This is a genomic window from Nocardia sp. CY41 (genome assembly GCF_009829325.1).
Lineage (GTDB): Bacteria > Actinomycetota > Actinomycetes > Mycobacteriales > Mycobacteriaceae > Nocardia.
On sequence record NZ_VUOS01000012.1, the window covers coordinates 55,803 to 111,983 of the forward strand.

The window sequence follows — 56,181 nt, forward strand, 5'->3', positions numbered from 1 at the left end:
GATCGCCGCCACGACGCGCGCCGCGGCCATGATGCCGAAGCTTTCCCCGGCGGCCTGCCCGATCATGCCGATGACGAAGAGCGTGGCGCCGCCCCCGAGTACCCAGCGGCGATCCCAGGAGCCGGTCGCCGCGGCGATCACCGGGGAGGCGAGGGCATAGGTCCAGGCGAACATCGTGGTCAGCTGCCCGGCGGTGGCCACCGAGACGTGCAGGTCGGCGGCGATCAGCGGTAGCAGGCCGCTGAGTACGAAGCCGTCGGTGCCGAGCACGAAAGTGCCCACGGCGAGCGGAAGGAGCGACCGATAGAGATTGTTCGATGGTTGTCGAAGCATCATAGAAAGAGAGTCGGATATGATTCGATTGTTGTCAAACGATCGGAGAATGGAGATGCGCCCGCTGCCGCAGCCGAGCACCGCCGACATCGATCTGGTCCGAGTGCTCAGCGCCCTCGCCGACCCGGTCCGGCTGGAGCTGGTGCGCGCGCTCGCCGGGGAGCGCGAGCCGCTGAGCTGCAATGTTCGGGAGTTCGACGTGGAGATCACCGCGGCGACCGCCTCGCACCACTGGAAGGTGCTGCGAGACGCGGGCATCACGACGACCTTCGTCTCCGGCCGCAATCGGCTGGTCGAATTACGGCGCGACGACCTGGAGCAGCGCTTCCCCGGCCTACTGGACGCGGTCATCACCGGCGCTCAGCGCTGACCCGCCCGCCGCGCGCGTCCCCGGCCGGTGCGGGGCACGAGAAACCCTGCCGCCGTGGGCACTCGACCCCGGGCCGCCTCGCAGTCGGCCTCCGGCATCAGTGATCGTTCGGGCAGGGGTTCGTCGCGCAGCCTGCACGGCGCGGCTGTGGGTCGCCGACGGGCGTTCGGCGTGCCCGGCGGGCGTGCCGGTCGTACGCTGAAGCCATGCCGGACCGGATCCGAGGTGTGCTCTACGACATCGACGGCGTCCTGGTGACCTCCTGGCAGGAGATCGAGGGCGCGGCCGCCGCGGTGCGCCGGATCCGGGAGAGCGGACTGCGCCGCGCCTTCCTGACCAACACCACTTCACGCACCTGTGGCGAGATCGCGAAGCGTCTGTGCGACACGGGTATCGAGGTCGAGCCCGCCGAGATCGTCACTGCCGCACGGCTCACCGCCGAGTTCGTGCGCGATCGCCATCCCGGAGCCGCGGTCTGGGTGCTCAACCACGGCGATATCACGGCGGACCTCACCGGCCTGACGCTCGACGACGAGCACCCCGACGTGGTCGTGATCGGGGGCGCCGGGCCGGAATTCGATCACGCCGCGCTGAGCCGCGTGGCGGAACTGATGCTGGACGGCGTGCCCGTCGTCGCGATGCACAGCGGCCTGACCTGGGCGACGGCGGACGGACTTCGCGTCGACGCGGGCGTGTACCTGCCCGGACTGGAGGCGGCGGGCAACGCGCGCATCGAAGTGGTCGGCAAGCCCGCCGCGCCCGGCTTCCGGACCGCCGCGGCGTTGATGCGGCTGGACCCGGCGGAGGTCGTGATGGTCGGTGACGATCTGTATTCGGATGTGCTTGCGGCGCAAGACGCCGGGTTGACCGGAGTGCTGGTGCGCACAGGTAAATTCCGACCGGGGGTGCTGGCGTCGGCCGACCGCGCGCCCGATCACGTCATCGATTCCGTGGCCGCGCTGCCGGAATTGCTGGCCCGGCAAGCGGGGTCGGGCGAACCTGCCGTAACCGACGAATCGGAATGAAACAAAAAATTCTACAGTTTCCCTCTAAAATTGCCCGCAATCGTGGCGCTGCTGGGTATCGTCTGTTCCGGCAAATAGCCAGTGACAAGGAATGTCTCACGGACAGATCGGAGTTGCCGGATGCTCGATTCGCTGATGAGCGTGCTTGTGCGCAAACTACTATGGTCGCCGGGCTTCGGCTCGGCGACCGATCAATGAGGTAGCAACTGCTCAGCCAACTTTCGGCTAACCCTTTGTCGGTCGAGGGTTGTAACGAAGGGCCCGATCCATGACGATGAGTTCGGGCCCTTCTGTATTGTCTGCCCCAATGTCACAGGATGCGAATACGGGTCGAATGTATGCCGGGCAACCCGTGGAGGACCGGCAGCGTCAGCGGCGTGCGCGTTTTCTGGAGTCAGGCCTGACGGTCTTCGCGCGCGACGGCTACGCCAATAGTTCGGTCGGCGCCATCTGCAAGGACGCCGGACTCTCCTCGCGACAGTTCTACGAGGAGTTCACCGGTCGCGAGTCCCTACTCCTGGAGCTGTACGAGCAGATCGACCGGGAGTCGCGGGACGCGGTGAAGAAGGCGTTGGACGCCAAGTCCGGCGCGAAGTCGCTGGAGGTCATCGACGCGGCCGTCCGCGCCTACGTCGAGTCGATCGGATCCGATCCACGCAAGGCGCGCGTCGCCCTCGTCGAAGTGGTCGGCGCGGGCCCGAAGGTGGAGAAATTCCGGCTCGCGGTGCGCCGGGAGTGGGGTTCGCTGCTGGCCGGCGCCGCAGAGGACGCCGCGTTGCACGGTGAGATCCCCGCGGGCGACTACGAGATGCGGATGCTCGCCATCATCGGCGGCGTCAACTACGTGGTGGACTCCTGGAGCGGCTCGGAGCCGCGCCCGCCGCTCGACGACGTGATCCGGGTGCTGAGCAGGGTGATCATCGGCGCGGTGCGCGCCTAGCGTTCCGGTCCGCGGGATCGGCGGTGACGAGCGCGGTACCGTGCGGGGATGCAGACAGTTCCGATCCAGATGCCGGACGGCACCACGGTCCCGGTGCGGTTGATCCCCGCCGGGGGCGCGCACCGGCACCCGGTCACCCCGGATACGCCGCGCCCGGTGCTGGTCATCGTGCCCGGCCTCGGGGTTCCCGCGGGTTACTACGAACTGTTCGCCGAAGGCCTGGCGGCGCGCGGGTTCGACGTGGCCATCGGCGAGCTGCGCGGCAACGGCGACAGCAGGCCGAAGCCGAGTTCCGCCAGCACGTACGGCTACCACGAGCTCGTCTCGGTGGACTTCCCGGCGATTTTCGAGGTGGTCCGCGAGCAGTTCCCGGACAGCACGCCGTATCTGCTCGGGCACAGCATGGGCGGCCAGCTCGGCGTCATGTACGCCGCGCGCATCCGCGGCAGGCTCGGCGGGCTCGTCCTGGTCGCGTCCGGCACGCCGTATTACCGCGGCTACCGCGGACTTTCGGGGCCGGGCATGCTGGTCGGCACCACGGCCATCTCGCTGACGGCCAACCTGGCCGGCTTCTGGCCGGGCGACCGTGTCTCGATGGGTTTCGGCCGCCAGTCCAAGGTGTTGATCTCCGACTGGGCCCGGCTGGCCCGCACCGGCCGGTTCGTCCCGGTCGGCGCGGACATCGACTACGAGGAGCGCATCGCGCGGCTGAAGCTTCCGGTGCTGTCCATCACGATGACCGGCGACGACCTCACCCCGACCAGCTCCGCCGAACACCTGCTGGAGAAGCTGCCCAATGCCGAGGTGACGCGCTGGCGGCAGCCCGAGCCGCTGGGGCACAACGGCTGGATCCGCCAGTACACCAGCACCGTCGACCAGATCGAGAAGTGGCTGCGCGACCGTTGATCAGGCGCGGCGTTCGATCAGCATCTGGGTGAAGAACTCGTAGATCAGCGCCGCCTGGAAAGCCGACTGCTTGTTGTCGGCCGCGCCGCCGTGGCCGCCTTCGATGTTCTCGTGGTACCAGACCTCGTGGCCCTGTTCCTCCAGCAGCGCTGCCATTTTCCGGGCATGTCCGGGGTGCACCCGGTCGTCCCTGGTAGAGGTGGTGATCAGGATCGGCGGGTAGGCGCGGTCGGCGCGAGCGTTCTGGTAGGGCGAGTACTTGCCGATGTACTCCCAGTCCTCCGGCTTGTCGGGGTCGCCGTACTCGGCCATCCAGGAGGCGCCCGCGAGCAGCAAGTGGTAGCGCTTCATGTCCAGCAGCGGCACCTGGCAGACGATCGCGCCGAACAATTCGGGGTAGCGGGTCAGCATCACGCCCATGAGCAGTCCGCCGTTGCTGCCCCCGACCGCGCCGAGCTGGTCCGCGGTGGTGATGCCGCGCGCGACGAGGTCCTTCGCGATCGAGGAGAAGTCCTCGTACACCTTGTGCCGGTTGGCTTTCTGCACCGAGGTGTGCCACTGCGGCCCGTACTCGCCGCCGCCGCGGATGTTCGTCATCACCCAGGTTCCGCCGCGCTCCAGCCACCCCATGCCCGACGCGCCGCTGTAGGCGGGCGTGCGCGATACCTCGAAACCGCCGTAACCGGACATCATCGTCGGCCCGGGGAAGCCCTCGCGGTCACGATGGCGGATCACGAAGTACGGCACCTGGGTGCCGTCGTCGGACGTGGCGAAGAACTGCTCGGTCACCACGCCGTCGGCGTCGAAGAACCCGGGCTCCTGCTTGAGCCGCTCGGTGCGCTCGCCGACCGCGCCGGTCAGCAGCGTGGCCGGAGTAGTGAATCCGCTGGTGTTGAGCATGAACTCGTCGCCGTTGTCCAGCGGGTCGAGGTTCAGCACGCTGGTGGTGGCCATCGGCGGGGTGTCGGCCAGCGGCTCGCGGCGCCAGCCGTCCGTCCCCGGTGTCAGCACGTGGAGCTTGGTCTGCACGTCCTCGAGCGTGACCAGCAACAGGTGGTTCTCGGTCCAGCCGTAGCCGTGCAGCGAGGTGTGCGCGTCCGGGGTGAAGAGCACCTCGAAATCACGGTCGCCGGCCAGGAACTTCTCGAAGTCGGCGGCCAGCAGCGCGCCCGCGGGGTAGCTCGCGTCGCCGACTTCCCACGGCGACTTCAGCCGCACCAGCAGCCAGTCCTTGTACCAGGATTCGTCGGCGTCGCTGGGGAGGTCCAGGTACCGGAGCGTGCCGTCGGCTTCCAGCAGGTAGACCTCTTCGTTGAAGAAGTCGGTGGCGCGGCCGACGTAGTGCCGTTCGTAACCCGGAGTGCGGTCGTAGCCCGCCGACACCGCGACATCGCCGCTCTCGCCCTCGAAAACAGTGGTCGCGTCGGCCAGGGCGGTGCCGCGACGCCAGCGTTTCGCGATCCGCGGGTATCCCGAATCGGTCAGCGAACCGGGGCCGAAGTCGGTGCCGACATAGACCGAGTCGATGTCGATCCAGCGGATCTCCGACTTCGCCTCGGGCAGGAAGAAGCCGCCGTCGGCCGGCTCGACGAACACCCTGCGCTCGAGGTCGAACTCGCGGACCACCTTCGCGTCCGCACCGCCTCGCGAGAGGCTGATCAGCGCGCGGGACTGTTCCGGGCGCAGCACCGCCGCCCCGCCCCACACCCAGTTCTCGTCCTCGGCGGCGGCCACCGCGTCCAGGTCGATCAGCACGTCCCAGTCCGGCGCGTCTTCGGCGTACTCGGCGAGCGTGGTGCGCCGCCAGAGGCCGCGCGGATGCTCGGCGTCGCGCCAGAAGTTGTACAGCCAGCGACCGCGCCGCGCCGGGTAGGCGATCTTGGTGTCGGTGTCGAGCATGCCGAGGATGCGACGCTCCAGATCGCGGAAGCGATCGGAGTCGGCGAACCGGGCGCGCACTACCGCGTTGCGCGCGCGAGCCCAGTCGAGGGCGCGCTCGTCGGTCACTTCTTCCAGCCAGAGGTAGGGATCGGTCACGTTCCGCTCAACGCCGCTCATCCCCACATTGTGGCCGAGCGGCGCGGCGCGGGTTCACCAGGAGTGCGCTACGTCGACCACGACGCGCGATCCGCCGCCTGGACCGGTGAGGGTGGACACCTGGAACGGCAACCGGGCGCGCGTGCCCGCGCCGATCGTGGTCTGGCCCTCGAAGGAGCCCGCCCAGGCCACTTGCCGGAAGGTCCGGTAGTCCCGCACGTCGGCGAGCTCGGCCCGGTTCGACGGGTTGTAGGTGGGGGTGAACGAGTCGTCGTAGGCGGCGGCGTTGAGGGTGATGCTGAGGAACGCCCCGCCGCGCAGCGGAACGAGCGCTCCGGAGCCGTCCATGACGACCCGCTCGACGTAGCCGACGTGATAGCCGGTCACCGGTCCGGCGACGTCGAACACCAGGCGGTCGAAGCAGTCGTGCCTGCCGGTGCGGACACCGGTGAGCGGCGCGAGTGAGCGGGCTTGGCTGGTCTTGGGGATCGAGCCCCAACCGGACGCGCACGCCGGGGCGGCGGACGCCGGGGCGGGCGCGATCCAGAGACCGGCGAATGTCACGAAGGAAAACAACAGCAGAAGTAAGCGACGCATGGTCGCACCGCCTTCGGGGCACGGGAGGATTGATGTACTTCATGCATCGGTCCAGGTGGGTGCCCTGTTACGGCGATGACGACGAAAGGTGTTGGCCGATACGGCAACTCGGCAGCTACGCGAAGCCGGCTGCGCCGGCCGTTCGCCGCGTGCCGATGCTCGCTCGATGCGGACAGTAGGATCGCTGCTTGCGAGGCCGGTCCGACCAGGAGGTTCGAGGTTGCCACCCTTCCTGTGGGAGCAGCACTGCTGTCTGCCGCTGACGCCCGCCGCGCGCATCGGCGACCTCGCTCGTTACCCGGCCGGATCGTATTTGTCGGTGAACGTCGGATACTCCCGGCAGTCGACCGCCGATTCGCTGGCGCTGCTGGAGCGATTTCGCCGGGCTGCTCTGACCGACGGCCGGTTTCATCTGGTCGACAGCGTCGACGACATCGGAGCGCAGGGCGCCATCGCGCTCGCTTTCGACTTGGAGGACTCCGGCCCGCTCGGCGGCGATCTGGACAACGTCGCGCGCTTCGCCGAACTCGGCGTGCGGTCGCTGCTGCCCGCCTACAACCACGCCAACGCCGCGGGCTGTGGATGCCTGGACACCGAGGACACCGGCCTCACCGGATACGGGCGCGACCTCGTCCACGCGCTCAACGAAGCCGGTGTCTTCGCCGACGGCTCGCACTGCTCCCGGCGCACCGGGCTGGAACTGGCCGAGCTGAGCGTCGTCCCGATGATCTACAGCCACTCCAACTTCGCCGCGCTCTGGGACCATCCGCGCAACATCACCGACGACCAAGCGCGCGCCTGCGCCTCGGCCGGGGGCGTGATCGGGATCAACGGCGTCGGCATCTTCCTCGGGCGCAACGCGGCGGGCCAGCGCGCCGAGCGGATCGCGGCGATGGCGCGGCACATCGAGTACGGCGCGGAACTCGTCGGCATCGAGCACATCGGCATCGGCTCGGATTACTCCTTCGACGCCGAGGACTTCAACGCCGAGATGGCGCACAATCCGGGTGCTTTTTCCGAGGCATACACCAAATATGGTCCTTTGCAATGGGTCCCACCAGAGGACCTGACCGGCGCCTCCGAGGTACCCGGCCTCGACGAGGCCCTGGCCGCCCGCGGCTTCGGCCCCGCCGACCGAGCCGCGGTCTTCGGCGAGAACTTCCGCCGCGTCGCCCGCCAGGTCTGGCGCACCTGAGCCGTTTCATGCGAGGCGGAACGGCTGCTCAGGCGGCATGGTAGGACCGTCGGGGCGAGTAGTTCTTCCCGGTCGGGGGAAGTTCTGTATTCGGTGTGGTCCATGCCTCACAGTTGTGGGGTACGGGTGCGTGAAGTTTGCGCCGCGGAGTTAGGCTCGGGGCGTGACTTCCCACTACGATGTCGTCGTTCTCGGTGCTGGTCCCGGCGGATACGTCGCCGCGATCCGCGCCGCTCAACTCGGCCTGCGAACAGCGATCGTCGAGCAGAAATACTGGGGTGGTGTGTGCCTGAACGTGGGCTGCATCCCGTCCAAGGCGCTGCTGCGCAACGCCGAGCTCGCCCACATCTTCACCAAGGAGGCGAAGACCTTCGGCATCTCCGGTGAGGTGAACTTCGACTTCGGCGTGGCCTTCGATCGCAGCCGCAAGGTCGCCGACGGGCGGGTCAAGGGCGTCCACTTCCTGATGAAGAAGAACAAGATCGACGAGTTCGACGGCAAGGGCACCTTCACCGGCCCGAACTCGCTTTCGGTCGAGCTCGGCAAGGGCGGCACCGAGTCGATCACGTTCGACAACGCGATCATCGCGGCGGGCACCGTTACCAAGTTGCTGCCCGGCACCCGGCTCAGCGCCAACGTGGTCACCTACGAGGAGCAGATCCTCACCCGTGACCTGCCGGGCTCGATCCTCATCGTCGGCGCGGGCGCGATCGGCATGGAGTTCGGCTACGTCCTGAAGAACTACGGCGTCGACGTGCGCATCGTCGAGTTCCTCGACCGCGCGCTGCCGAACGAGGACGCGGACGTCTCCAAGGAGATCACCAAGCAGTACAAGAAGCTCGGCATCACCATCACCACCGGTGCGGCCGTGCAGTCCATCGAGGACGACGGCGCCAAGGTCACCGTCGCGATCAAGGACAACAAGAGCGGCTCGATCGAGACCGTCACCGTCGACAAGGTGCTGCAGGCCGTCGGCTTCGCTCCGCGCATCGACGGCTACGGCTTGGAGACCACCGGCGTGGTGGTCACCGACCGCGGCGCGATCGGGATCGACGACTACATGCGCACCAACGTGCCGCACATCTACGCGATCGGCGACGTCACCGGCAAGCTGCAGCTCGCGCACGTCGCGGAGGCGCAGGGCGTGGTGGCGGCCGAGACCATCGCGGGTGCGGAGACCGTCACCCTCGGCGACTACCGGATGATGCCGCGCGCCACCTTCTGCCAGCCGCAGGTCGCCAGCTTCGGCCTGACCGAGCAGCAGGCGCGCGACGAGGGCTACGACGTGAAGGTCGCGACCTTCCCGTTCACCGCCAACGGCAAGGCGCACGGCCTCGGCGATCCGACCGGTTTCGTCAAGCTGATCGCCGACGCCAAGTACGGCGAACTGATCGGCGGGCACCTCATCGGCCCGGACGTCTCCGAACTGCTGCCCGAGCTCACCCTCGCGCAGAAGTGGGACCTGACGGTCAACGAGCTGACCCGGAACGTGCACACGCACCCGACGCTCAGCGAGGCCCTCCAGGAAGCCTTCCACGGCCTGGCCGGCCACATGATCAACTTCTGATCCGGTCGCGGATACAGGGCGTGCGGTCGCTGATCGCGCGCCCTTTTGCGCTGTCCGGCAAGAGTTTCCGCACCAGTAGCGAAGTCGGCGGTCGGCACGGGCGCCGGCGGTCTGCTATACAGCGTGCATGCTTCGCAGGTGGCTGATCGGAAGTGTGCCGGTGCTCGTCGTGGTGGTGCTGCTGGGGACGGGCACCTTCTATCTGACGAAGGCGCGCACCTTCCAGCTGGCCGGTCACGTCGTGAGCAGGGTGGACACCGACGCCAGGGTGGTCGCGCTGACTTTGGACGACGGACCGTCCGACCGGGCCCCCGAAGTGTTGCGCGTCCTCGCCGAGGCGCAGGTACCGGCCACTTTCTATCTGAACGGGCGTGATCTCGCCGCGCACCCGGAGTACGGCAGGGCGATCGCCGCTGCGGGCCACGAGATCGGCAACCACACCTATTCGCATCGCCGGATGGTCTTCGTCACGCCCGCTACGGTTCGTGACGAGGTGGAGCGCACCGACGCCGAGATCATGCGGACCGGCTACGTCGGCCCCATCACGTTCCGCCCGCCTTACGGCAAGAAGTTGTGGGTGCTGCCGCACTACCTGGCCGAGCACGACCGGGTCACCGTGACGTGGGACGTGGAGCCCGATTCGGGCAAGGCGGGCGCGACGGCGGACGACATCGTCGCCGAGATCCTCGGCAAGGTCCGTCCTGGCTCGATCGTCCTGCTGCACGTCATGCACGGGAACGCCGAGCCGTCGATCGCCGCCATTCCCCGCATCGTCGCCGAATTACGCGCCGCCGGTTATCAATTCGTCACGGTTTCCGATCTGATGTCGCGCTGATCCGCGCCGAGTCGACTGGCCGGAAGTGCCTCCGACGCCGATTTCGCCGTCGCCGACTACTGCCCGATCGCCGACCATGGACGACTCGGTCGGCGAGTTCATGCCGCACAGTCCGTTCGGCTAACCGGCGACCGGAAGCATCCCGTAGGCGTGCGTCGGCGTGAACAGCACCAGGGCGCGCCGGTCGGCGACCATCGCGTCGCGGTACTCGTCCCAGTCCGGGTGCTCGCCGTTCGCGGTGCGGTAGTAGTCGACGAGCGCGTCGACGGCGGGGTCGTCGGGCGCGGCGGCGACGGGGGTGAGTTCCACCGTGCCTTCGAGCACGGCATAGGCGAAGAAGTCCGCGCGGGTCACGTGCAGCGCCGCCCACGGGTCGCGGACGAGGTTGTGATACTTCGCGCGGTCGGCGGTGATCGAGATGCGTATGCGGCCGTCGTCGCCGACGACGTGCAGCACGTTGGACAATTGCGGCCGTCCGTTGCGGCGGATCGTGGTGAGCACGGACCTGCGGTGATCGCGGGCGAAATCGACTGCGGCGGCGAGTTCCATGCCCGTGTAACCCCTGGCGCGGCGGGTCTCTTCCCCGGCGCGGCCGGTCAGTCGCGGTGGTAGGCCGCCTGGGCCTCCCGCACGCGGGGCATGTTGGTTTCCAGTACCTGGATCAGTGCTTCCAGGTGTGCCGCCACCTCGGCGCCCAGTTCCGTGAGGGTGTATTCCACGCGCGGTGGAATCGTCTCCTGCACCTCGCGATGCACCATGCCGTCGCGTTCGAGTGCTTGCAAGGTCTGCGACAGCATGCGCTCGCTCACGCCGTCGACCCGCCTGCGCAGGGCGCTGAACCGATACGGGCCTTCGCGCAGCGCGACCAGGGCCAAGGTGCCCCAGCGACTGGCGACATTCTGCAAGACCGGCCGTGAGGTGCAGTTGCGTGCGAAGACGTCGGCTTCCAGCGTTGGGTCGTCGGCTTCGGCCGAGACGGTGCGCTGGGTGGTCATGCCGCCATGGTAGCGAACTTGACCGCAGTGGCGACGGAATGCATAGTGCTTACGAATAGTTAGTACTTGCAAATCGCACATTGGGAGGTAGTCATGACCGTCGCCGTCACAGGAGCCAGCGGGCAGCTGGGCCGACTCGTGGTGGAGGAGTTGTTGCGCACGGGGTCGACGCCCGTCGCGATCGTGCGTGATCCCGGGAAAGTGGCCGATCTGGCCGAACGCGGCGTCGACGTCCGGCAGGCCGCCTACGACGACCCGGCCGCGCTGGAGCGTGCCCTCGACGGCGTGGATCGGGTGCTGCTGATCTCGGGCAACGAGTTCGGCGCGCGGGTAGTCCAGCACACCAATGTGATTCGCGCGGCCGAACGTGCGGGCGTGCGACTGCTCGCCTACACCAGCATTCCGAACGCGGCCGACAACCCGCTGATCCTCGCCCAGGAACACCGAGGCACCGAGGCGGTGCTCGCCGAATCGACTGTGCCGTATGTCCTGCTGCGCAACGGCTGGTACTGGGAGAACTACGTGGGCGGCCTCGCGCACGCGGTGGAATCGGGGGTGCTGCACGGAGCTGCGGGCGAAGGGCGCGTGGCGGGCGCGGCGCGCGCCGACTATGCCGAAGCGGCCGCCCGTGTGCTCACCACCGACGGTCACGCGGGCCGGGTGTACGAACTCGGTGGCGGCGAGCGGCTCACTTACACCGAGCTGGCAGAAGCGATTTCGCAGGCGTCGGGCAAGCCGGTGCGCTACGAGAACTTGCCCGAAGCGGACTATGCCGCCGTGCTGAGCCAGGCCGGCCTGCCCGACGTCTACGCGAAGGCGCTCGCCGACGCCGACGCGGGCATCGCCACCGGCATCCTCGATGTGCAATCCGGGGACCTGGAGAAACTCCTCGGGCGACCGGCCACCCCGGCGGTCGAGGTATTCCGCGCGGCGCTCGCCTGAACCCTCCGGCGGCTTCTCCTGCCCCAGGGCGATGGGCCAGATGTGGTGACTTCGTTACGCACGCCTGGCCCATCGCAGGTAAGGGCCAACCGAGACCGAGGGGCCGATCGCCGCTCGACTGCTGTCAGTGCGTGCTCTGCGTCATCGGTTTCGACGGATACGCGCTCAGCCCGACTCGACTACGTCTTTCGAGCGAAGCGAGATCGGGCATGCGCCGTTCGCCATGAAGGGGCCGCGAAACGCCGCGACGCAGTCGCGGCCGATCAAACACAGCTCACACCCACTGCACCAACTGGATGATGATCCCGTTCGGGTCGCTCATCTGGAAGTACCGCTCGCCCCATTCCTCGGTCTCGATGGGCGTCACGATCGGCACTCCCTCCCCCTGCAGCCGGGCGTACTCGGCATCGATGTCGTCGACGACGAAGACGACGAGCAGGCCTTCGCCCGCGCTGCCCGCCGCGCTCTCCGGTTTGAAACTCGCCAGCCCGGTGCGCAGGTAGATCACGTTCAGGCCGGCGTCGGCGCGATCCAGTGAGACGAACCCGTCGGCCGACATCTTCTCCTCGAAGCCGAGGTGGTCGATGAGGAACTTCGCCGAGGCGGCCGGGTTCGGGACGTTGAGCGAGATGGCGGATGCGGTGATGTTCATAGGCCCTCCTGAAGAATCTGTACTAAGTACACTGTACTTTGTATGGTAAAGGCGCACGGCATTCACTATGACCTGCGTCACACCGATACCATCACTGCGGGCGAGGCGTGGAGGAGGCGGCAATGGCACAGCCGAAGGAACGCAGCGGTGCGGGCGACCCGGTGCGCACGCTGGAGTTGCTATGGCGAGTCCCGGCCGAGTCGGGCCGGGGCCCGAAACAGCGCAGCAGCATGGAGGCGGTCGTGGCCGCCGCAATCGAGATCGCGGACGCGGAAGGCATCGGAGCGCTCACGATGCGGGCGGTCGCCAACCGGCTCGGCCTGACACCCATGGCCACCTACACGTATGTGCCGGGCAAGGCCGAACTGATCGATCTGATGCTGGACACGGTGTACGCGCAGATGGAGCGCGGAGACCTCACCGGCCTGTCCTGGCGCGAGCGGGTCACCCGGATCGCGGCCGAGAACCGCGCCATGCTGGCCCGGCATCCGTGGGTGGCATATCTGCCGACCACCCGGCCGCCGCTGGGCCCCGGCCTCGCCGCCAAGTACGACCACGAGCTGGCGGCGTTCGCGGGACTTGGTCTCGATGACGTCGCCATGGACGCCGCATTGACGTTCGTGCTCGGCTTCGTCACCTCCGTCGCCCGCATCGCCATCGACAGCGCGCGTGCGGCGGCCGACAGCTCCATGTCCGACGGGCAGTGGTGGGAACGGGCCGCGCCGATTCTCGCGCGGGTCTTCGACGCGCAGCGCTACCCGCTGGCCGCGCGCGTCGGCGCCACGGCGGGACAGGCGCACGACGCCGCCTACAGCGCCGAGCACGCCTACGAGTTCGGCTTGACGCTGGTGCTGGACGGTTTGGCGCGGCGGATCGAGGGGCCGTCCGCCGACGGCTAGACGCCGTCGCGCTGGATGCGCAGTGCGGTAATGGTCGTGGCCAGGCCGTCGTATTGGTTGATGAGCAGGACGATTTCGATCAGGCTGCGCTCGTCGTAGTGCTTCGCCAGCTCGGCCCAGGTGTCGTCGTCGAGGTCGCGCGCCTCGACCAGTTGGTCCACCGCGGCCAGCAGCGCGCGGTGCTTGTCCGACCAGCCTGCCGCTGCCGGGCCCGTGCGCAGCCGCTCCAGGATCTCGCTCGTCACCCCGGCGCGCCGGCCGAGCCGGATGTGATGGTCCGTCTCGTAGTCGCAGCCGCGCAGATGCGCGACCCGGAGGATGACCAGTTCCGACTCGTGTCGGGGCAGCCGCCCGCCCGGCATGAGTTTGCCCGAGTAGTGCAGCCAGCCGCGAAACAGTCCCCTGGTGCGGCCGAGCGTGCTGAACAAGTGCGCGTCGCCGGTGCCCGCGGCGCGGGAAAGCACCTGCCAGACAACCCAGTTGAGCGGGCCGAGCTCCCGGAGCCGTCCGGGTGAGATGCGTGGTTGCAGCGCTGAAACCATGCCGGTTGCCACCTCCGCGTGGTCTGTGGCCGGCGTCGGTGCCGACCGAGAAAGAGCCTACTTGGCAGTATCCCGTGCAGCGCGCCACCATTCTTTTGCTTTCAGAGTGGTTTTCGGCGGGGTACCCCGTCATCATCAGTACCGGTGCTGGTCACCGTGGCGTCAGGTGTGGACAACAGGTCGGCAGGGGATTAGATGCTGGTGAGGATCAGGCCCGGAGCGGAGCTTTCCGGCGCCGAGCTGGAATTCGTCGCGTGTCTGCGGTCATATCCGACGACCGGCCTCGCCGTGATCGATATCGAGGCGGACAATCGGCGCGTCGACGCGGTGGTGTGGACCCCGCGGGGCCTGACCGTGCTGGAAGTGCACGGATTCCAGCGCAGGCAGAGCGGCATTCTGAGCACACCGGCCGAGGGGCAGTGGAAGATCAGCGACGCGCCGGTGGAATTGGACGACCCGGAGTCCGGGAGCCCCGCCGAGCGCGTGGAACACGGCAGGTACGCGGTCAAGCACATGCTCCAGCGCGCGTTGCAGGACCCAGGGCACATCAGCGGCGCGGTGGTGCTCGTCCCGTTCCGCGGAGCCGTGGTGCGCCCGGCGCGCACGAATCTGCGTCCGGGTTTGGACGTGGTCGTCGGAAACGTCACCGACGCGACAGAACTGCGTATCTACCTGGAGGGATTCTCCGCGGGACCGCGCGACTGGACGGCGGACCGGGTGATCGGCGCGTGCGGCGCGCTCGGTCTGGCGGAACTCGCCCCGTCTCGGGCGGAGCTCTTGGAGGCGGGATTCGAGGAGCAGGCCCCGGAGCCGGTCACCACCATCGCGCGCACACCGAAGCCGCGCGTCGAGCCGACGCCCGGCGTGGCGACGAAGAGCCAGGCTTATGCCGGGTGGTCCGTCGTCGTCATCGCCGTGGTCGGGGTCCTCTTCGTGCTCGGCGTGATCGCCACCGCGCTCGCGCACGATTCCGCGCAACCGATCCCGGCGACCGGCACGACGAGCCCGACGCCGTCGCCGCCCGCGTACCGGCCCACCCAGTGCTTCCCTTTCCAACAGAGCTGCTGAGCGGTCAATCCCGCACGGCGCGGCCCAGTTTGGTCAGGCGCAGGGCGTGCTCCGCACGGGCCAGCACGTGCGTGCGGGAGGTGGTGACGTGCGCGGTGAGCGTGTCCAGCGCCGCGTCCACGGCACCGGACAGCAGATGCTCGGCGATCGCGATGTGCTCGGCGGTCATCGTGGCGATCCGTTCCGGCGTCGGCATATCCAGCGTGCGCACCGGGCGCACCCGGACGTGCACGGCGGTGAGCGCGTCGGCGAGTGCGGCGTTGCCCGCGGCCGCCAGCAAGGTGGTGTGGAACCGTTCGTCGGCGGCCACCAGCGCGGGTCCCGGCTCGGGTGGGTCGTCGCGCAGTGCGCGCCAGGCGTCGAGTTCCGCGCGCACGAGATCCAGATCGTGCGCAGGCGCCGTGCCGGGCGGCCCCACGCGTTGCATGCCCCTGGTTTCCAGGACGAGCCGCAATTCGTAGAGGTGATCGAGTTCGTCCAGCCTCGGCCGGTACGGATACAGACCGTCGGCGAGACGCTCGACCAGGCCGTCGGCTTGTAAGCGGGCCAACGCCTCCCGCACCGGGGTGCGCGACACCCCGTAGGCCACGGCGAGGCGCTCTTCCCGGAGTCGTTCGGTCGGCACGATGGCTCCGGTGGCCAGATCCCGGCGCAACGAGTCGTACACCTGCTCGCGCAACGGGATCCGGCCCCTGTGGTGGGCCACGGCGGTGCTCAGATCGCCATCGCCGAGCGGACGTCGCTCTCGGCCCCGGCCCCACCCGCGCCCGTGGCGGTCACCCGGCCGGACCGCAGCACGTAGTAGCGCTGCGCCGCCTGCAACGCGAAGCCGATGTGCTGTTCGACCAGCAGCACGCTGAGCCCGCCGCGCCGGGTGAGATCGATGATGGTGCGCTCGATCTCGGCGACCACCGACGGCTGGATGCCCTCGGTCGGCTCGTCCAGGATGAGCAGCTTCGGTTCGGTGATCAGCGCCCGCGCGATGGCCAGTTGCTGGCGCTGCCCGCCGGACAACAGGCCCGCCTTGCGCGTCAGCAGCTCGCGCAGCGCGGGGAACAGGTCGAGCGATTCGTCGATCAGCGCCTTGCCGCGCTTACGGCCGTCCGCCACCACCTGAAGGTTCTCCCCGGTGGTCAGTTGCGGGAAACTCTGCTGCCCCTGCGGCACGTACGCGATCCCGCGGCGCACCCGCCGCGACGGCGACAGCTTGGTGACGGCCTCGCCGTCGAATTCGATCCGGCCGGACTTCGTGCCGATCAGGCCGACGGCGGTGCGCAGCAGCGTGGTCTTCCCCGCGCCGTTGTGTCCCATGACGGCCACCACGCTGTCGGCCGGGACGGTCACCGAGACGCCGTGGATCACCTCGGTGCGGCCGTAGCCGGAGTGGATATCGGTGAGTTCAAGCATCGCTGTCCCCTTTCCGGGTCGAGTCCGGGCTCGGCGCGCTGGCCGCGTCCTCCAGCTCGGTTCCGACGGCCGCGGCGGTGCCGAGGTAGACCTCCTGCACTTTCGGGTCGGCCTGCACCTGTTCGACGGTTCCCTCGCTGAGCACCTTGCCACCGGCGAGAACGGTGACCGAGGTGGCGAAAGCGCGCATGAAGTCCATGTCGTGCTCGACCACCACGACCACCCGGTCGCCGCCGATCCGGCGCAGCAGGTTCCCGGTCTCCTCGCGCTCCTCGGCGCTCATCCCGGCCACCGGCTCGTCCAAGAGCAGCACCGAGGCGTTCTGCACCAAGAGCATGCCGATCTCGAGCCATTGTTTCTGCCCGTGCGCGAGCACCCCGGCGGGCACGTCGCGCAGACCGGCCAGGCCGGTGGTCTCCAGCGCCTCCTCGATCGCCGGGAGCACGGATCTGCGGCGGCGCAGCATGCTGAGCGCGGAGCGGCCCGCGCCCGCGGCGATGTCGAGGTTCTGCAGGACGCTGAGCTGCTCGAACACACTCGCGGTCTGGAACGTCCGCCCGACGCCGAGCCGGGCGATCCGGTGCACCTTCTTGCCGAGCAATTCCACGCCGGTCTTCTGCGCCGATCCGGTCGCCGGGACCAGTCCGGTGATCGCGTCGATAAGCGTCGTCTTGCCCGCGCCGTTGGGGCCGATGAGGAAGCGCAGATCGCCCTGCAGCACCGTCAGGTCGACATCGGTGACGGCCTTGAATCCGTCGAAGCTCACCGAGAGACCACGGACCTCGAGGTATTCGCTGGACATTCCGGCGTTGCCGCCGAGCTTCGGTTCGTGCGTCGTCTCGGTCATCGCGATTCCACCTTCTCCGTCGCGGGTTCCGGCAGCTTCTCGACCACCGTCGCGGTCGGGGCGGTTCGCCGGAATCTGGGCTCCAGCAGGCTTTTCAGCAAAGGCCACAGTCCGGCGAGGCCCGCCGGGACGAAACCGACCACAACGATGAACAGCACGCCTTGCAGATACGTCCATCCCGACGGGAACTCCTCCGACAGCGCCGTCTGCGCCCACGCGACACCGATCGCGCCGAGCACCGGCCCGAGCAGCGTGGTCCGGCCGCCGATCGCGACGCCGATGAGGAACGCGATGGAGGGGACGACGCCGATGTCGGCGGGGGAGATGATGCCGACGATCGGAGTGAACAGCGCACCGGCGATACCCGCGAAGAACGCGGCGACCACATAGGCGACGATCTTGACGTTCGCCGGGTCGTAGCCCAGGAAGCGCACCCGCTCCTCCTGGTCGCGCACCGCGACGAGCAACTCGCCGTACCGGCTGTGCATCAGCTGCCGCACCAGCGCGACCACCACCAGCAGCGTGCCCGCGGCGAAGAAGAACAGCATGCGCCGGTTGACCGGGTCGGACAGCTTGAAGCCGAAGAACGCGCGGAAATCCGACAAGCCGGTGAATCCGCCGATGGCCTGCTGACCGGTCAGCAGGATGGCCAGCGCGGCGGCCAGCGCCTGACTGAGAATCGCGAAGTAGGCGCCCTTCACCCGGCGCTTGAAGACGCCGTAGCCGAGCGCCGCGGCGACCAGCGCGGGCAAGACGAGGATGCCCAGCAGCGCCACCGGCGCGGAAGCGAACGGTTGCCAGAACGACGGCAATTCGCGAATGCCCGCGATCTCCATGAATTCCGGCACGTCGTTGCCGAGCCGGGCGGCGTCGGCCATCTGCAGATGCATGGCCATGATGTAGGCGCCGATGCCGAAGAACACACCTTGGCCCAGGGTGAGCATGCCGCCTCGGCCCCAGGCCAATCCGATGCCCACCGCGACGATCGCGAAGCACAGGAACTTCGCGAGCAGATTGAGCCGGAAATCGCTGAGCACGGCGGGCGCCACCGCGAACAACAGCACGGCGGCGACGGCGAATCCGGCGAGCGCGCTCGGCGCGGAGTGCGCGCGCCACCGTTGGACGAGCGTGGTCATGCGAGGCTCCTTGTCCGGACGGTGAACAGGCCCTGCGGGCGGACCTGCAGGAAGATCACGATGACGACGAAGACGATGACCTTCGCGATGGACGCGGTGGTCGAGTACTCGATGTAGGAATTCAGCAGTCCCAGCGCGAATGCCGCGATCACCGTGCCTTTGATCTGGCCGAGCCCGCCCATCACCACCACGAGGAACGCGTCGATCAGATAGCTCTGACCGATGGTCGGGCTGGTCGAGCCGATCAGCGTGAGCGCGACGCCGGCCACACCCGCCAGACCCGAGCCGATGAAGAACGTGCTGATATCGGTGAAACGGCTGGATACGCCCGAAGTTTCGGCCAGGCCGCGATTCTGCACCACCGCGCGGATCCGGCGGCCCAGCGGCGTCGCCTTGAGGACCGCGGCCAGCGCGGTCACGGCGACGACCGCCAGCACCAGGATGAAGATGCGCGTCTTCGGCACCACCGCGCCCAGGATCGTGACGCCGCCGCTGAGCCACTCCGGCGCGACGACGTTCTTGGCGGGCGCACCGAAGATGTCGCGGGCCAGCTGTTGCAGCACCAGCCCGACGCCGAAGGTGACCAACAAGGTGTCCAGCGGCCGGTCGTACATCCAGCGGATCAGGCCCATCTCCAACGCGGCCCCGAGCAGGCCGCCGACGAGGAAACCGATCAGCAGCGACACGACGAGCGAGACGCCCGCCGACGAGATGACCTTCTGCACAACGTAGGTCGTGTAACAACCGGCCATGATGAACTCGCCGTGCGCCATGTTGATCACGCCCATCTGCCCGAAGGTCAGGGACAGGCCGAGTGCGGCGAGCAAGAGTATCGATCCCAGACTCAGCCCGGTGAAGAGCTGTCCGATCACAACATCCATGGGAGAGGCTCCTGTGTTGAATTTGCCGCTGTGTTTGATTGCCGCGACTTCGTCGCGGCGTGTTCGCGGCCCCTTATGGCTCGCGTGTGCGCGACCGCCGCTTGCTCCTTCGTCGCCTACGCGGCGGCCGCGCACGCGCGAGCCGGGCCGCGAACGGCGGATGCTCGGTCTCGCTTCGCTCGAAACCGGGAGTTGCGGTGAGCGGGGCACGTCATGTGCTGATGTGCGGCCCTGACGTCCGCCTGACTGTGGTTCGGTGCATCGTCCATGGTTCCTTCCGGCGGGGCAGGTCCATCGGCCCTTCTCGCCCGCCCCTTCGGTCCTGTCCGATGCTGCCCGCGGCCCCCCTCATTGCGCTCCGCGTGACCGCCGAGACGACTGCGGTCGCTCGGCGGGCACCGGTAGCTGGGCCGCGGACAGCCGCGGACTACTTCAGGCCCTTGGCCCAGTCGTAGGACTTCAGGTAGGGGTCCGGCGTGACGGCCTTGCCGGAGTCCCACACGGTGTAGATGAGGCCGTCGGGACGGATCTCGCCGATGCGGGCGGTCTTGGTGATGTGGTGGTTGGCGCCGTCGATGGTGACCAGGCCCTCGGGCGCTTCGAAGCTGACGCCGTCAGCGGCGGCCTGGATGTCCTCCACCTTGAACGACTTGGCCTTCTCGACGGTGTTCTTCCACAGGTAGACCGACGCGTAGGCGGCTTCCATCGGGTCCGAGGTCGGCTTGTCGGCGCCGAAGGCGGCCTTGTAGTCGGCGACGAACTTCTTGTTCACCGGGGTGTCGACGGTCTGGTAGTAGTTCCACGCGGTGAGCTGCCCGGCGATGTGCTGCGCGCCGATGCCCGCGACCTCTTCCTCGGCGATCGATACCGAGACCACCGGCATCTCGGCGGCCTTCAGGCCCGCGTTGCTGTATTCACGGAAGAAGGCGACGTTGGAGTCGCCGTTCAAGGTGTTGAACACCGCGCCCGCCTTGGCCGTGCGGACCTTGTTCACGATGGTGGAGAAGTCGGTGGAGCCGAGCGGGGTGTAGTCCTCGCCCTTGATCTCGATGCCGTTGGCGGCGGCGTACGCCTTGATCTCGCGATTGGCGGTCTGCGGGAAGACGTAGTCGCTGCCGACCAGGTAGAGGGAGGTGATGCCCTTCTGCTTCAGGTAGTCCAGCGCCGGGACGATCTGCTGATTGGTGGTCGCGCCGGTGTAGAAGATGTTCTTGCTGTCCTCCAGGCCCTCGTACTGCACCGGGTAGTAGAGCAGCGAGTTCAGGCTCTCGAACTTCGGCTTCATCGCCTTGCGGCTCGACGAGGTCCAGCCACCGAACACCGCCGCCACGCAGTCGGAGCTGATCAGCTTCTCGGCCTTCTCCGCGAAGGTCTTCGGGTCCGAGGCGCCGTCCTCGAGCACCAGATCGATCTTCTTGCCGAGTACGCCGCCCGCGGCGTTGATCTGGTCGACGGCCAGCTTGGTGGAGTTGGCGACGGTGACCTCGGAGATCGCCATCGTGCCGGACAGGGAGTGCAGCGAACCGACCTTGATCGTGTCCTTCGACGTGTCGACGCAGGACGCGGCGCCCGAGCCGGTGGTCGAGGCGTCGTCCTTGGCGCCGCAGGCGGTCAGCAACAGGCCGGCGAGCGCGATCGCGGTGGGCACCGCCATCGCTCGCGCCAAGCGCGGGGAGCGACGGGTGGCACGGAAATCTGGCATGGGGCGAACCCTCTCCTCATCAGGTGTTGCGGCGGCGTCGGCAGGGCGCCGCGTCGAACACCGCCGTCTTCGCCCCGGTCACGGCTGTAGACGGGGCTGTATACAACGGCTGTATTCGTGATGCGAACGGTAGACAGGAGTTGTTGCGCCGGAATATCTCTCGATGACAAGTCCGTTTCGTCTGTTTCGCTCGTGTGAACCTTTTCCATAAACGTGCGGTGAACAGTTGTGAGGTCCTGGCAAACGTGCTGGCCAGGGTGGATCCGGCTACGGTTGCGTAGCGTCGCCGCGATGCGGCACGCTTCGACTCGTAGACGTCTGAACCGTCCCAATGCCGCGGCGGCGAACTGCGGACCGAGTCGAGGAGGACAAGGTGGGTCACTACAAGGCGAACCTGCGGGATATCGAATTCAACCTGTTCGAAGTGCTCGAACTGGACAAGCTCCTCGACACCGGCGCCTACGGTGACCTCGATTCCGACACCGTCCGGGAGATCCTGTCGGAGGTTCGGCGGCTGGCCGAAGGACCGGTGGCGGACTCCTTCGCCGCGGCCGATCGCGATCCGGTCGTCTACGACGCGGCCACCTTCTCGATCGCCGTCCCGGAGCCGCTCCGCAAGACCGTCGCCGCCGTGCGCGAGGCGGACTGGAGCAGGCTCGGCATGCCGGAAGGCATGGGCGGCACCCCGGCGCCCGCGGCGCTGGTCTGGGCAGTCGCCGAGATGATCACCTGTGCCAATCCCTCGGCGTCGTTCTTCAACATGGGCCCGGTCATGGCGTCCGTGCTGTACAACGTGGGCACCGAACAGCAGCGGCATTGGGCCGCGCTCGGCTTCGAGAAGGGCTGGCAGGGCACCATGGTGCTGACCGAGCCCGACGCCGGTTCCGACGTGGGCGCGGGTCGCACCAAGGCGATCCGCCAGGAGGACGGCTCCTGGCATATCGAGGGCGTCAAGCGGTTCATCTCCGGTGCGGAGGTCGGCGACACCGCCGAGAACGTCTTCCACCTGGTGCTGGCCCGACCGGAGGGCGCCGGACCGGGCACCAAGGGCCTGTCGCTGTTCTACGTTCCGAAGTTCCTCTTCGACCACGAGACCTTGGAACTCGGTGAGCGCAACGGCGTGTACGTCACCGGGGTCGAGCACAAGATGGGCCTGAAGTCCTCGCCCACCTGCGAGCTGACGTTCGGCGGCCACGGCGTTCCGGCGAAGGGCTGGCTGGTCGGCGAGGTGCACAACGGCATCGCGCAGATGTTCCAGGTGATCGAGAACGCGCGCATGATGGTCGGCGTCAAATCCTCCGGCACCTTGTCGACGGGCTACCTCAACGCGCTCGACTTCGCCAAGGAGCGGGTGCAGGGCGCGGATCTGACCCAGATGACCGACAAGGCCGCGCCCCGCGTGACCATCGTTCGTCATCCGGACGTGCGGCGTTCGCTGGCCATGCAGAAGGCCTACGCGGAAGGGCTGCGCGCGGTATACCTCTACACCGCCGCTCACCAGAACGCCGATGTGGCGCAACTCGTCTCGGGCGCCGACCCGGAGCTGGCCCACCGAGTGGACGATCTGCTGCTGCCGATCGTCAAGGGTGTCGGCTCCGAGCGGGCCTACCAGTACCTGACCGAGTCGCTGCAGACCCTGGGCGGTTCCGGCTATCTGCAGGACTACCCGATCGAGCAGTACATCCGCGACGCGAAGATCGACTCGCTCTACGAGGGCACCACCGCCATCCAGGCGCAGGACTTCTTCTTCCGCAAGATCATTCGCGACCAGGGTGTGGCGCTCGGCCACCTCAACGCACGGATCGCGGCGTTCCTGGACGCGAAGACCGGGCGATTCGACACCGAGCGCGCACTGTTGCGCACGGCCGCCGAGGACGTGCAGGCGATGGCCGCCTCGCTCACCGGCTACCTGATGGCCGCCCAGCAGAATCCCGCCGAGCTGTACAAAGTCGGCTTGGGCTCGGTGCGCTTCCTGCTCGCGGTGGGCGATCTGCTCATCGGCTGGCGGCTGCTGGTCCAGGCGGAGATCGCGGCCGCCGCCCTGGCCGCCGACGCCCCGGAGAAGGATCGCGCCTTCTACGCCGGAAAGGTCGCCGTCGCGAGCTTCTTCGCCAAGAACGCGCTGCCCACCCTGGCCGCGGTCCGCGGAATCATCGCCGCGCTCGACAACGACATCATGAACCTGGACGAAGCGGCGTTCTAGGGGCTGTGTTTGATTGCCGCGACTTCGTCGCGGCGTGTTCGCGGCCCCTTATGGCTCGCGTGTGCGCGACCGCCGCTTGCTCCTTCGTCGCCTACGCGGCGGCCGCGCACACGCGAGCCGGGCCGCGAACGGCGCATGCTCGGTCTCGCTTCGCTCGAAACCGGGGGCTGAGGTGGGCTGGGCGCGTCGCGGGCCGAAGGCTTCGGCCCGTGGCTCGCCGTTTCGGGGGACTGCTGCGGGCGACCGGCGCTTGCTGTTTCGTCGAGGACGCGGCGGCCGCGCGCACGCGAGCCGGGCCGCGAACGGGCAATGCTTGGTCTCGCTTCGCTCGAAGCCGGGGGTTGCGGTGGGCTGGGCGGGTCAGGGGTCGAGGGCTATGGCCCGTGGCTCGCCGTTTCGGGGGACTGCTGCGGGCGACCGGCGCTTGCTGTTTCGTCGAGGAGGCGGCGGCCGCGCACACGCGAGCCGGGCCGCGAACGGGCAATGCTCGGTCTCGCTTCGCTCGAAACCTGGGGTTGCGGTGCGCTGGGCGCGTCGGGGCGCGGGCTGCGGCTGCGGAGCGCGTCGTTTCGAAAAGACTCCGCTGGCGCTCACGCACGCAACCGTGGCAGGCGGTATGCCGACCGACGCGTGGCGGACCGGGTCAGGGCTCGGGCTGGGATAGGAGTTTGAGGACCACGGGCCGGGAGAGGGTGCCGGATACCTGGCGGGCGAGGTGGTTGGCGCTCGCGCCTGCGGCGTGGGCGGCGCGGAGGGCGGTGGCGAGTTCTTCGCGGGCGGCGTCGGCGGCGGCTTGGGCGTCGCGGAGTCGCTGTGCGGCGCGGTCGACTTCGGACGGTTCGTCGTCGCTGGTCAACTCATTGACCAGTTCGACCTCGGGCAGGCGTGCTTCCCGTTCGCCGGGGGCGGCGTCGCGGCGCATCGCCGCCCTGGCGAACTCCATCAGGAACGCTCGGGTGGCGTCCCTGTCCTCCGCGGCGGCTTCGCCGAGCAGCAGTCTGGTGGTCTGCGGAACCGCGAGTGACCAATTGGCGAGGCCGCACAGGGCCAGCAGCAGGCGGCCCGCGTCGGCGGAATCCACGTCGAACTGCTCTTGCGCTCGGTCGAATTTGCGCACGTAGTGCGCGGCGCGCCAGCCGTCGATGTCGTGCGCGTCTGCGCCGCGATGCAGCGCCTCCCAGAGCATCAGGCGCAACAGTTGGGGGTTGTCCCGGTGGTAGTCGTACAGCTTGCCGACATATGCGCCGGGCTCGGTGTCGGCCAGCGGCTGCACCACCTCGATGAACTCGCGCAGCGTCTCGATCAGGATGACGTCGAACAGCTTGTCCTTGCTGCCGAACAGCCCGTAGATGCGCTCTTTGTTGACGCCCGCCGCCTCCGCGATCCGGTCGACCCGCGCGCCGGCCAGTCCGTACTGCGCGAATTCGTCGCGGGCGGCGCGCAACAGGGCCTGCCTGGTCGCGTCACTGCGTTTCATCGTGGCCGTCATGACGGACACTTTACCATTTCATTAAACCAACTATTTGGTTGACAACTTGATCGTTCCGGGCCTACCTTCATCTCATGGCTATGCCCACCTTTCACTCCGCGGCTCCGGCCCGGACGCGCACCGGCGACACCTCGGCGCGTGCCCACACCGGGCGCACCCTGCCCTTCTTCGTCCTGGCGGCCCTGCTGGCCACCGGCCAGATGTATGTTCCGATCCCGCTTTTCACCGCAATGCAGGCCGACTGGGGTGTCGGCTCGGCGGCGATGACCTGGATCATCAGCGCCTTCGCCTTCGGCTACGCCGGTGGCTTCGTCCTGTTCGGCCCGCTCTCGGACCGCTACGGTCACCGCCGGGTGCTGGTCACCGGGATGCTGGTGGCCGCAGTGGTCACACTGTTGACCGGCTTGGCGTTCAGCGCGCCGCTGGCCGTCGGTCTGCGCGTGGCGCAAGGCCTGGTGGTCGGCTCGATTCCGCCCGCGATCATGGCCTACGTGGCGACGCGCATCGCGCCGGCGCACCGTGCCATGGCCACCATGTCGGTGGCCACGTCGTTCCTGGCGGCGACGGTGGTCGCGCAAATCGTGTCCCAATGGATGGTCGGCGCGTTCCCATGGCGCACGGTATTCGTCGCCTCCGCGCTCGGCTTCGCTGTGCTCGCGCTCGTGCTGTGGTCCGCGCTGCTGACCGACGCGCCCACCGGCCGGGACAAGCCGCTGCGGCACAGCTACGCCGCGATTCCGGCGGTGCTGCGCATCCGGGCGCTGGTGCCGATGCTGATCGCGGGCGCGATGAGCATGGCGGTGATGGTCGGGGTGTACACCGGCCTGGAACTGACCGGAGTGGTCCGGGGTTCGGGTGAACTGCTCGCGTTGCGCGCGGGCGCGCTGCCGGTGATGGTCGCGCTCCCGCTGCTCGCGGTGCCGCTGGCCAGGCTGTCCAAGCACGGTCAGATCGTGCTGGGCGTGCTGATCGCCGCCGCGGCGATGGCCATCGCGACCTTCGAGGGGGCGCATCCGGTCGTCCTGGCCGTCTTGCTCGCCGTTCTGGTCGGCGGGCTGGGCATCATCGCACCGGCCGTGTTGCAGAGCGCGGGCGAACTGGGCGGCGAATCCCGCGCCGCCGCCATGTCGGTCGCGATGTTCAGCTTCTATGTCGGTGCGACCATAGGCCCCCTGGTCGCGGCGGCCGCCGCGCCCCACGGTTTCGCGGTTCTGGCTTCGACATTGGCGCTGCTGCTCGTCGCGGCGCTGGGTATGACGGTGGCGGGTCTGCGGATGCAACGCCGGGCGCAAGCCGCCTGACCATGACGGGCCGGTCTCGATGTCGCGAGACCGGCCCGACGTGTATTCAGGATCAGCGACGTACCGCGATCACCTGACCGACAACGGGTCTTCCCGCGCGACCTGGATGTCCGCGCCGTGGAATTTCCAGGCCATCGCTCGCAGCATCGCCACCGCGGCGGCACACGCCCGGGGTCGGGTTCGGCCTCGGCGGGGACACGCGTCAGATGATCGCGGACCATCCCGCCTCGCCTCTGCGGGATGCTGTGGGCGCCGACCCTCCGGCGTCGACTACATGCCCGAGAAGCGAGCTCCCGCCTCCGACCGGTTCGATCGTGGTGCCGTTGGAGGTCAGCGATCAGAACTATGGACGCGGGCATGGGTGCCGCGAATCCGGTCACGGCGACAACCTACGGAACCGCGCGCGCCTACTTGAGCACGTAAGGCGAAACCGAGCTGCGGTGCTCGCTGATGTCGAGCACCTTGCCCAGCGGCGGGAACGCGCGCTGCGGGCAGTTGGCGCGTTCGCAGACCCGGCAGCCCGCACCGATCGGCGTCGGCTGCACTTCGTCGAGATCGATGCCGTCGGCGTAGATCACGCGGGCCGCGTGGCGCAGCTCGCAGCCGAGGCCGATGGCGAAGGTCTTGCTCGGCTGTCCGAAACGCGTGGCGCGGCGTTCGACGGTGCGAGCCACCCAGAGGTATTTGCGGCCGTCGGGCATCTGCGCGATCTGCGTCATGATCTTGCCTGGGTAGGCGAAGGTCTCGTAGACGTTCCACAGCGGGCACGTGCCGCCGCTGGAGGAGAAGTGGAAACCGGTGGCGGACTGGCGCTTGGACATGTTGCCCGCCCGGTCGACCCGCACGAACGAGAACGGCACGCCGCGCAGCGACGGTCGTTGCAGCGTGGAGAGCCGGTGACAGATGGTCTCGTAACTCTGCGTGAAGAACGCCGACAACCGCTCGATGTCGTAGCGGAAATCCTCGGCCACCTCGTGGAAATGCGTGTACGGCAGCACCGTCGCCGCGGCGAAGTAGTTGGCCAGGCCGAGCATCGCCAGTTTGCGGGCGTCCTCGGACGCGAAATTGCCCTCCTCGACCAGCTTCTCCAGCAGCTCGCCGCACTCGAAATAGGCCAGCTCGGCGGCCAGTTTGAAGGTCCGCTGCCCGCCGGACAGATGCGGCGCGATCTCCAGGTTGCGGGTCTGCGGGTCGTAGCGGTGCAGCACGCCCTCGCCGAGGTCGATGCGCTCGGTGATCCGCACATCGTGGCCGCGCAGCATCCTGGCGATTTCGCTGTTCACGTCGCCGCCGTGGAAACGGATGCGGGCGGTCAGGTCCTCGGCGGCGGTGTCCAGCTCGTGGATGTAGTTCTGGCGCTGGTAGAAGTAGTCGCGCACTTCCTCGTGCGGCTTGCTGATCGCGCCGCTGCCCGCGCCGTCGGCGAACCGGTCCTCGGTGGCCGCGGCCAGCTGGGCGGAGGTGTTGCGGTAGCGGTTGTGCATGTTGACCAGCGCGCGGGCCATGCTCGGGTGCGCCGAGACCATATCCGCGATCTCCTGGGCGTCGGCCTCGATGCCCAGTTCCTCGTCCATCACGACCTCTTGGAGTTCCGCGATGAGCCTGGTGTCGTCCTGGGCGGAGAAGAAGGTCGCGTCGACGCCGAACACGTCGCTGATCTTCAGCAGCACCGGCACGGTGAGCGGGCGCACGTCGTGCTCGATCTGGTTGAGATAGCTCGCCGAGATCTCCAGCTGCTGGGCCAGCGCGACCTGGCTCAGCCCGCGTTCGGTCCGCAGCTGACGCAGCCGAGCGCCGACGAAAGTCTTGGCCATGCGTCCAGCTTATGGCGGCTTTCGCATCCGTGCCAATTTTCGATTAACACTCCTCGCGGGCAGGTGTCGGACCCGGCGGCTACCGTCGGCAGGGTGTTGTTCTCGGATGTCGTCGTGGCCTCGGAGACCGTGCGCGCGACCAGGTCACGCAAGACGAAGATCGCCGCGCTGGCCGGGCTGCTCACCGCGGCCGCACCGGAGGAGCTCGCGCCCGTCGTCGCCTGGGCGTCCGGCGAGCTACCGCAGGGGCGGATCGGCACGGGCTGGCGCACGCTCGTCACGCTCGACCACCCGCCCGCGCCGGTCGCGACGCTGACGGTCTCGGCGGTGCACGCCGCGTTGACCGAACTGGCCGGCACCTCCGGCGCCGGGTCCGCCGCCCGGCGCAAGGGGTTGCTCGCGGCGTTGTGGTCCGCGGCGACGGCGGACGAGCAAGGCTTTCTGCTGCGCCTGCTCACCGGGGAACTGCGCCAAGGAGCGCTCACCGCCGTGGTCGCCGAGGCCGTGGCGGTCGCCGCCGAGGTGCCGCCCGATCTGGTGCGCCGGGCGTACATGCTGTCGGGCCGATTACCGGTCACCGCCGTCACCGCGTTGACCGGCGGCGCCGCCGCGCTGGCAGAATTCCGGCTCGAAGTCGGCCGCCCGATCCAGCCCATGCTCGCCTCGCCCGGCGCGACCCTGGACGAGGCGATGACCGAGTTCGCGGGCGAGGTGAGCGTCGAGCACAAGCTGGACGGCGCGCGCATCCAAGTGCACCGGGACGGCGATCGGGTGCGGATCTTCACCAGGACGCTGCGCGAGATCACCGAGGGTGTCCCCGAACTGGTCGAGCTGGTCGCGGGTCTGGACTGCTCGAGCGTCGTGCTGGACGGGGAGACGCTGGCGCTCACCGATGCCGGGCGGCCGCGTCCGTTCCAGGAGACCATGAGCCGCTTCGCCGAGGTGAGCTCCACCCGGGAGTTGCTGCTGCACCCGTACTTCTTCGACTGCCTGCACCTGGACGGCCGGGACCTGCTCGACGCTCCGCTGTCCGAGCGGCGCGCCGCGCTGACGCGGGTGGCGGGCGAGCACACCATCCCCGCCCTGCTGCGCCCGGATGCCGAGGCGGCCGCGGAGTACTTCGACGCCGCGCTGGCCGCGGGCCACGAGGGCGTCATGATCAAGTCGTTGACCGCGCCGTACGCGGCGGGCAGGCGGGGCCGGGCCTGGCAGAAGATCAAGCCGACGCACACCCTCGACCTGATCGTGCTCGGCGCGGAGTGGGGTTACGGCCGCCGCACGGGCTACTTGTCGAACCTGCACCTCGGCGCGCGTGACCCGGAGACCGGCGAGCCGGTCATGGTGGGCAAGACGTTCAAAGGACTCACCGACGCGCTGTTGCAGTGGCAGACCACCGAATTCCCGCGCCACGAGCGCTCGCGCGATCAGCACACGGTGTATCTGTGGCCGGAACTCGTGGTCGAGATCGCCCTGGACGGCGTGCAGGTCAGCCCACGCTATCCCGGCGGTGTCGCATTGCGGTTCGCCCGTGTGGTCCGGTATCGCCCGGACAAAGAACCGGCCGACGCGGACACCATCGATACCGTTCGCGCGCTGCTGCCGTGATGTGAAGCACGCACGCTCCCGCGGCGGGCGCGTGTCGGCGTGCCGAGCACGTCGAGCCACTGTAAGTATGGGCAGCGCAAGGTTCCGGATGGCCGCCACAATGCAGTGGTCCGGCCGGTTCGTACTTCCGGACAAGGAATCGGCGGGTGGGTGGGATGATGCGAATTCTGCGGTGCCGGCGGTATGTCCGGCTCGTCGTGGCGCTGCTGGGCGCCGTGGCGGTGAGTGCGGTCGGCACGCCCGCGCAAGCGAATCCGATCGAACAGTTCCTCACCCCTTCTCGGGAATATTCCGGCATCCTGCCCACGCCACTGGGGGATGCGTTCTACACGCCGCCGCCGGGGTTCGAAAGTCTGCCGCCGGGAACGATCCTGGCGTCCCGCCGAGGTGGTACCGGCCTGACCCTGTTGCCGTTGCAGTCGACCGAACTGCTGATCCGGTCCACCGATTCGAAGGATCGTCCGGTGCCCGTGGTGGCGACGTTGCTCGTGCCTCGAGCGCCGTGGCCCGGGCCGGGACCGCGGCCGGTGCTGTCGCTGAATGCCGCGATCGACTCGCTCGGGCATCGCTGCGCGCCGTCGTACGAGCTCAGGAACGAGTTGTGGGCCGAGTTGTGGGCCGCCCAGATTCCGCTGTCCAAGGGCTACGCCGTGCTCGTGCCGGACCATCAGGGCCCGCGGCAGGCCTACGCGGCAGGGTTGATGGCCGGGCACGCCGTGCTCGACTCGATCCGGGCCGTGGTGAACACGCCGGAGTTCGGGTTGCGACCGGATGCTCCGACCGTGGTCACCGGCTACTCCGGCGGAGCCATCGCGAGCGGGTGGGCCGCTCAACTTGCCCCGCGGTACGCGCCGGAGCTCAATTTGGTCGGCGCGGCGTTCGGCGGTGTCCCCGCCGACTTCGACCTGCTGCTGTCCACCATGAACGGCCGCAACGCCGCATCCGGTGTTTTCCTCGCCGCGACGCTCGGCCTGGCGCGGGAATACCCGGAGCTGCTCGATCTGATGAACGACGACGGCTGGCGACTGGCCCAGATCGGCAAGGACCTGTGCATGGTCGCGGAGGAGTTCGGCGGTGTCGTGGCGCCGATTCCGGTGCAGGCGCTCACCCATGCCGCCGCGCCCACCGAGCTGCCGATGGTCAGGGAGATCCTGGCCGCCAATCGGTTGGGCGCGAGCGCGCCGACGGTGCCGGTGTTCCTCTATCACGGCACGCACGACCCGTGGGTGCCGCTCACGGGGGCGGAGAAGCTCTACGCGGACTGGTGCGGCGCCGGGACGCCGGTGGACTTCCAGGTCTATCTCGGCGAACACTTCATGGTCGGCCTCAGCGGCATCCCGGGCGCGAACTCGTGGATCGACGATCGCTTCGCCGGCCTGCCGGTCGGCCCGAACTGCACCCGAACCGGCTGAACTGGGCGAACCAGACTAGCCCATCCGTGCCGGACGAACTTCCGGTAACCGGCATGGCCATCGCGTTCGGCGGTGCAGCACACTGGAGGCGTGACCGTCGAATTACTGGTTCTGCTGATCGTCATCGTCACAGCACTCGCCTTCGATTTCACGAACGGTTTCCACGACACCGCCAACGCGATGGCGACCTCGATCGCCACCGGCGCGCTGCGGCCGAGGGTGGCGGTCGCGCTCTCGGCGGCGCTGAACCTCGTCGGCGCGTTCCTGTCGGTGGCGGTGGCCGCCACCGTGGCGAAGGGCATCGTGCGGCTGGATGCGGTCGGCGGCCAGGACCTGATCGTCATCGTGTTCGCCGGTCTGGTCGGCGGGATCCTGTGGAACCTGCTCACCTGGCTGTTCGGGCTGCCGTCGAGTTCGTCGCACGCGCTGTTCGGCGGTCTGATCGGGGCGACGCTGGCCGCGCTCGGCTGGAGCGGGGTGATCTGGGCGTCCGGGGCCGACGGCGTGCTCACCAAGATCGTCCTGCCCGCGGTGCTCGCACCCGTCGTCGCCGCGCTGGTCTCGGCGATCGGCACCTGGCTGGTGTACCGGATCACGCGCGCCGCCGAGGAGGAGAAGGTCACCGAAGGCTTCCGCTGGGGGCAGATCGGCTCCGCCTCGCTGGTCTCGCTGGCGCACGGCACGAACGACGCCCAGAAGACGATGGGCGTGATCTTCCTCGCGCTGGTGGCGCACGGTACGCTCACCAAGGACGACGACCTGCCGCTGTGGGTGATGGCCGCGTGCGCGCTGGCCATCGCGGCGGGCACCTACCTCGGCGGCTGGCGGATCATTCGCACGCTGGGCAAGGGCTTGGTCGAGATCGACTCGCCGCAGGGACTCGCGGCGGAATCCGCCTCGGCCGCGATCATCCTCACCTCGGCGCACTTCGGGTTGCCGCTGTCCACCACGCAGACCGCGACCGGCTCCATCCTGGGCACGGGCCTGGGCAAGGGAGCCGAGGTGCGCTGGGCCGTGATGGGGCGGATGGTGGTCGCGTGGTTGCTCACGCTGCCGCTGGCCGCCGTGGCCGGGGCGATCTGCTGGGCCATCGCACATCTCATCGGCGGGCTGGCCGGTGTGCTCGTGGTCTTCGGCATCCTGATCGGGCTCTCGGCGCTGATGTACCTGCGGTCGCGGCGCGACCCGGTGCACACCGGCAATGTCAACGAGTGGCCGGGCGAGGGGACCGAGCCGCCCACGGTCGCGCCGGACATGCCGGCGAACTCGAACCGATCGCAGGTGTAGGAGGATCAGCGTGCACACTCTCGTCACGAATGCGAACGCGCTGTGGAAAGTCACCCTGGCCGGGCTGGTGCTCGGCGCGGGTCTGCCGATGATCTTCGCGGTCGGCGTGCGGTTCTGGTCGATGACCGTGACGACCGACGCGGGTACGGGCACGGTGCGGCGCAACTATCCCGCGCTCGCGGTCGCGCTGGCATGCTTCGTGCTGGTCGTGGTGGCGATCATCGGCGGAATCCTGTACACCGCGAAAGCGTTCATAGCCGCCAGATTCGGCATCCATTTGTTCGGCCAGGCGTGAGGAGTGCCAGCGTGACGGATCCAGTGAAACCGGTCCCGGTCCGGCCGAAGTTGCTCGGCAAAGTCGTGGGCTGGCTGCGCGCGGGCTATCCGCAGGGCGTTCCGCAGTCGGATTACGTGGCCCTGTTCGCCGTGCTGCACCGGCACCTCACCGATTACGAGGTGGTGGCGATCGCCGAGGAACTGGTCGCCTCCAATCCGTCCAGCCAGATCACGCACGCCGAGATCGAGGAGGCCATCGCCCGGGTCGCCAAGGAACAACCGGACGAGGGCGATGTCGCCCGCGTCGCCTCCCACCTGGCCGCGGGGGGGTGGCCGCTGGCCGATCCACCCGCCGATTCCGACTGACCGAGCCGCCGCCGATGCCCCCCTTCCTCACCGCGATCATCGGCTGGCTGCGGGTTGGATACCCCGACGGCGTGCCGGAGGCCGACTACATCCCGCTGCTCGCTCTGCTGCGCCGCCGCCTGTCCGACGAAGAAGTGGCCCGGATCGCCGCCGAGCTGACCGGCTCCGGCGGCGCGGACATCGACCAGACCGACATCCAGGTGATGATCACCAAGATCACCAACGACATGCCGTCAGAAGCCGACGTGGCCCGGGTGCGCGCCCGGGTCGAGGCCAACGCCTGGCCGGACCCGGATCCGGCCTGAGTCAGGTCTGTTCGCGCGGGCCGCTGAGGTAGGGCAGGCGACGGACGCCCGCCGCGACTTCGTAGGCGAGATCCTCGTAGCCGAGCGCCAGTTCGGCGAGGCGCTCCCAGGCGTTGTGTACCGCCCATTCCGGTGCCTCGGACAGGATTTCGTGCGCGCAGGCGAAGAACTGGGCGAGCCGGTCGACCACCATCCCCACGGTTTCGGTGTGCATGTGCGCGCCGCCGTGGGGCGGCGGCGCCTCGGTGGCGACCCAGCGATCGATGGCGAGCACGAGGCGGGCGCGGTGCTGGTCGATGTCGTTCGTGCCACCCAGGTCGCGACGCAGCCGGCGCCCGTGCAAGCCCGCGAGTAGGTGAGCGGATTCCAGGATCGGGTGCGCGCGACGCGGCGCGGTGCGGCAGGCTTGCAAGACGAGCTCTTTGGTCGGCAGTGGTTCCACTGCGATAACCCCCTGGATCGAATGGTCGCGCCGGGCGTCACGCGAGACGCGAAGGATCATCGACGATGCCGCCCGCCCGGACGCGGCAATCGGTACCGAGTGCGCGACGGCTCGGTTTCCCATGGTGATTCGAGGACGACGAGCCCGACGGTTTCCAGCACCGTGAGCCCGACACGGCGGGCCAACTCCTCCGTCAGCGAAACCATCTCCGCCGCTTGGATTGCCGCCGTCGCCTGCTCCGTAGTCACCATCCGGCCACGCAGATAGGACACGACCCACGCGTCGTCACTGACCCGCCGCGCCTGATGTGGCGTCTGATCACTGACGATCCATGTCCGGTCGACGACGTGCACAGACATCGGAACCCCCTCATTCCCGCCGAGCGGGGAGTCGTGCAGAGCCCCCGCTGTGATGCGCAACACTCGAATCGTAAACTATACAAGTCACTTTACGGAAGTGATTGCACGGCATCACCGCCTGTATCGTGCTGACATGGCGCTGTCACCTGCGGTTGCGCGTTGGGAACTCGCGCTTCGGCTTCGGCAGCGACGGCTGGAGTTGGGCATCGGCGCCGCGTCGATCACCAGAGCGTTGGATGTCTCGGCCGCGTACTGGTCGCATATCGAGAACGAGCGCAACTTGCTCCCGAAGGACAAGCTGGAACGGTTGCTGGACATCCTCGAGATCGATGCCGATGAACAGCGGGAACTGTTGACGCTGCGGGAAACCGCACGAGGACGCGGCTGGTGGAGCCGTTACTCGGCCCTGTTCGGGGACGACATCCTTCGCTACTACGGGATGGAGTGGGGTGCCGAATCGATCCGGACCTATGAGGGCCTCATGATGCCTGGCCTGCTACAAGGTGAGGAATACATTCGGGCCCTGATGCTTTCGGCAGGGGCGACGGTCCGGGCGATCGAAGTCGATCAGCGTGTCGAAGCGAGACTGCATCGGCAGCGACGGCTGACGGGCGAGACTCCTGTTTCACTACAGGCGGTTGTCGGCGAAGCAGCGCTCCGGCAGCAGATCGGCGGCCCGGGTGTACTGCGGCGTCAACTGATCCACCTGGCAGGCGTCCTCGAGTCGCGTTCCGAGAGTATCGAATTGCGAATTATTCCGTTCACCGCCGCAGACGCCGTGGCAGCAAGCTCCACCTACCATCTACTGGACTTCGCCAGCCCGCGGTTGCCGACGCTCGCGTGGCAGGAGTCGGCGGTATTCGGCCAGATCATCGTCGACGACGAGAGCCGAAAGGAAACCAAAGTGCGCGACTTGGGTTTCGTCTTCGAGCGGGCACAATCAACCGCACTGCCCCGAGAGGAGTCCCTAGCGCTCATCCGGGCGACCGCCGCTGAATTACAGTCGATCGGGTGAGCAGTACCGGTTGGTTCAAATCCTCTTATTCCAATGACAGCCAGACCTGCGTAGAGGTTTGCTTCGACGGCGGTCGAGTCCTGGTTCGCGACAGCAGGTTTCCAGGGGCACCGGACGCGTCACCCACGCTGGCGTTCACGCCGACCGAGTGGGAAACATTCACCACGGCGCTCCGCACCACCGACCTCGGCTGACGCATCTCCCAGCCGACTCTCGGCTTGACTACATCCGGCACACAGCTCCACCGGGAAGAGTGTCCCCGTCGATGCGAAGCGATCCATCGACAGCCTCGGCGAAGGACATTTGGAGCGGCTCGCTGGTCATGACCGCCATCCTCGAGGACCGCCAAGGTCGGGAACAACTTCTTTCGTTGGAGGCGTGGTCGCCAGTGCGTGGGTTCTGCTTGTGACGACAGAATGTGGGGGTGCTCGAGCATGGCAACCCGAGTGCACGATCGTTCGGCTTGGCGCTCGCCTGCGACCGCAGGATGGCTGGTGGTAGGCAACACGGGCGCACACGCTGTTCAAGCCGGCACCGTTGTCGTCATCACGGAAGGCGCGCGCGAGGTCGGCTACTTTCATGTGACCGAAGTCCTGGACACCTCCCTCGACGGGAGCCGAAGCCCACAATCCGCAGACTAGATCCGAACAAGCCGAGCCTGGAGCAACGTCTACGACGTTGCGGATCGCTGGCCAGCGCCTCGTCGGTCCGCAAGGTTGCCGTGGAACGGACAGGGCAAGCGAGCGGTGCGGTTCGTTCAAGCGAGCGGCCTTACTGGTGCGCGATGACGCGAGTTCGGTGCGCAGGTGTCGGTGCCTCGCGTCAGGCTGCGGCCGTACCTACCGCTCGCGGCCCGGAGGGAAAAGACATGGCCGACACTCGGTCAAGGCTCCGAGTTGTCGCGCACTGCCTGGTCACCGGCATCTTTTCATCAGGCACCGACACCACTGGGCGTCGATGGCGAGCTGATCAGCACGGCCGAGCGAGCCTTGGCCGTAAGGTCGCACCGTTATGACTGCAATCGCGGACCTGCTGCGGATTTGTCCACCGCCCGCCGAGCCGGTCCCAGTGGACTGGGACGCCGTCGAAAGCGCCGTGGGTGTCAAGTTGCCGGCCGACTACAAGCAGCTCGCCACGGTGTACGGCCCCGGTAATTTTTGCGAGTACTTGAGGGTCTATCACCCGCACGGCCCAACCGAGTGGGTCGATCTCCTCGGCCCGATGCCAGCAACTCTGCGCCGGCAACTACGCGAAGATCGTGATGCTGGTCGTTCTCCAGTACCGCACGCACCGGACAGCTTGTTTGCCTGCGGGGTGACCGACAACGGCGAATATCTCTTCTGGGTCACCGAACCCGCGGACGATCCCGACGACTGGCGTATAGCCATCAACGAAGCCCGCGGGCCGCGCTGGTACATCTTCGATGGCAGCTTGGTTGCGTTCCTCGCTGCGAGCTTCAGCGATCGGATCGAGGTGCCACTATTCCCCGACGGGCTCCTCGATGACGGTGTCAGCTTCTCCCGTGATTTCGAGCAGCAGCTGCCGGGTTCGGACTCCACTGATCTCGGTTCCGGCGCAGCACGGGCCGTGGATTCCCACGTCATTCGTGCGTGGGCTCGCGCCAATGGATACGACCTACCCGACAGAGGGCGCCTTCCCGCCGCGATTACGGAGGCGTGGCAGCGCGCGAACATCCGATCCGACTGACCACCCCGGCCTGGCTGGTGCAGATTCGCCTCGTGCGGCGTTCGGAAAACGACCGTCTACCGAGAGCCAATGCACCACTGACCGGCGCGACGTACCCGCAGGCGCGAATGTTCGGAAACCCGTTCGCACTCCGGCTCCGCCTCGGACCGCAGATGAGGCCTGATCAGAGCGTGCGTCTGGGGTACGGCCCAGCGCCACACCGGGAGACGATGCGGAGGGTGCCGGAATAAGGTGCCGACCGCGTCATTCTGACGCTGTGCGGCCGGTTCATCTCGCCTTCTGATTGGTAGTCCTGGACTGGTTTGAGTAGCGCGTCTCAGAAGAGGGTTCGTGCCGTTTTCGGGCGTCCCGCGGTGGCGGGGTCGTGGCCGCTAGCGGTGGCCGCCGTCGGTGAGTGCCTGCTTCACGAACATTTCGAGCTCGCCGAAGGGCATGGTGTTGCCGGAATACCGGCAGCTACAAAGCAGCCCGTGGCTATATCCACGTCAAGGTCGTCTCTGACACGAGCACCAACCTGACCGTCCACCTCAACTAACGTCCCGGCGAGCCGCTTCGTCCGGTAGCAACCGCTTGCGATGTCGAAACCGATCGATGCTTCAACATCGCGGGAGACCGACAGACAGCGGAGACACTCGCAGACCCGCCCGGCGAGGAAGATGCCGAGCGGGCCGCTTGTGCGTAGTTGTCCTCAGTCCGCGGTCACCGACTGGTGGATCCAGCTCCAGCGGCAGCCAGGGCTGATTTCGGTTCGCCGGCTCCTGGGCGTACCCGGGAGAAGTGCATTGTTGTCTTCTGGCTGGGTTGCTTGTTCGGGTCGAAAGGTCCGGGGTCGACTTCGACGTTTGCGTCGCTGTAGAAATCGACATTGACGTCTTGCGTGATCAGCACGGACGTGGCCAGCCCAGCGTTGTCCAGCAAGGCGTTCGGGTCGATGCCCCAGAACCAGTGACCGTTGTACTTGTGCTCGTAGCAGCCGCAGACCGTCCCGGTCAGGGTGGCCCTGTAGGTCACGCGGGCTGTCAGCGATCCGAGGTTGGCGAAGAGATACGCGGTCTCTGCCGAGTGCGCGGGTACGTCGTCGTCGGCGCCTTCGCTGACACCGACCGTGACACTCTGTTCTTGTCCTCGAGTCTCGCCCCAGTTGTTCGTATACGTGAAACCTGTTTCTCCGCCGATGCTGCCCCCGATATCGGCGAATTTGATTCCGTAGGTGATCTTCTGGTTGACCGAGACGGATTGGCTCTGCGACCAGCTCTGGCTGGTGGAGACCGTCTTACTGATCGACATATCCGCGTGGTAGTGAACAGAGTGGTCGAGGTTGTTCGTCCACGTGACATGGTGCGCGATCACAGGTTTGCTGTTGACACTGATGACCTGCGCATCGACCGCCTCGAGGGTGGTGCTGACCTCGTCCCAATGGAAGTCGTTGTACTTGTTCCCCTCCGGCGGGGTGGGGGCACGCAGCCAGACGTAGTCGGGCAGGTACGACCCACTGCCCATGACCTTCGCGAAGCTCTGCCTCATGTTCGAACTGGTCAGCCCGAACGCGCTTACTTCCTGATCGGTGATGGTGTGCGACGTACTGCCGAACGCCTGAGCCAAACTCCCGCTCACCGTCGGAGCAGCGGTGATGTTGACACTGAAATCTTGACCCATGTCATCTCCCCTTCCCAGCCGTCAGGCTGCCGGTCAGACCTATCTGAGGACTTGCGCGGCCGCACATGCCTAGTCACCGAGAGCGGTGAACGGCCTACGGCCCACAGCGCTCTTCTGTTCGCACAGTGCAGCGTATGAGCAGCCGAGCGAGACGTACTTCCCCCGATATGGGTGAATCTCCCGTGCCATCACCGCGCGGCGAGGTCTGAGCCGCGAACTGATCCTGATCGAACAGACCGCTCACTGATGCTGATGCCGAAGGTCGGTGTGCGCAGCACGATCGTTTTTCGTGTTCCAGGGCTGCCCTGCGTACTGAGATCAGGGGTGGATCAGATGTCCTCGATTCGGATGGTGGCGACGGTGAAATACCGCACCGCACCGGAGCTGGTGGTCTACGCCGCCACTCGCTGGTGCGGGTGTAGCCGGCGAGGGAACCTTTCATTGTTATGCCACTCGTGGCGGTTCGGGGAGGTGTTCGATGCAGAATTCGTTGCCTTCGGGGTCGCGGAGGGTGGCCCAGCCGAGGCCGTCGGGGGTTCGGTGGTCTTCGTAGAGGGTTGCGCCGAGGGTGCGGGCGCGGTCGACTTCTTCGTCGCGGGGGCGGGTGGTGGGCATCCAGTCCAGGTGGACGCGGTTTTTCACCACCTTCGTCTCCGGTACCCGGATGAAGAGGAGTCCCGGTGTTCCTTCTGGCGCCTCCAGGACGACCCAGTCGTCGTCGGGTCCGTTTCCGTCCGCTACCGGCCATCCGGTGAAGGCGCTCCAGAACGAGGCGAGGGCGAAGGGGTCGGAACAGTCGACCGTGACGTGTCGAATGATCATCTCGCCAGCCAATCATTCGGGCGCGTTGTCGTGCGGGTCAAACGGCGAGTAGGCGGAGGAAGTGTTCGACTTCCGACCGGATGGCGGTGCGGGCGGGGGCGAGGTACTCGCGCGGGTCGGCGAGGTCGGGGTCCTGCGTGAGGTGCTCGCGGATGGCGGCCGTCATCCGGATGTTGAGGCGGGTGGCGATGTTGATTTTCGTCATACCGTGTTCGACGGCGCCGCGCAGGCCGTGGTCGGGGACGCCGGAGGAGCCGTGCAGCACCAAGGGGACGGGAACTTTCGCGGCCAGATGGGCGATCAGGTCGTTGTCGAGTTCGGCGGTGCGCGTGTGCATGGCGTGCGACGAGCCGACGGCGACCGCGAGCGCGTCGACACCGGTGGCGTTCACGAATTCGACCGCCTCGTCCGGATCGGTGCGCGCGCCGGGCGCGTGGACGCCGTCCTTGCCGCCCACCTCCCCGAGTTCGGCTTCGATGTGCACACCGCGTTGGTGGCACCACGCGGTGATCGCGGTGGTCGCGGCGACGTTGTCGGCGTAGTCGAGGGCGGAGCCGTCGTACATGACCGATCGGATGCCGAGATCAATTGCCTGGTGGATGAATTCGGTGCTGGTGGCGTGGTCGAGATGGACCGCGATGGCGGCGTCGCTGTCGGCGGCGATGCGCAGGCAGGCGAGCGCGAGCGGGGCGAGGCCGCCGTGATAGCGCGCCGTGTTCTCCGAAAGTTGCAGCACCACAGGCCGCTTCGCCGATTCCGCGGCGGCCGCGATCGCCTCGGCGTGCTCGAGGGCGATCACGTTGAACGCGCCCAGCCCGCCCGGTTGGGCCGCGGCGATCAGGTCGGGTATCGAGGTCAGCGGCATAGTGTGTGCTTTCGGTAGAGCGAACGGCGTACTTGCGACCCTCGGGGCGCTCCGACGCAGTCCTGCGGAAGGGCGAGGTTCGAGCGGGTCAGGAAACCGCCCGCCGGCACAGCACGCCGGTGAGCAGGTCGGATCGTCGAGTCCACGGCCGATCGGCGCGCTACCGGCGCGGCGGTCATGGGGAAGCCTGCTGCGGTGTGGGTAAGTCCAGTTGGCGGACTCGGACGGTCGGGGCGAGGCGGGTGCGCAGGCAGCGGTCGATCTCACCGGCCACCGGGATGACGACGGCGGCCGCGGAGGTGGCCACGGCGTCGGCCAGCAGGGCGGGCCAGTCCGGGTGCGGTTCCGACGAGAGGGTCGCGATCACGGCCGCCACCGCGGCATCGCCCGCGCCGGTGGGATTCCCGGCGAGCGGTTCGGCCAGCGCCGCCGACCACGCGCCGTCGGCGGTCACCGCGGCGATACCCTCGGGGCCGCGGGTCGCGATCACCGCGCGCACCCCGTTGTCGATCAGCGGCTGCACGGCGGCCCGGATCTCGTCGTCGGTCTGCGGCTGTGTGCCGGTGAGGCGGCGCAACTCCGCGTTGTTCGGGGTGAGCACGATGCCCGGCACCTGCGCCGCCAAGCGCAGTGCCTCGCCGTCGACGTCGCAGATGGTCGGCACGTCGGCGGCGATGGCGGTGCGGGCGATCTCGGCGGGCAGCGAGGGCTCGATGCCGCCCGGCAGGGACCCGGAGATGACCAACCCGGCGATCTCGGGCAGCAGGCCCGCCACCCGGACGGCCAATTGCTCCGCGGCGTGCGGATTGGAGACGCGAGCGCCCGGCTCCCACAGCGCGGTGGCGGTGCCGTCCTCGGACTCGCTGATCACGACCGTGCGGCGCACCCAGGGCAGCGCGTGCACGAAGTCGACCGGCATCTCCAGCTCGGCGGCGGCCGCGAAGGCGTGGTCGGAGAACCCGGTGGCCCTGGCGTATTTGCCGAGCTGATTCAGCACCCGGGTCACGTTGATGCCCTTGCCGCCGATGCGCTGTTCCACCGACCGCACGCGGTGGGCCTGCCCGCGTTCGAAGCGTTCGACGCGATAGGTCATGTCGTACGCGGGATTCATTGACACGGTGAGGATCACGTCAACCACTGTCCACGTCTGAGCACCCCGCGCAAGTGGAGATTGTCACTGACTGTCAATATGTCGGCGAATCGGCCGGGCCGCAGGTCACCGATGTCGGTGAGCCCGACCGCGGCGGCCGGGACCGCAGTCGCGGCGCACACCGCGTCCCGCAGCGGGACATCGGATTCGCGCACGGCACGCGCGACGCACTCCAGCAAGGTGCTGACTCCGCCCGCGATCGACCCGCCTGCGATGCGCGCCACCCCGTCGCGCACGGTCACCGGCTGCGGGCCGAGCCGGTATTCGCCGTCGCCGAGGCCCGCGGCCTGCATGGCATCGGTGACCAGCGCGACCCGCCCCGGCGCGGTCGCGAAAACCAGCGCGGCGAAGCCCGGATCCACGTGCACGCCGTCGCCGATCAGTTCCACGACGACGTCTCCTGCCGCCGCGGCCACCAGCGCCGCGGCGACGGGGCCCGGGCCCCGGTGGTGCAGCGGCGGCATGCCGTTGGCCAAGTGCGTCACGATGCTTCCTGGTCCCCGCGGCCGCAGAGCATGCCGGAAAGAGGCATAGTCGGTGTCGCTGTGGCCGAGCGCGACCGCCACACCGCTGTCGGTCAGCCGCCGCGCGACGGCCGCGTAGCCGGGACGCTCCGGCGCGAGCGTCATCGCGCGCAGATGCGCGCCGCCTGCGGCCAGCAGCCGGTCGGTCAGCCCGAGATCGGGATCGCACAGGAAGCGCGGGTCCTGCGCGCCGCAGCGCGCCTGCGCCAGGAACGGCCCTTCGACGTGGATTCCGCCGAGCACGCCTTCTTCGGCGAGTTCGCGCAAGGTGGCGGTCTGCGCCACCATCTCCGCGGCGGGCCCGGTGACCACGCTCGCCACCACCGTGGTGGAGCCGTGCGCATGGTGGGATCGGGCGGCGGCCCGTGCGTCCGCGCCGTGCACGGTATCGAACCGGTAGCCGAACCCGCCGTGATTGTGAATGTCCACAAGCCCCGGCAGCACGGTGCCAGAAAATGGCGGCTCAGGTAAATCGGGACGCGCTGCTCGCCATTGCGCGAACGACCGCACGGCCGCGATCCGGTCTCCGGATACCAGCACCACCCCGTCGTCCAGTTCGACGCTCTCCGAGACGATGCGCCCTCGGATGATCAGCTCGGTGTGTGCGGTCATGTCAGTGCCCCCTAGCCCGCGAGGTGTGGGTGACGTCCGCCGGGCGGCACCGGTAGGCGTGCGATTCGGCTGTGCTGGGTGAGGTCCGTGCGCGACGGTGCGGAGCTGCGTATGCGACGGTTCCGCCACGGCGGGCCGGCGGAGGAAGGTGACGCCGCACCCGGGGGGTCGTCGCCCGCACGTCGAACGTTGTACGCGCCGGCTGGACACTCTCCGCGACCAGTGATTCGCGGACCGGGTTCACCTCGACGGGCAATCGAGACGTTCGAGCGGGACGCGCTCCGCGAAGACGCGATTCGGCTGTGCTGGTCAGAGGGCATCGAGTGAACAGCCGAATGGCCTGCGATCGCGCTGGAAGTCGGCGCGGCGCGGTAGATCTGCCGACCCCAGGTGACGCGGTATCGTCCGCGCGACCCGTCATGTCAACGCACCGCGACGGGCGAACAGGGCGGCGCCCGCCAGTCCGGCGCGAGCGCCGAACTCACCCAGCACCACACGGGGCGCGGGGACCAGGCGGAGGCGGTCGGACAGGGCTCGGTGCAGTGGTTCGGTGAGCGCCGCGCCCGCGCCGGCGAGCCCGCCGCCGAGGACAACCAGTTCGGGGCAGGCCGCGTGCACGATGCCGACCAGCCCGTCGGCGAGCGCGTCGACCGCGTCCGCCACCACGGCGGCCGCGTCGGAATCGGTGGCCACGAGCGCGAATACCTCTGCGGCGCCGCTCATCACGCGCCCGGTACGCCGCGTGTAGGCCCGTGCGATGGCCGCGCCCGAGGCGACCGTCTCGACGCAACCGGTATTGCCGCAGGGGCAGGGCAATCCGCCCACACGCCGCACCGGCACGTGTCCGTATTCGCCGACCTGCCCGTAGCTGCTGCGGACCAATCGTCCGCCGACCGACAGCGTTCCCGAGATGCCGGTGCCGAGAACGACGACGCACACGTTGTCGTAGCCCCGCCCGGCGCCGTATCGCCATTCCGCCCAACCGGCCACGGCCACATCGTGCTCGATCAACGTCGGCACGCCCCAGCGCTCGGTGAAGCGGTCGCCCACGTGCACGTCCCGCCAGCCGACATTGCTGCTGAACACCGCGACCGATCGGACGGTGTCGACGATGCCGGGCAGCACCACGGCCGCCCGGCGTACCCGGCGGCGGTCGGATTCCGGCAGGCCGGCCAGCAACCGATCGCCTAGTTCGCCCATGGCATCGAAGGCGGCGGTGCCCTGGGGCGTGGCGACGGTGCCCACGGCCAGCGCCGTGCCCGCGCCGTCGGTGACCTCTCCTTTGATAGTGGTACCGCCGACGTCCACGCCGAGCACCAAGGCGTCGCTCGGCAGCGCCGCGGTATCCGCCGCTCGGCCGAGCGCGGCCGCGGGCTGCCGGGTCGAAACTCGGCGCGCGCTCTGCCGGTCGTCGCGGCCCGCCCAGCCGGGCCCGGCGGTGCTCGGTTCGGAGGCGGAGCGCGGTGGCGTCCGCGACTCTTCGATACCCATTCCCGGCACAGTAGTTCTCGACGGCTCCTTCGCCGGTGCGTGTGTGGTCTGCGAGGATGCCGCGCCCCGCTGTGGGCGCCGCGCCCCCGGTACCGGCCCACTACGTCGGAGTGACCGCTGCGTTGAGGCATCCGTGGCTTGCGGAGTTGTCGTGGCGCAGTGCGGGACCCGGGCCGTAGCCGATGCGGATTCGAACCCCCGCCGGCGCACAGCGGGTGGCGGGATCGCGGGCGCGACCATGTCGTCCGGCTTCGAGGCGGTATCCGCCCGCGGCGTCATCGCGTGTGGGCTCCGCTCGATGACGCGCGGTGGCGCACCGCTGGGCGCGGTCGGCGGCTGGGATCGCCTGCCGATGCCGGAAGTCTCCTTCTTCGGTGCGGGGCGGCGGCGGACCGGGTTTCGCGGCGGCACGCCCGAGGTCTGCGCGGCCATCGACCCGGTTCTCATCGCGCCCCCTCGGTCAAGACTTCAGCACCACCGAGCGATTCAGGCCGCGCGGGTGGTCCGGGTCCAGTCCCAGGTCGGCGGAACGCAGCAGGCAGAGCCGGTGCACCCGGATCAAGTCGGCCATCGGATCGATGTCGCGGTGTTCCAGGTGCGCACCGGTGGCGGTCACGTCGGCGGCGAAGTCCGGCTCCAGGGGTCCGAAGGCCCAGACCGCGCGGCCCGGTGCGGAGATGGTGATCGGGCCGTGGCGGTACTCGGTCGCCGGATACGCCTCCGTCCAGGACTGACAGGATTCGCGCAGCTTGAGCGCCGCCTCGTCGGCGATGGCCGCCGCGAATCCCATGCCCACGAAACTGATCTGCTCCGCAGCGCGGACCGACCCCAGTGATTCGGCGGGATCCTCGGCGAGGACCGCACGCGCCTGGGCGATCACCGGCGCGAGGTCCTCACCCTGATGGCTGCGCAGGATGGCGAGGGTGGTGGTGGCGAACCGGGTCTGCACCACCGATCGCTCGTCGACCTGGTCGATGAGAATCGGGTCGCCCAGTTCGAGGACGGGCGTGCCGGGACTGGAGCAGATCACCGCGCGCGGGATGTGCGCGGGGATGTCCCGCATGGCGCGCACCACCTCGGTGGTCGTGCCCGAACGGCAGATCACCAGGTAGCGGTCGTAGTCGCGAGCGCGCACGGCGCTGGCGGGCCAGGCGTCGGTGATCCCCCGGCCCGCGCCCTCCCGCAATGCCGCGATCGCGCATGCCATGAAATACGAAGTGCCGCAGCCGATCACGGCGACACGCTCACCCGGCCTCGGCAGCGCGGCGTGGTGATCGGCGGCGATGGTCGCGGCGCGCGTCCAGTCGTCCGGCTGGGTCGCCACTTCGGTGGCCAGATGCGGCTCAGGCGTAGGCACCTGAACAGCTTCATCCCGATGATCGTTTATGTCAAATAAACGATCAAATCGGTCACATTTGATCACAATTCGGATTACATTGAGGTGCACGGACGGTGCGTCCTCCCATCATCGGCGGCTCCGCTGGCGCCGGGTGGGTAAATCTGAAAGGTTCTGCTCGTGAAAAGACCGTTTCACCGCGTGCTTGCCGGAGTCGCGATGGTCACCGGCGTCGCGCTGGCCCTCTCGTCCTGCGGGTTCGGTTCGAAGACCGCCGCGGACTCCGCCACCACGATCAACTTCCTCGCCCCCGCCTACAGCGACGGAGCCACGGGCACCAAGGCGCTGTGGGACGGGATCGTCGCCGAATTCCAGAAGCAGAACCCGGGCATCACCGTCAACGTGCAGATGGAGTCCTGGAATTCGATCAACGACGTGGTGCGCACCAAGCTCCAGTCGCCGTCGACCACCCCGGACCTGCTCAACATCGACGCCTACGCCAGTTTCGCGAGCGACGGCCTGCTCTACCCGGCCACCGACATCGTCTCCGCGCCGGTGCTGGCCGACATCCAGCCCGCTTTCGCGCAGAACGCGGCGTTGAACGGCACGCAATACGCGCTGCCGTTGTTCGCCTCCACCCGCACCTTGTTCTACAACGCCGAACTGTTCGAGAAGGCGGGTATCGCCCGGCCGCCGAAGACATGGGTCGAGCTGACCGACGCGGCGAAGAGGATCCAGGCGCTCGGCGGCGGCGTCTCCGGGTACGGGCTGCCGCTGGGCAGCGAGGAGGCGCAGGGCGAAACCTCCATCTGGACTTTCGGCGCGGGCGGCTCCTGGGCCGACGGCGACCGGATCACCGTGGACACCCCCGCGAATTTGGAGGGGGTGCGCGCAATGCGCGAGCTCATCGATGCCGGTGCCACTCAGCCCAACCCGGGCGCGACCGACCGCAAAGACGTGATCAACGCGTTCATCCAGGGCAAGATCGGCATGATCGAAGCGCTGCCGCCCACCATCGGCCAGATCCTGGCGAAGAACCCGGGCCTGCGGTACGCGACGGCGCCCTCGCCGACGAAGTCCGGATCGCCGGTCACGCTCGGGGTGGCCGATCACCTGATGGCGTTCAAGAAGGACGGCGCGAAGGCCGAGTCGATCAAGAAGTTCCTCGACTTCTTCTACTCGGCCGCGGTGTACGCCGACTTCGTCAAGCACGAGGGGTTCATCCCGATCACCCAGAGCGCCGCCGCCGCGCTCGCCGAGGACCCGGTGACCAAGGCGTTCGCCGCCACGCTGCCGGTAGCGCGGTTCTACCCGAGCAACAACCCGAAATGGGCTGCGGCGCAGGGCGCCATTCGTCAGCAGATGGGCACCATCGGGCAGGGCGCGGACCCGGCTCAGGTGCTGCGCCGGATCCAGGAAGCCGTGAACTGACGTGCGGCGCAGAGGATTGCCGGCGGCGTTGCCGTGGATCGGGCCGTCGCTGGTGCTGATCGCGGCCGTCGTCGCCTTCCCGGCCTGTTACATGGTGTGGACCAGCACCAGGGACCTCAGCGCCTACGGCCAGGACCGCGGCAACGCCGGGCTGGCCAACTATCGGGCCCTGTTCGGGATCTCGGAACTCGGCTCGGTGCTGGTCCACACGGTGGTCTGGGTGGTCGGCGTCGTGGTGGTCACCTTGGTGCTGTCGGCGGCGCTGGCCCAGTTCCTGAGCAAGGACTTCCCCGGGCGCACCGCGGTGCGGATGGCGATCCTGGTGCCGTGGGCGGCATCGGTGGTGATGACGACGACGATCTTCTACTACATGCTCGACCCCGACGTCGGCATCGCGAATCGGTTCCTGGTCGACATCGGTGTGCTCGATCGCGGTTACGGTTTCACCAAGCAGCCCACGCAGGCGTTTCTCGTGGCGATGGGCGTCGCGGTGTTCGTGTCGGTGCCGTTCACCACCTACACCATCCTGGCCGGGCTGCAATCCATTCCGGCGGAGATCGACGAGGCGGGACGGGTCGACGGCGCGAGCCCGTGGCAGCGTTACCGCTATCTCACCCTGCCGCAGTTGCGTCCGGCGATCGCGGTGGCCACCGTCGTCAACATCATCAACGTGTTCAACTCGCTGCCGATCCTGCAAGTGATCACCGGCAGCATCGCCGGGTTCTCGGCTGACACCACCACTACGCTCACGTTCAAACTGATCCGGCAGAACCAGCAGGTAGACACGGCCGCCGCGATGAGTGTGCTGAACTTCGCGCTGATCATCGTCGTCATCGCGATCTACGCGAAGCTGGTCCGCCCGACTCGGGAGGTGGACCGGTGACGGCGCAGGTGGAGGTGCTCGAACGGGAAACCGCGACGCCGGTCGCCGAAGCGGTGCCCGCGCGACGCCGCTGGGAGCTCACCGCGGTCGGCGTGGTGCTCGCGGCGGTGTTCCTGCTGCCGTTCCTCGTGATGGTGCTCGGTTCGCTGAAGAGCAGGGCCGAGATTCTGCGTATTCCGCCGACCTATCTGCCGCGCTCCTGGCATCCGGACAACTACGCCACCATGTGGGACACCCCGGAGACGCCCCTGCCGTTCAACCTGGCCAGCACGATCATCATCGCGGTGTGCGCCACCGCGCTGGTGCTGGCCGTGGCGATCCCGGCGGGGTACTACACGGCGCGGCACCGCTTTCCGGGGCGCGGAGTGTTTCTCGGCGTGGTGCTGGTCACCCAGATGTTGCAGCCGACGGTGCTGGTCACCGGATTGATCCGGGAGTTCTTCGCGCTCGGCATCAACGACACCTGGCTGGCGATGATCTTGGTGAATGCCGCGTTCAACCTGTCGTTCGCGGTGTGGATCCTGCACAGTTTCTTCGCCGCGATCCCGGTGGAGATCGAGGAGGCCGCCATGCTCGACGGACTCGGCCGCGCGCAGACGCTGCTGCGGGTGAGTCTGCCGCTGGTCTGGCCGGGCATCGTGACGGCGACGATCTTCGTGATGGTGGCATGCTGGAACGAATTCGCCGCCAGCCTGGTCGTGCTGACCACGCCGGAGAACCAACCGCTGTCGGTGGCGCTGACCAAGTTCGTCGGCCAGCACGACACCGCGTGGCAGTACGTGTTCGCGATTTCCACCGTCGGCATCATTCCGGTGGTGCTGCTGTTCGCGGTCATCGAGAAGCGCTTGGTGGCGGGACTGACCGCGGGCAGCGTGAAATAGCGTGCGTGCGCCGGACCGCGCGGACGGCGGAATCGCCACGGCTCCACCGTCGCACGCGCGGGCGGGGGGTAGCCGCGCGGTAGCATCGAACAGTGACACGGCGGGATCACGGACCCAAGGACGGTCGCAGCTACGGCGGGCTGTCCAAGGAGCAGCGGGTTGCCCAGCGGCAGACCCGCCTCATCGATGCCGCCCTCGAACTATTCGGCACCCAGGGCTACGCGGCCACCTCGATCGAACGCCTGTGCGCCCTGGCGAACGTGTCCACGCGCAGTTTCTACGAGGACATGGGCAGCCGCGAGGCCCTGCTCATCGCCTTGGGCAATCGCATCACCTCCCGCGCGCTGGAATGCGCGCTCGCGGCCCTGGCGGCGACCGAGAACGAGCCCTTGCCCGTGCGCATCGTGGCGAGTTTCCGCGCGTACCTGGGTGTCACGTGTGCCGATGCCCGGCGCGCGCGAGTCTGTTACGTCGAGGTGGTCGGCGTGAGCGCCGTGGTGGAGGAGTGGCGCAGGCAGCAGCGCCGCCTGCTGTCGGCGTTGCTGATCAGCGAGGCCGAGCGCGCCGTCGGCCGCGGCGAGACCGGCCCGCGCCGGTTCGATCTCTTCGCGCTGGCGGTGATCGGCGCGGTCACGTCCCTCGCTCAGGAACTGGTGCAGAGCACGGCGCCGGATGCGACGGTGAGTCTGGACGAGATCTGCGCGGAGATCGCCTATTTCGTGCATTCCGGCCTTTCGTGCCCGCGGGTCGATCCGGCGACGGGCGATCCGGCCGGATATCTCCCCGGCACACCGATGCTTCGGGAGAGCCGCGCGGTCGAGGCCGAGGTGTCTCGAGCCTGGCCGCGGTGACGGTCGTGGGAGATCGCTACGGCCGGCACGGGCGTGTGGTCATATTGTGCGCGTGTTCGCCGAAACAGCAGGGTTCCCGCGCGTCCGGGCCGGTGTGAGATGACCGGACCCACGGATCGTCCGCAACGGTGGAGCAGGTTGCTGGAACTGCTCGCCGAATCCGGACGGCTCTCGGTGGAGGAGGCCGCCGACCGGCTCGGTGTGTCCGCCGCGACGGTGCGCCGCGATTTCACCGCGCTCGCCGAACAGCAGCTGGCCACCAGGACGCACGGCGGTGTGGTGGCGACCTCGGTGGCCTACGACCTGCCCGCCCGTTATCGGCAGAGTGCGGGTGAGGCCAAGCAGCGCATCGCCGAACACGCCGCGTCCCTGGTCGATCCGTGCGCGGTGGTGGGGATGAACGGCGGCACGACCACCACGGCGGTGGCCAGGTCGCTGGCCGGGCGCACGGATCTCGGATCGGCCGGTGACGAACAGCTCACCATTGTCACGAATGCGCTGAACATCGCGGGGGAGATGGTGCTGCGGCCACACATGCGCACGATCGTTCTCGGCGGTGTGGCCCGGCGGGAGTCCTATGAACTGCACGGGCCGCTGGCCGAACGGGCGCTGGCCCAACTGCGGCTCGACGATCTCGTGCTCGGCGTGAACGCGATTTCCGTCGAAGGCGGCGCCCAGTGCAGGCACATCGACGAGGCCGGGGTCACCACCGAGATGGTGCGGCGTTCCGGCCGGGTGATCGTGGTGGCCACCGGGGACAAGCTCGAGCGCACTGCGCTGGCTCGCATCTGCGGCATCGAGCAGGTGCAGGTGCTGGTCACCGATACCGGCGCGGATCCGGCCGCGGTGGAGGCGATCCGAGCGGCGGGCGTGCGGGTCGACGTGGTGTAGCCCGCCGTCGAGCATGCTCGCGCGACCAATTGAAGGCCGTTCGGCCCGACATGGCTATGCGCTGTGATCGGGTCTGGCCAATTCCCGAGCGAACTCGCGTTCGGCTCTCGCGATGAGCTCATCACCGGCTGCCGGGTAGGCCAGCGCTATCGCGATCAACGTGGCCTCGACACGAGGGCCGAGACCTGAGTGAGATCCTGGAGCCAGCCCCTCTTTCGCACGTGCCAGGTTCGTAGCGAAATTGCGTCGAAGTTGATCGGCTGACAAATCTCTGCCCCTCACATCAATCCTTCTCTCCGCCACTCCGACTCTGCCGTGTCCACCAGTAGCCTATGCAGAACCTGCGCGGGTTCGCTAGCACGGGCGCCATTCAGTTCCACGTCGGCGAACGCTTCAGCCAAAGCCTCGGTCGGATGAAACTCTCCCCCTTTCCAGAAGCTGTAGCTACTCAGCTGATCGCGCCATTTTCGGTAGGATTCGTCCATGTCGCTTTCAGAAACATTGTGGCCGTAGTTCTTTCGATAATAATCCAACAAAGAGGAATCAGCCCTGTCGAGGGTTGCCGAGCGACCTGCGTAAGTCAGCGCATGGCCGAATTCGTGAACCATGGCGCTATATGCCGGGCCTTGGGATCTCGGGACGAAATGTCTGCTCTCCACCGCTTCCGATACGTCTGTAGAAAGTCTTTCCGGGTCTGTGGCGTACTTGGTGGAGAATGTGATCCGAGTTGCTCTGAGATCGGTACCGCCGACTCTGTCTTCGAGCGCCCTCGCAATATCTCCCTCGACGTCGCCTATCTCTACCGATAAAATCCTGGTATGCGGATACCTGGCAAGCATATCGTCCACGGCTGCGACGATGCCGCGAACCGTATCCGTATCGACGCCCGGTGTACCGAAGCCATACACCTCGATGCCGTGCCGTTCGCGCAGACCTTCCGCGATCTCCCTGTTGATCCGCTCGTTCCGCCGGGCCGCCGACGAACGGGAAGTTGTGAACCAGAATTGTTCGACGGTGGAAAGTCGGCTCTCGGTGAATTGCTCGGCAGACCGGCTGCGGCGGCGATATTCCGCACTCCTTGTTCGTCGGAAGCCCTGGCTCGGTCGGCAAAGCGACGAAGCTCCTCGGCCCGAGACTGGACCGAACCTCTTTCGTGCGCCGCATATCTGCTCAATGCCCGCAGTATGTCTTCGGCGCCGTCGCGAAAAGCTCGGGAAACCCCATGGAAACGCGCGGGGAACATATGCCGGACCTCGAGACAAATCTACGTGCAAATCGACGATCCGACGACGCGGTCACCAAGTGCGTGCGGATGGACCGTTTGCTGTGAACCCTAGCATCCGATCTTCTCGGCAGCCGGATTCGGCGGACCGGGCAGGACCGTCAGGCAATGCCCCACATCGACACTATTGCTTCTCCAATGTCGAGAATGGTTGTATCGCAGGAGGTTCGGCGTAGTTGGCAAACCTCCGGCGCCGTGCTTGTCCCCAATAATGGGAATTGGTGTGGCGGGGAAGGATTCGGGACGGTAGCGACGAGGTTACCAATATGTGAACCGGAACAGCCGGTTATTCACCTGCGACGGTGGCCGCTACTCGATCGGGCTCCGCATCGCTGCCGGAGCCGGTGCCTCGGCGCATGGTTCGCACCCAGACGAGGAAGCCCCACACGACAAAACCCGCGTAGATCAGATACAGCGTCGCCGACGGGTAGTAGCCCGCCCGCATCAACAGCGGAACCCCGACGAGGTCGACGGCGATCCAGAGCAGCCAGAACTCGGCCAGCCCCCGCGCCATGCCGTAGGTGGCCAGGACCGAACCGGTGAAGATCCACGCCTCGGCCCACGGACCGTACGAACCCAGCCACTCGAAGAACTGAGCGAACACCGCGGTGCCCGCGAGCATCGCGGCCACGAGCACCACGCGTTCGCGCGTACTCGCCCAACGCGGGTCGACGCCGCGCTGGGTCGAGCCGGTCTCTCGCGCCGCGTGGCGGTACCAGCTCCACCAGCCGTAGACGCTGACCGCGACGAACATGAGCTGGCGTCCGGCCTGTCCCGCCATGTTCAGCTGCTGCGGAGTATGGAACACGCCGCCGACGAACACGGTGAACAGCAGGGCGTTCCCGGCGATGCCCACCGGCCAGGCCCACACGCGCCGTCGCATGCCGCCGATCGCGGACGCCAGACCGAAGCCGTTGCCGATCACCTCGCGCCAGAGCATCTCCGAGCCCGCGACGTGCAGCTTGGCGTCCAGCAGCGTGATGATCGGGTTCACCTGTCGTGTAACCCGCGGCGGGGCGTATCTCATCCGATCGGATCGCCGCGATTCGAAATCCACCTCGCCGCCGCGGTGCGGACCGTAACGATTGCGCAATCTGGCGGCGCGATTCGCAATGTCCGCGCAACGGGGTGCTCTTATCGTGGCCGTCATGAGCACGGAGAGCGGTACCGCCGGGGGGACCGGAATTCATCTCAGCGGGTTGACGAAGACCTTCCGGGTCGGGCGGAAGACCGTGCAGGCGTTGGCGAGTGTCGATCTGCACACCGAACAGGGCGCGTTCCTTTCGCTGCTCGGCCCGTCCGGCTGCGGCAAGTCGACGGTGCTGCGCATCCTCGCCGGCCTGGAGACGCCGACCGCGGGCACGGCGCTGATCGACGGGGCGACGCCAGCCGAGCTGCGGGGTAGGCACGCGCTCGGCATCGCGTTCCAGGATTCGGCGTTGCTGCCCTGGCGGTCGGTGGCCTCGAATATCGCGTTGCCGTTGCAGGTCGCGGGCGTCAAGCCGGAGCCGGGGCAGATCGACGAGCTGATCGGGTTGGTCGGGCTGGAGGGTTTCGAGAAGGCCAAGCCCGCGCAGCTGTCGGGTGGCATGCGCCAGCGCGTCTCGATCGCGCGGGCGCTGGTGGTGCGGCCTGCTGTGCTGCTGCTGGACGAACCCTTCGGCGCGCTCGACGACATGACCAGGCAGCGGCTCAATCTGGAGCTGCTGCGGATCTGGACCGAGAAGCCCGCGACGACGCTGATGGTCACCCACGGCATCGCGGAAGCGGTGTTCCTGTCCGACGTGGTGGCCGTCATGAGTCCGCGACCGGGGCGGGTGCTGGAACTGGTCGAGATCGATCTCCCGCGCCCGCGGCTGCCGGAGATGATGCGGACGCCGGAATTCCACAAGCTGCACGACTATCTGTCGGAGCTGCTGTTCGGGACCGCGGGAAAAGGAGGCGTCGCATGAACGAGCACCGACCAGAACGCTGCTTGCGCCATCGCGAACCGGGCCGGCAGCGGTCGAGCGCGCACATCTCGCCGGTGCGCCGGCGCCCCTTCGCGCGCTGCGTGCGGCGGACGGGAGACATGGCATGAAGCGCTTCGGCGGCGTGCTCGGCGTGCTCGGGCTGGTCGCGGTGTGGTGGGCGCTCGCGGCGTTCGAGGTCGCGGGCGGCACCGTACCCAGCCCCTGGCAGGTGCTGCACACCATGTACACCGACGGGTGGGGGCTGTACGGCCCCAACTTCCGGATCACCGCGCTCGGCGCGCTGCAAGGGTTCGTCTGGGGCAACGGCCTGGCCATCGCGCTCGCCGTCCTCATCGTGCTGGTGCCGCCGATCGAGTCGCTGGCCACCCAGCTGGCGATCCTGAGCTACTGCACGCCGCTGCTCGCGCTGGGCCCGATCATCCTGGTGGTCTTCGGCGGACGCACCCCTACGGTGTTCCTGGCGGCGATGTACTGCTTCTTCACGACGATGGTCGGCACCGTCGCCGGATTGCGTTCGGCCGACCGGACCAGCCTGGATCTGGTGCGCGCCTACGGCGGCGGCCGCTGGCAGCAGCTGTACCGGGTGCAGGCGATCGCGGCGCTGCCCAGCACGTTCGCGGCGTTGAAGATCGCCGCGCCGTCGGCGGTGCTCGGCGCGATCATCGGCGAGTACCTCGGCGGCGTGGACAGCGGCATCGGGGTGGCGCTCACCGCCGCGCAGACCTCCTACAACGTGCCGCGCACCTGGGGCATGGCGCTGGCCGCCGCGGCGCTGGCCGGGCTCGGTTACGCGCTGGTGGCGCTGGCGGCCCGGTCGGCCGCGCCGTGGACCGCGCAGGGGGCACGATGAACATCCGGCCGGGCCTGCACGGGAAGGACGCCCGATGAACCTGCTGCGACGCATCGGGATCTTCCTGCTCCCGCTGGCCACCTCGCTGCTGTTGATGCTGGTGATCTGGTCCGTCTTCCTGCGGGCGTTCCCGCAGGTCGGTCCGCGGGTCGGCAAGACGCCAGGCGACATCTGGACCTACCTGGTGACCGCCCCCAACGCCGCCGCCGCGCGGCAGGCCATCCTGGACGATCTGCAGATCACGCTGCGCGACGCGGCCATCGGGTTCGGCGCGGGCATGCTCGCCGCGCTGGTGGTCGCGGCGCTGTTCGTCTCGTTCGCCGCCGTCGAGCAGACCTTCCTCCCGGTGGCGATGCTGCTGCGCTCGGTGCCGCTGGTGGCGCTCACACCGATCATCGTGCTGGTGTTCGGCCGCGGTCTCGCGGGGGTCGCCGTGCTCGCCGCGATCGTCGTGTTCTTCCCCGCCCTGGTCATGATCATGGCGGGCTTGCGCGACGCGCCACGGCAGGCGCTGGAACTGGTGACCGCGTACGGCGGGTCACGCTGGACCGGGTTGCGCATGGTGGCCGTGCCCGCGGCGCTGCCTTCGGTGTTCGCCGCCGCGCGGATCTCGGTGCCGGGCGCGCTGATCGGCGCGTTGCTGGGGGAGTGGCTGGGCAGCGGAACCGGTCTGGGCGCCGCCCTGATCCGAGCGATTCCGACGTTCCAGTACAGCAAGTTGTGGGCATCGATCGTCATCGTCACGCTGGTCTCGGTGGTGCTCTACGCGATCGTCGGCGTGATCGAGAACCTGGTGCTGGCCCGGTTCGGCCCGGAAGCGGGACGACTCTGAGCGAACAGACCCGGCGGATTCCGCGCTCGGAACGCCAAAGTAAAGAAAATGAAACGCGCGGCACCTAGATTCGGCCCATGACACCCGCGCACCGCTCCACGTTCGGGCACCTGAACCGACGCTCATTTCTTCGTTACTCCGCGTTCGCCGGCGCCGCGCTCGGCGGTGCCGGGGCGCTGGCCGCCTGCGGCGGAAACTCCGGCGACTCCTCCGGCGGCACCACCGCGGACGGCTCGAAATACGGCGGGGTCGCGGTGCAGTTGTCCTGGCTGAAGAACATCGAGTTCGCGGGTGAATACTTCGCCGATTCGAAAGGCTATTTCAAAGAAGCCGGTTTCGGCTCGGTCGACCTGATCGCGGGCGGCGCGGCCAGCACGTCGGTGGAGGCCGGATTGGACACCGGAAAGGTGTGGCTGGGATTGTCCGCGCCACAGACCACCGCACCCGCGATCCTGGAGGGCCTGCCCGCCAAGATCGTCGCCACCACGTATCAGAAGAACCCGTTCGCGATCGTGTCCTCCGCGGCGAAACCGATCAAGACGCCAGAGGACATGAAGGGCCGCAAGATCGGTGTGCAGGACACCAACCAGCTGATCTTCACCGCGCTGCTCACCGCCAACGGATTGAAGCCCGGCGACGTCACCATCGTGCCCGCGCAATTCGATCCCACCCCGCTGGCCAACGGTGAGGTCGACGGATGGGTCAGCTACGTGACCAACGAACCGATCACGCTCGCGGCGAAGGGTTTTCCGACGGCGCACTTCTTGTTCGCCGATTACAACCTGCCGCTGGTCGCCGAGACGCTGACGGTCGCGCAGTCGACCATCGACAAGGAGCGTGACAAGCTCAAGGCGTTCCTGGCCGCCGAGATCAAGGGGTGGAAGGACGCGGTGGCGGATCCGGCCGAATCGGCGCGGCTGGCGGTGGAGGTGTACGGCAAGGATCAGAAGCTGGACCTGGCCGAGCAGACGAAAGAGGCGGTGGCGCAGAACGAACTGGTGGTCTCGGCGGACACGGCCGCCAACGGTCTGCTCTCCATGACCGACGCGCTGATCGAACAGAACGTCGCCGCGCTGCGCAGCGCGAAGATCGACATCAAGGCCGCGCAACTGTTCGATCTGTCCGTGCTGCGCGAGGTCTACGCCGAGAATCCCGGCCTGAAGTGATCAGATACCGAGTCCCACAGCGGTTCTCGGCGTGATCGGGATCTCGCCGCTGTACGGGTCGGCCGGTCGCGCCGGTTGCGCGGCGCGGGCGGCCAGCAGTTCGGCGGCGATCGCCACGGCCATCTCGGGCGCGGTGCGCGCGCCGATGTCCAATCCGGCGGGCGAATGCAGCCGCGCGAGCGTCTCCGGGCCGAAACCGCCTGCCTGAAGATCCTCGATACGCCGGAT

Annotated in this window: 57 protein-coding genes (2 of these 57 running past the window's edge); 30 read left to right on the forward strand and 27 right to left on the reverse strand. The window is 68.1% G+C overall.

Translation table 11 applies throughout. From position 1 onward, the window contains the following. Positions 1-336, reverse strand: partial view of an MFS transporter gene (locus GVY64_RS13930; RefSeq protein ID WP_159841381.1) — the beginning only. The gene continues 837 nt to the left of window position 1, outside the view; 336 of the gene's 1,173 nt are visible here — the first part of the coding sequence; the start codon lies at positions 334-336; its stop codon lies beyond the left edge, outside the window. Positions 337-382: 46 nt separating this feature from the next. Here GVY64_RS13930 and GVY64_RS13935 point away from each other — a divergent pair, with 46 nt between their 5' ends. The 4 genes from GVY64_RS13935 (at position 383) to GVY64_RS13950 (ending at position 3,574) form a co-directional block, all read left to right on the forward strand. Then, positions 383-703 carry an ArsR/SmtB family transcription factor gene (locus GVY64_RS13935; RefSeq protein WP_201298008.1) on the forward strand — a complete coding sequence of 107 codons (321 nt, stop codon included), beginning with the start codon at positions 383-385 and terminating at the stop codon, positions 701-703. 206 nt (positions 704-909) lie between these two features. Continuing rightward, entirely contained in the window at positions 910-1,728 is an 819-nt protein-coding gene (locus GVY64_RS13940) for an HAD-IIA family hydrolase (protein ID WP_159841383.1), read from the forward strand. A 307-nt stretch (positions 1,729-2,035) separates the two neighbouring features. Next, the gene (locus GVY64_RS13945; protein WP_236566818.1) at positions 2,036-2,668 is read left to right on the forward strand and encodes a TetR/AcrR family transcriptional regulator; all 633 of its coding nucleotides are present in this window, start codon (positions 2,036-2,038) and stop codon (positions 2,666-2,668) included. 48 nt (positions 2,669-2,716) lie between these two features. Beyond that, a complete protein-coding gene (locus tag GVY64_RS13950) occupies positions 2,717-3,574 on the forward strand; it encodes an alpha/beta hydrolase family protein (protein WP_159841385.1) in 858 nt (285 codons plus the stop codon). Here the strand turns inward: GVY64_RS13950 and GVY64_RS13955 are convergent, their stop codons facing one another. Beyond that, complete coding sequence (locus tag GVY64_RS13955; protein ID WP_159841387.1) at positions 3,575-5,632, reverse strand: prolyl oligopeptidase family serine peptidase; 2,058 nt, start codon at positions 5,630-5,632, stop codon at positions 3,575-3,577. 33 nt (positions 5,633-5,665) lie between these two features. Continuing rightward, positions 5,666-6,208 carry an AMIN-like domain-containing (lipo)protein gene (locus GVY64_RS13960; protein ID WP_159841389.1) on the reverse strand — a complete coding sequence of 181 codons (543 nt, stop codon included), beginning with the start codon at positions 6,206-6,208 and terminating at the stop codon, positions 5,666-5,668. Between the two features lie 220 nt (positions 6,209-6,428). Here GVY64_RS13960 and GVY64_RS13965 point away from each other — a divergent pair, with 220 nt between their 5' ends. The 3 genes from GVY64_RS13965 (at position 6,429) to GVY64_RS13975 (ending at position 9,805) form a co-directional block, all read left to right on the forward strand. Continuing rightward, a complete protein-coding gene (locus GVY64_RS13965) occupies positions 6,429-7,403 on the forward strand; it encodes a dipeptidase (protein ID WP_236566819.1) in 975 nt (324 codons plus the stop codon). A gap of 163 nt (positions 7,404-7,566) precedes the next feature. Next, positions 7,567-8,970 carry a dihydrolipoyl dehydrogenase gene (gene lpdA, locus GVY64_RS13970; RefSeq protein ID WP_159841393.1) on the forward strand — a complete coding sequence of 468 codons (1,404 nt, stop codon included), beginning with the start codon at positions 7,567-7,569 and terminating at the stop codon, positions 8,968-8,970. 127 nt (positions 8,971-9,097) lie between these two features. Next, the gene (locus GVY64_RS13975; RefSeq protein WP_159841395.1) at positions 9,098-9,805 is read left to right on the forward strand and encodes a polysaccharide deacetylase family protein; all 708 of its coding nucleotides are present in this window, start codon (positions 9,098-9,100) and stop codon (positions 9,803-9,805) included. Positions 9,806-9,925: 120 nt separating this feature from the next. Here the strand turns inward: GVY64_RS13975 and GVY64_RS13980 are convergent, their stop codons facing one another. After that, positions 9,926-10,354 (reverse strand): PPOX class F420-dependent oxidoreductase, encoded by a 429-nt coding sequence (locus GVY64_RS13980; RefSeq protein ID WP_159841397.1) that lies wholly within the window; start codon positions 10,352-10,354, stop codon positions 9,926-9,928. 47 nt (positions 10,355-10,401) lie between these two features. Further along, the gene (locus GVY64_RS13985; RefSeq protein ID WP_063016298.1) at positions 10,402-10,800 is read right to left on the reverse strand and encodes a winged helix-turn-helix transcriptional regulator; all 399 of its coding nucleotides are present in this window, start codon (positions 10,798-10,800) and stop codon (positions 10,402-10,404) included. 93 nt (positions 10,801-10,893) lie between these two features. Here GVY64_RS13985 and GVY64_RS13990 point away from each other — a divergent pair, with 93 nt between their 5' ends. Next, positions 10,894-11,742 carry an SDR family oxidoreductase gene (locus tag GVY64_RS13990; protein ID WP_159841399.1) on the forward strand — a complete coding sequence of 283 codons (849 nt, stop codon included), beginning with the start codon at positions 10,894-10,896 and terminating at the stop codon, positions 11,740-11,742. Positions 11,743-12,016: 274 nt separating this feature from the next. Here the strand turns inward: GVY64_RS13990 and GVY64_RS13995 are convergent, their stop codons facing one another. Next, positions 12,017-12,394, reverse strand: a complete 378-nt coding sequence (locus GVY64_RS13995; RefSeq protein ID WP_159841401.1) for a VOC family protein — start codon at positions 12,392-12,394, stop codon at positions 12,017-12,019. 122 nt (positions 12,395-12,516) lie between these two features. Between GVY64_RS13995 and GVY64_RS14000 the strand changes: the two genes are divergently transcribed. Continuing rightward, a complete protein-coding gene (locus tag GVY64_RS14000) occupies positions 12,517-13,293 on the forward strand; it encodes a TetR/AcrR family transcriptional regulator C-terminal domain-containing protein (protein WP_159841403.1) in 777 nt (258 codons plus the stop codon). Here the strand turns inward: GVY64_RS14000 and GVY64_RS14005 are convergent. Then, entirely contained in the window at positions 13,290-13,823 is a 534-nt protein-coding gene (locus GVY64_RS14005; RefSeq protein ID WP_159841754.1) for a carboxymuconolactone decarboxylase family protein, read from the reverse strand. The two genes, GVY64_RS14000 and GVY64_RS14005, sit on opposite strands and share 4 nt — an antisense overlap. 207 nt (positions 13,824-14,030) lie before the next feature. Between GVY64_RS14005 and GVY64_RS14010 the strand changes: the two genes are divergently transcribed. Beyond that, complete coding sequence (locus GVY64_RS14010) at positions 14,031-14,903, forward strand: NERD domain-containing protein (protein WP_159841405.1); 873 nt, start codon at positions 14,031-14,033, stop codon at positions 14,901-14,903. A gap of 4 nt (positions 14,904-14,907) precedes the next feature. Here the strand turns inward: GVY64_RS14010 and GVY64_RS14015 are convergent, their stop codons facing one another. The 6 genes from GVY64_RS14015 to urtA all read right to left on the reverse strand — a co-directional run bounded on the left by GVY64_RS14015 (position 14,908) and on the right by urtA (position 20,876). Next, on the reverse strand, positions 14,908-15,609 hold the full coding sequence (locus GVY64_RS14015) for a GntR family transcriptional regulator (protein WP_159841407.1): 702 nt from the start codon (positions 15,607-15,609) through the stop codon (positions 14,908-14,910). 8 nt (positions 15,610-15,617) lie between these two features. Beyond that, positions 15,618-16,310 (reverse strand): urea ABC transporter ATP-binding subunit UrtE, encoded by a 693-nt coding sequence (gene urtE, locus GVY64_RS14020; RefSeq protein WP_159841409.1) that lies wholly within the window; start codon positions 16,308-16,310, stop codon positions 15,618-15,620. Then, positions 16,303-17,157 (reverse strand): urea ABC transporter ATP-binding protein UrtD, encoded by an 855-nt coding sequence (gene urtD / locus GVY64_RS14025; protein WP_159841411.1) that lies wholly within the window; start codon positions 17,155-17,157, stop codon positions 16,303-16,305. Before urtD ends, urtE begins: the two co-directional genes overlap by 8 nt. Continuing rightward, entirely contained in the window at positions 17,154-18,293 is a 1,140-nt protein-coding gene (gene urtC / locus GVY64_RS14030; RefSeq protein WP_159841413.1) for an urea ABC transporter permease subunit UrtC, read from the reverse strand. The genes urtD and urtC overlap by 4 nt, the downstream gene beginning before the upstream one ends. After that, positions 18,290-19,174 (reverse strand): urea ABC transporter permease subunit UrtB, encoded by an 885-nt coding sequence (urtB, locus tag GVY64_RS14035; RefSeq protein ID WP_159841415.1) that lies wholly within the window; start codon positions 19,172-19,174, stop codon positions 18,290-18,292. The genes urtC and urtB overlap by 4 nt, the downstream gene beginning before the upstream one ends. Before the next feature lie 427 nt (positions 19,175-19,601). Further along, complete coding sequence (urtA, locus tag GVY64_RS14040; RefSeq protein WP_159841417.1) at positions 19,602-20,876, reverse strand: urea ABC transporter substrate-binding protein; 1,275 nt, start codon at positions 20,874-20,876, stop codon at positions 19,602-19,604. 373 nt (positions 20,877-21,249) lie between these two features. Between urtA and GVY64_RS14045 the strand changes: the two genes are divergently transcribed. Beyond that, entirely contained in the window at positions 21,250-23,079 is a 1,830-nt protein-coding gene (locus GVY64_RS14045) for an acyl-CoA dehydrogenase (protein ID WP_159841419.1), read from the forward strand. Between the two features lie 643 nt (positions 23,080-23,722). Here GVY64_RS14045 and GVY64_RS14050 read toward each other — a convergent pair. Further along, positions 23,723-24,568 carry a TetR/AcrR family transcriptional regulator gene (locus GVY64_RS14050; protein WP_236566820.1) on the reverse strand — a complete coding sequence of 282 codons (846 nt, stop codon included), beginning with the start codon at positions 24,566-24,568 and terminating at the stop codon, positions 23,723-23,725. 74 nt (positions 24,569-24,642) lie between these two features. Here GVY64_RS14050 and GVY64_RS14055 point away from each other — a divergent pair, with 74 nt between their 5' ends. Next, the gene (locus GVY64_RS14055; RefSeq protein ID WP_159841421.1) at positions 24,643-25,869 is read left to right on the forward strand and encodes an MFS transporter; all 1,227 of its coding nucleotides are present in this window, start codon (positions 24,643-24,645) and stop codon (positions 25,867-25,869) included. Positions 25,870-26,276: 407 nt separating this feature from the next. On the opposite strand, the gene ramB is transcribed toward GVY64_RS14055, so the two are convergent. After that, entirely contained in the window at positions 26,277-27,683 is a 1,407-nt protein-coding gene (gene ramB, locus GVY64_RS14060; protein WP_159841423.1) for an acetate metabolism transcriptional regulator RamB, read from the reverse strand. A 93-nt stretch (positions 27,684-27,776) separates the two neighbouring features. Between ramB and GVY64_RS14065 the strand changes: the two genes are divergently transcribed. From GVY64_RS14065 to GVY64_RS14090, 6 genes are all read left to right on the forward strand, one after another. After that, on the forward strand, positions 27,777-29,288 hold the full coding sequence (locus GVY64_RS14065) for an ATP-dependent DNA ligase (RefSeq protein WP_159841425.1): 1,512 nt from the start codon (positions 27,777-27,779) through the stop codon (positions 29,286-29,288). Between the two features lie 155 nt (positions 29,289-29,443). After that, on the forward strand, positions 29,444-30,700 hold the full coding sequence (locus tag GVY64_RS14070) for a lipase family protein (RefSeq protein ID WP_236566821.1): 1,257 nt from the start codon (positions 29,444-29,446) through the stop codon (positions 30,698-30,700). A 90-nt stretch (positions 30,701-30,790) separates the two neighbouring features. After that, positions 30,791-31,987 carry an inorganic phosphate transporter gene (locus GVY64_RS14075; protein WP_159841427.1) on the forward strand — a complete coding sequence of 399 codons (1,197 nt, stop codon included), beginning with the start codon at positions 30,791-30,793 and terminating at the stop codon, positions 31,985-31,987. Between the two features lie 10 nt (positions 31,988-31,997). Then, on the forward strand, positions 31,998-32,282 hold the full coding sequence (locus GVY64_RS14080) for a hypothetical protein (protein ID WP_159841429.1): 285 nt from the start codon (positions 31,998-32,000) through the stop codon (positions 32,280-32,282). A gap of 11 nt (positions 32,283-32,293) precedes the next feature. Then, on the forward strand, positions 32,294-32,629 hold the full coding sequence (locus tag GVY64_RS14085) for a DUF3349 domain-containing protein (protein ID WP_195084210.1): 336 nt from the start codon (positions 32,294-32,296) through the stop codon (positions 32,627-32,629). Positions 32,630-32,643: 14 nt separating this feature from the next. Next, entirely contained in the window at positions 32,644-32,934 is a 291-nt protein-coding gene (locus GVY64_RS14090; RefSeq protein ID WP_159841433.1) for a DUF3349 domain-containing protein, read from the forward strand. 1 nt (position 32,935) lies between these two features. Here GVY64_RS14090 and GVY64_RS14095 read toward each other — a convergent pair whose 3' ends face one another. Together GVY64_RS14095 and GVY64_RS14100 are read right to left on the reverse strand one after the other, a co-directional pair. Next, positions 32,936-33,376 (reverse strand): DUF4254 domain-containing protein, encoded by a 441-nt coding sequence (locus GVY64_RS14095; RefSeq protein ID WP_159841435.1) that lies wholly within the window; start codon positions 33,374-33,376, stop codon positions 32,936-32,938. 56 nt (positions 33,377-33,432) lie between these two features. Then, positions 33,433-33,735, reverse strand: coding sequence for a hypothetical protein (locus tag GVY64_RS14100; RefSeq protein ID WP_159841437.1), 303 nt, complete (start codon positions 33,733-33,735; stop codon positions 33,433-33,435). Positions 33,736-33,868: 133 nt separating this feature from the next. Between GVY64_RS14100 and GVY64_RS14105 the strand changes: the two genes are divergently transcribed. The 3 genes from GVY64_RS14105 to GVY64_RS14115 all read left to right on the forward strand — a co-directional run bounded on the left by GVY64_RS14105 (position 33,869) and on the right by GVY64_RS14115 (position 36,457). Beyond that, positions 33,869-34,750, forward strand: a complete 882-nt coding sequence (locus GVY64_RS14105; protein WP_159841439.1) for a DUF5753 domain-containing protein — start codon at positions 33,869-33,871, stop codon at positions 34,748-34,750. Further along, positions 34,747-34,944 (forward strand): DUF397 domain-containing protein, encoded by a 198-nt coding sequence (locus tag GVY64_RS14110; protein WP_236566822.1) that lies wholly within the window; start codon positions 34,747-34,749, stop codon positions 34,942-34,944. The genes GVY64_RS14105 and GVY64_RS14110 overlap by 4 nt, the downstream gene beginning before the upstream one ends. Positions 34,945-35,761: 817 nt before the next feature. Next, a complete protein-coding gene (locus GVY64_RS14115; RefSeq protein WP_159841441.1) occupies positions 35,762-36,457 on the forward strand; it encodes an Lsr2 family DNA-binding protein in 696 nt (231 codons plus the stop codon). 699 nt (positions 36,458-37,156) lie between these two features. On the opposite strand, the gene GVY64_RS14120 is transcribed toward GVY64_RS14115, so the two are convergent. The 7 genes from GVY64_RS14120 to GVY64_RS14150 form a co-directional block, all read right to left on the reverse strand. Continuing rightward, the gene (locus GVY64_RS14120; protein WP_159841443.1) at positions 37,157-38,113 is read right to left on the reverse strand and encodes a hypothetical protein; all 957 of its coding nucleotides are present in this window, start codon (positions 38,111-38,113) and stop codon (positions 37,157-37,159) included. 444 nt (positions 38,114-38,557) lie between these two features. Continuing rightward, positions 38,558-38,935, reverse strand: a complete 378-nt coding sequence (locus GVY64_RS14125; protein ID WP_159841445.1) for a VOC family protein — start codon at positions 38,933-38,935, stop codon at positions 38,558-38,560. A 37-nt stretch (positions 38,936-38,972) separates the two neighbouring features. After that, positions 38,973-39,800, reverse strand: coding sequence for a class II fructose-bisphosphate aldolase (locus GVY64_RS14130; RefSeq protein WP_159841447.1), 828 nt, complete (start codon positions 39,798-39,800; stop codon positions 38,973-38,975). A gap of 175 nt (positions 39,801-39,975) precedes the next feature. Further along, a complete protein-coding gene (locus GVY64_RS14135; RefSeq protein ID WP_268895624.1) occupies positions 39,976-40,938 on the reverse strand; it encodes a hexose kinase in 963 nt (320 codons plus the stop codon). Further along, entirely contained in the window at positions 40,926-42,086 is a 1,161-nt protein-coding gene (locus GVY64_RS14140; protein WP_159841451.1) for an N-acetylglucosamine-6-phosphate deacetylase, read from the reverse strand. Before GVY64_RS14140 ends, GVY64_RS14135 begins: the two co-directional genes overlap by 13 nt. Before the next feature lie 417 nt (positions 42,087-42,503). Next, positions 42,504-43,577, reverse strand: a complete 1,074-nt coding sequence (locus GVY64_RS14145; protein WP_159841453.1) for an ROK family protein — start codon at positions 43,575-43,577, stop codon at positions 42,504-42,506. 460 nt (positions 43,578-44,037) lie between these two features. Beyond that, on the reverse strand, positions 44,038-44,934 hold the full coding sequence (locus tag GVY64_RS14150; RefSeq protein ID WP_159841455.1) for an SIS domain-containing protein: 897 nt from the start codon (positions 44,932-44,934) through the stop codon (positions 44,038-44,040). Between the two features lie 159 nt (positions 44,935-45,093). Here GVY64_RS14150 and GVY64_RS14155 point away from each other — a divergent pair, with 159 nt between their 5' ends. From GVY64_RS14155 to GVY64_RS14175, 5 genes are all read left to right on the forward strand, one after another. Then, on the forward strand, positions 45,094-46,344 hold the full coding sequence (locus GVY64_RS14155; RefSeq protein ID WP_236566823.1) for an extracellular solute-binding protein: 1,251 nt from the start codon (positions 45,094-45,096) through the stop codon (positions 46,342-46,344). Between the two features lie 28 nt (positions 46,345-46,372). Then, positions 46,373-47,227 (forward strand): carbohydrate ABC transporter permease, encoded by an 855-nt coding sequence (locus GVY64_RS14160; protein ID WP_236566824.1) that lies wholly within the window; start codon positions 46,373-46,375, stop codon positions 47,225-47,227. Then, entirely contained in the window at positions 47,224-48,108 is an 885-nt protein-coding gene (locus GVY64_RS14165) for a carbohydrate ABC transporter permease (protein WP_201298010.1), read from the forward strand. The genes GVY64_RS14160 and GVY64_RS14165 overlap by 4 nt, the downstream gene beginning before the upstream one ends. A 92-nt stretch (positions 48,109-48,200) precedes the next feature. Beyond that, positions 48,201-48,959 carry a TetR/AcrR family transcriptional regulator gene (locus GVY64_RS14170; RefSeq protein WP_159841459.1) on the forward strand — a complete coding sequence of 253 codons (759 nt, stop codon included), beginning with the start codon at positions 48,201-48,203 and terminating at the stop codon, positions 48,957-48,959. 99 nt (positions 48,960-49,058) lie between these two features. Next, positions 49,059-49,850 carry a DeoR/GlpR family DNA-binding transcription regulator gene (locus tag GVY64_RS14175; RefSeq protein WP_159841461.1) on the forward strand — a complete coding sequence of 264 codons (792 nt, stop codon included), beginning with the start codon at positions 49,059-49,061 and terminating at the stop codon, positions 49,848-49,850. Between the two features lie 278 nt (positions 49,851-50,128). Here GVY64_RS14175 and GVY64_RS14180 read toward each other — a convergent pair whose 3' ends face one another. Together GVY64_RS14180 and pnuC are read right to left on the reverse strand one after the other, a co-directional pair. Further along, entirely contained in the window at positions 50,129-50,758 is a 630-nt protein-coding gene (locus tag GVY64_RS14180) for a hypothetical protein (protein WP_159841463.1), read from the reverse strand. 660 nt (positions 50,759-51,418) lie between these two features. After that, entirely contained in the window at positions 51,419-52,126 is a 708-nt protein-coding gene (gene pnuC, locus GVY64_RS14185) for a nicotinamide riboside transporter PnuC (protein WP_201298011.1), read from the reverse strand. 154 nt (positions 52,127-52,280) lie between these two features. Between pnuC and GVY64_RS14190 the strand changes: the two genes are divergently transcribed. From GVY64_RS14190 to GVY64_RS14205, 4 genes are all read left to right on the forward strand, one after another. Next, positions 52,281-53,084 carry an ABC transporter ATP-binding protein gene (locus tag GVY64_RS14190; protein WP_159841467.1) on the forward strand — a complete coding sequence of 268 codons (804 nt, stop codon included), beginning with the start codon at positions 52,281-52,283 and terminating at the stop codon, positions 53,082-53,084. A gap of 124 nt (positions 53,085-53,208) precedes the next feature. Then, positions 53,209-53,955, forward strand: coding sequence for an ABC transporter permease (locus tag GVY64_RS14195; RefSeq protein ID WP_159841469.1), 747 nt, complete (start codon positions 53,209-53,211; stop codon positions 53,953-53,955). A 34-nt stretch (positions 53,956-53,989) separates the two neighbouring features. Next, on the forward strand, positions 53,990-54,787 hold the full coding sequence (locus GVY64_RS14200; RefSeq protein WP_159841471.1) for an ABC transporter permease: 798 nt from the start codon (positions 53,990-53,992) through the stop codon (positions 54,785-54,787). Positions 54,788-54,864: 77 nt separating this feature from the next. Next, a complete protein-coding gene (locus tag GVY64_RS14205) occupies positions 54,865-55,953 on the forward strand; it encodes an ABC transporter substrate-binding protein (protein WP_159841473.1) in 1,089 nt (362 codons plus the stop codon). Here GVY64_RS14205 and GVY64_RS14210 read toward each other — a convergent pair whose 3' ends face one another. Then, positions 55,954-56,181, reverse strand: partial view of an XdhC family protein gene (locus GVY64_RS14210; protein WP_159841475.1) — the final stretch only. The gene runs 810 nt beyond the window's last position; 228 of the gene's 1,038 nt are visible here — the last part of the coding sequence; its start codon lies off the right edge, out of view — the gene reads right to left on this strand; it ends in the stop codon at positions 55,954-55,956.

Bases quoted from the DNA above. Each gene is read 5' to 3' on its own strand.
- GVY64_RS14175 (WP_159841461.1), top strand. From the start codon at position 49,059: ATGACCGGACCCACGGATCGTCCGCAACGGTGGAGCAGGTTGCTGGAA.
- urtE (WP_159841409.1), bottom strand. From the start codon at position 16,310: ATGCTTGAACTCACCGATATCCACTCCGGCTACGGCCGCACCGAGGTG.
- GVY64_RS13975 (WP_159841395.1), top strand. From the start codon at position 9,098: ATGCTTCGCAGGTGGCTGATCGGAAGTGTGCCGGTGCTCGTCGTGGTG.
- GVY64_RS14120 (WP_159841443.1), bottom strand. From the start codon at position 38,113: ATGGGTCAAGATTTCAGTGTCAACATCACCGCTGCTCCGACGGTGAGC.
- urtA (WP_159841417.1), bottom strand. From the start codon at position 20,876: ATGCCAGATTTCCGTGCCACCCGTCGCTCCCCGCGCTTGGCGCGAGCG.
- GVY64_RS13980 (WP_159841397.1), bottom strand. From the start codon at position 10,354: ATGGAACTCGCCGCCGCAGTCGATTTCGCCCGCGATCACCGCAGGTCC.
- GVY64_RS13960 (WP_159841389.1), bottom strand. From the start codon at position 6,208: ATGCGTCGCTTACTTCTGCTGTTGTTTTCCTTCGTGACATTCGCCGGT.
- GVY64_RS14200 (WP_159841471.1), top strand. From the start codon at position 53,990: ATGAACCTGCTGCGACGCATCGGGATCTTCCTGCTCCCGCTGGCCACC.
- GVY64_RS14100 (WP_159841437.1), bottom strand. From the start codon at position 33,735: ATGTCTGTGCACGTCGTCGACCGGACATGGATCGTCAGTGATCAGACG.
- GVY64_RS14050 (WP_236566820.1), bottom strand. From the start codon at position 24,568: ATGACGGCCACGATGAAACGCAGTGACGCGACCAGGCAGGCCCTGTTG.
- GVY64_RS14010 (WP_159841405.1), top strand. From the start codon at position 14,031: ATGCTGGTGAGGATCAGGCCCGGAGCGGAGCTTTCCGGCGCCGAGCTG.
- GVY64_RS14140 (WP_159841451.1), bottom strand. From the start codon at position 42,086: ATGACCGCACACACCGAGCTGATCATCCGAGGGCGCATCGTCTCGGAG.
- GVY64_RS13995 (WP_159841401.1), bottom strand. From the start codon at position 12,394: ATGAACATCACCGCATCCGCCATCTCGCTCAACGTCCCGAACCCGGCC.
- GVY64_RS14115 (WP_159841441.1), top strand. From the start codon at position 35,762: ATGACTGCAATCGCGGACCTGCTGCGGATTTGTCCACCGCCCGCCGAG.
- GVY64_RS14070 (WP_236566821.1), top strand. From the start codon at position 29,444: ATGATGCGAATTCTGCGGTGCCGGCGGTATGTCCGGCTCGTCGTGGCG.
- GVY64_RS13950 (WP_159841385.1), top strand. From the start codon at position 2,717: ATGCAGACAGTTCCGATCCAGATGCCGGACGGCACCACGGTCCCGGTG.
- GVY64_RS14190 (WP_159841467.1), top strand. From the start codon at position 52,281: ATGAGCACGGAGAGCGGTACCGCCGGGGGGACCGGAATTCATCTCAGC.
- GVY64_RS14130 (WP_159841447.1), bottom strand. From the start codon at position 39,800: ATGCCGCTGACCTCGATACCCGACCTGATCGCCGCGGCCCAACCGGGC.
- GVY64_RS14145 (WP_159841453.1), bottom strand. From the start codon at position 43,577: ATGGGTATCGAAGAGTCGCGGACGCCACCGCGCTCCGCCTCCGAACCG.
- GVY64_RS14055 (WP_159841421.1), top strand. From the start codon at position 24,643: ATGGCTATGCCCACCTTTCACTCCGCGGCTCCGGCCCGGACGCGCACC.
- GVY64_RS13945 (WP_236566818.1), top strand. From the start codon at position 2,036: ATGTCACAGGATGCGAATACGGGTCGAATGTATGCCGGGCAACCCGTG.
- GVY64_RS14000 (WP_159841403.1), top strand. From the start codon at position 12,517: ATGGCACAGCCGAAGGAACGCAGCGGTGCGGGCGACCCGGTGCGCACG.
- GVY64_RS13935 (WP_201298008.1), top strand. From the start codon at position 383: ATGGAGATGCGCCCGCTGCCGCAGCCGAGCACCGCCGACATCGATCTG.
- urtD (WP_159841411.1), bottom strand. From the start codon at position 17,157: ATGACCGAGACGACGCACGAACCGAAGCTCGGCGGCAACGCCGGAATG.
- urtC (WP_159841413.1), bottom strand. From the start codon at position 18,293: ATGACCACGCTCGTCCAACGGTGGCGCGCGCACTCCGCGCCGAGCGCG.
- GVY64_RS13940 (WP_159841383.1), top strand. From the start codon at position 910: ATGCCGGACCGGATCCGAGGTGTGCTCTACGACATCGACGGCGTCCTG.
- GVY64_RS14090 (WP_159841433.1), top strand. From the start codon at position 32,644: ATGCCCCCCTTCCTCACCGCGATCATCGGCTGGCTGCGGGTTGGATAC.
- GVY64_RS13985 (WP_063016298.1), bottom strand. From the start codon at position 10,800: ATGACCACCCAGCGCACCGTCTCGGCCGAAGCCGACGACCCAACGCTG.
- GVY64_RS14195 (WP_159841469.1), top strand. From the start codon at position 53,209: ATGAAGCGCTTCGGCGGCGTGCTCGGCGTGCTCGGGCTGGTCGCGGTG.
- GVY64_RS13955 (WP_159841387.1), bottom strand. From the start codon at position 5,632: ATGAGCGGCGTTGAGCGGAACGTGACCGATCCCTACCTCTGGCTGGAA.
- GVY64_RS13990 (WP_159841399.1), top strand. From the start codon at position 10,894: ATGACCGTCGCCGTCACAGGAGCCAGCGGGCAGCTGGGCCGACTCGTG.
- ramB (WP_159841423.1), bottom strand. From the start codon at position 27,683: ATGGCCAAGACTTTCGTCGGCGCTCGGCTGCGTCAGCTGCGGACCGAA.
- urtB (WP_159841415.1), bottom strand. From the start codon at position 19,174: ATGGATGTTGTGATCGGACAGCTCTTCACCGGGCTGAGTCTGGGATCG.
- GVY64_RS14105 (WP_159841439.1), top strand. From the start codon at position 33,869: ATGGCGCTGTCACCTGCGGTTGCGCGTTGGGAACTCGCGCTTCGGCTT.
- GVY64_RS14125 (WP_159841445.1), bottom strand. From the start codon at position 38,935: ATGATCATTCGACACGTCACGGTCGACTGTTCCGACCCCTTCGCCCTC.
- GVY64_RS14205 (WP_159841473.1), top strand. From the start codon at position 54,865: ATGACACCCGCGCACCGCTCCACGTTCGGGCACCTGAACCGACGCTCA.